Source organism: Halocatena marina, from assembly GCF_023276375.1.
Lineage (GTDB): Archaea > Halobacteriota > Halobacteria > Halobacteriales > Haloarculaceae > Halocatena > Halocatena marina.
On sequence record NZ_JALLPK010000003.1, the window covers coordinates 1 to 57,671 of the forward strand.

The window sequence follows — 57,671 nt, forward strand, 5'->3', positions numbered from 1 at the left end:
AATCATCTAGTTATCTGTCGACACCTTTCTAACCACAACTACCTCAGGAACCTTACTAACCATAGGGACCTTAGGTGCCAAAGGGACTGTAGGTACCTTAGGTACCATTGAATGCTAACTATTAACATGGGGCTGTAGTATGGTGATTCTCTCTAATTGCCCCAATTTGAAACATCAATAATAGAAATATTTGATAGAACTGTCTATATAAACTCCGCAGAAATTCGTCCATTTAGTGCCTAATACAGTCGCTAGCGGTTGTAATAGCGGTGAAATTGCCGACACCATTCTCAGACAGCCTGCCGATTGCCGACTCAACTCGTCTGGAAGCTATCAGCCCGTATTTTGAAGATCTGAAAGCACCGTTCAATGTGGTTTCGGTCGGTGAACCCTCTATCTTGTTAAGACACGATCTTGACGCTGTCGCTCGGTAGCATGATACTCCATGGAAGTGACCGCCCCACATCCATCGAGGTGATGGTCGACCACATGATGCTGGATGGAAATGGGTGTGTGGAGGCGGCCACGAGGCGTTCGCCTCGATTGTTTGTCACTCAAGTGGCGACAGAAATCGATATCACCAGGAATGCAAAAAGCCGTTCGGGAGCATGTAACCCTGATTTGATCACCAAGGGAGCAATACCTCACTCTTCGACCGGGTGATCCTCAGCGGGTACCTCCCAGTCGGCCACATCCTCCCATTCAAGCGTCTGAAGCCGGAGATCTACACCCTTCTCATAGTTATTCATCTCCGCGTAGAGAACGTTCAGTAATATGGGCGGAAGAAATACCCGAATCTCTGCCTCGGGTATAACATCAATCGCAAATACAGTCTTGTGTCCGTGTAACAGCAACAACCTCGCTATGGATCGCTGTTGCGAGCTGGAACATCGCTTGTGCTCGATATTCGCCAGCAATGCCCGTTCGATAATAGGATTTTGAGCGATGTTCCGTCCATAATGCTTCGAGGCGATCAGCAGCCTCTTGAGAAAAGAGGCCAGCCTGCACTCCTCGATCGTACACTTCCGTATGTCGCTGACCTGGGACGCTGTAGCCGCGGTCCGTCACGTAGTATTGCAAGGAACGCTCGATCGCCACGAACGAGGCCTCGATAATGATCGTAAAATGGCCGTTTCGCTCAAGCAGAAATTCGGCTGCATCAAGCAAACGACACGCTTTCCGGAGTTGGAGGAGCGATTCATCCGTGACATATGCTAGGTCAACCTCAGGGTTCGTTGGGGGTTGCTGAAACGCAGTCTCTGCCTCAGCAAGTGCTGTCGCGATCTCACCAGCCGTCATTTAGGGGTCCCCTCTGAAGATATCCTGTGTCACCGCGTGAAGTGTCTCTGTCTCATAGAGAGGCACTGCTTCCTGAAACAGCGGGCGGAGGTCCGCCCCGCGCGTCTGAGCGCTGTCGGCTGATTCAACGAACACCTCGAATTCGTATCGCTGATTCTCAATCGGCCCCGTCTCGAGATCGAGCTTAATGTCTGAGATAGTTCGTCGTACCGAGACGAGCTCATCGTCCTCAGAAATGAGCACAAATACATCGAGATCACTTGTTCGATCAGCTTCACCACGCGCGACGCTGCCGAAACAGAGCACACCAGCAAGCGACGATACTGTCTCCTCAACGCGTTGCGTGAACAGCCGAAGTGGCGTTCGAAACTCGGACTGTGGAATGTTCATAAATGGATCAGTCGCTCCATGAAGGCTGTCCGCATTGATCCGATAGAGAGTTTTCCGGCCCGTTTCGCGTCGGATAACCAGTTCCAGCGCTTCAAGGAGTGAAAGTGCCTTTGAAACACTTGGGCCTCCAAACCCAGTGAGATCCTGCAGCTCACGATTGGAGAATTCATCGCTCGGGGTCTGTGCTGTGATTTCGAGAATATCATCCATCGCTTCATACCGGAATATCTGCTCGTCTGGCAGTGGGAGTCTCACGTCGATATGCATTTGTTATACGTGGTATAAATCGTTACGCCACATATAATAATTGCGTTGCTGGCTACCGAAGCTCACGAGCTGACTTTTTCAGCGTGGGAGGAGTGGCGTGCATTTTGATAATTGATGTTGCACAGCTGAACAAATGGGAAGAGAGAATCTGCCCAGAAAAAATTATTTGATAGGGAACTCTATTGATGGAATGACATCCTCCCCGGCGTGAACGCCGGGGTTACCCGTACCGCGTTGGGATATTAGGGTTCACGGTCCACGACCTGTTCTCGCGGGGCGAAACGGCCCTCGCTACGGTCGAACAGGCGAACCGCTGGCTGTGCCATCCAGCCGGTATCCCTATCCCGGCCACCGTCAGTGGCGAGATTCGGGAGTACCTTTCGTCTGATATTCTCGGCCCCGTTAACGTCGGCGTTGGCGACCGTTCCACAGTCGTCACAGACGTACAACCCGCGCTCGACGCGCTGGTTCCCGTCTTTCGTTCCACACGCCGAACACGTCTTTGAGGTATCGTGCTCGGATTTTCGAGAGACATCGATGCCTTCAGTCTCGGCTTTGTATTCGAGCATCGACGTGAACCGGGCGAATGCCCACCCGTGAAGGTTGAGGTTTCCGTGATCGCCCCAGTTGCGGACGTCTCCGTTCTCGTCGTCGCGGATACCACCGAGGTCGCCAACCACGATCGTTCCGACACCTCGCTCGGCACACTCCGAAACGATGTGTTTCGAGAGCGTGTGCAAGAAGTGGGTTCGGCGTTCGGTCTGTTTCCGGTCGAGTCGGCGCGCTTCTCGGGAGGCTGAATCGTCGCACTTCGCCCGCTCTTTGGCGAAGTAGTAGAGATCCTCCTTAAGCGCGCCGCCAGGGTATAACGTGGCTCCGTCGCCATACGAGATGGTGGCGAAGTTGCATATCCCAAGATCGATACCGGCGGTTCTGTCGTCGGATGAACTGGTTTCGACCTCATGCCGACAGACGATATGCAAGCGCCACTCGCCGTGTTCGTAGACCGCACGAACCAGTTGAACTTTCTCGATTTCGGCGTCCGGTCGGGTTTCGTATTCGCACAAAAGGAAGTCCGACCAGTGCGCTTTGAGGTTCCGGCCTTTCGAGAGGCGGATACGTCCGTTCTTCGGGTCGTGTTTGAAGCCGTCTTCTTTGAACGTGACGGTTGAACGAGGGTAATCGTCGCCGCGTTTGCGGTAGCCGGGCGGATTCGCGTTCTCATTCCCGTTTCGGCGGTGGCCGTACCACGATTTGAACGCTTCAGACAACTCTTCGAGAATTGCCTGACTTGACTGTGCGTTGAGGTCAGCGTAGCGTTCGTGGCCTTTGAGGTACGACTTAAGCGCGCCTTCGCCGGGAATCGTCCCCGTCTCGTCCCAAATGCGCCCGATGGTCCACCGGGCAACATTCCAAAGTTTCGAGGCAGCGAATCCAAGCGAATCGAGACCGTCGCGGACCTGTTGCTGGTTGTGTATGGACGCAACGTGGGTCCGGGTGACGGTCCTTTTCGCCATACATAGACTATGTCAGCGTATGGACTTATAGGTTGTCCGTGTGCGGTGGAAGTGAATATCCGGCCGGCCACCGACGGTGGTTGCGGAACGGAGCGTACGCGATTCACGTCCGCCCTTCGGCCTCAGGACGGAATTCTCTCGCTGTTGAGAGATAGATAGTGGTTCAATGGGTTCGATGTCACTATCTCGATGTAATCAATCTATATTCACCGTGGTGTATCACCACTGTCAGGGATCGCCTCATACTTCGCCGGATCACTCGGAAAGCCCGGACTTCGAGAGTTGTATAACCACCGTTAGAATCTCGGACTCTAACTCGACAGATTAAATTCTTCAAATATTGTATATGTGAATAATAGGTAGTCAACTTCAGCTCCGAATCAGGAAGGCCGTCTCTGATTTCAAGGGGAAAGAAAAACCGATCCATTAAGGAACACCACCATGTCCGCAGTAATCTTTAGGAAAACCGTGGTTACAGCCGCTATTCTATGGTGCACATACTTACTCCAACGTTGTCTGCGTAGGGGAATCTATCGACTGTTCAGACGTCTCGGCAGTAGCGACCATATTGGCGACGGATTCATGAATACCAACCACTTCAACGGTATCTTCCATTGCATGAAGGATTAATTCGGGATCTAAATCGAGTGCATACTCTCGATAGGTCCCTCCACGCCGACCTTCATTTCGTTCAGTCATGCTCGTAATCCCAAGCATCGCCAGTTCGCTGAGGTGATCACGCATCCGACGCGGGACTAGCGGATCCCGTCCAGCACGTTCACAAAAGAGAGTGTACCGAGGGCGGATATCGCGGGACCGAATTGGCGTCATCCCTTCGAGAGTGAGCGTTAATAGGGCGTACAACACGAGATGACCGTGTTCGGTCAACCCCTGAATTCCTTCAGTAATGCGGCCACGTTCAAGTGCGTCGCGTCCTTCCTCAATGTGATCAACGGTTACCGATGAAGCTTGTTGGTCGCGAGCAATATCTCCTCCTTTCATCAAAATATCAATTGACTGTCGGGCATCACCAGCATCCTGAGCTCCATAGGCGGCGCAGAGAGAGATTACCCCCTCATCGACGACACCGTCGTGAAACGCAACTGTGACACGCTGTTCGAGAATCGCTTGAAGTCCCGTCGCATCATACGCAGGAAAGTGAATTTCTTGTTCGCAGAGTGAGCTCTTGACTTTTGGTGACAGTCCATCACGGAATGAAAAATCATTTGAGATACCAATAAGGCCGAGTTTCGTCTGTTCGAGATTACCGTTCGCTCGTGCGCGTGGAAGTTGATAGAGTATACTGTCATCCTCGATATTATCAATTTCATCAAGGACAATTAATGTCGTTCCCAAACTCTGATCAAGTTCTTCCCAGAGCATTTCATAGACAGCTCCAACCGGATATCCTGTCGTGCTAATTTGCCTTGTTTCCGGTCGCAGTGTGTTTACAAGATGAGTCGCGACCTGGTATGAACTCTTCAATCCATCGCAGTTCATGAACACAACAGTCAGAGAGAGATCGTCATAACGTTCCACGTCTTCTTGCAAATGAGTGAGAAGATAACGGGTTGCAGCTGTCTTGCCAACCCCAGTCTTCCCATAGAGGAAGACGTTATTGGGCTGTTCACCGTTGATTATGGGCTGTAATGTTGCTTGATACGTCGATAATTCTTCATCCCGTCCAACCAACTCGGCCGGCTGGTAGTCCTCGCGGAGTGCGTCTCGGTCTTTGTAGATTGTGTGGTCACGCTCGAACAGCGCCATACACGACTTCCCTCGTCGATGGATAATAAAACCACCCCCAACCAGCGTGTCCGCAGTGTCCGCTGTTCCAATCATTTATTACAAAACATAGAACACACCCCCTCCACTATGTCCGCTGTTCCAACGAAAAGAGCTAGCCTTACTGCGAAACTTATGTATAAAACCGAATCCTTATTATGATATACTGCATAACGCATCCGTAGTACACTATAAGAGGAGCGAGAAAGCGTGTTCTCGCACTGATCAACGTTATTTCTGAGTCACTCATGTGTGTACATTGTTGATTTCAGAGTGTAGCTTTTATAGCGTGTTTGAGGACTTTTCGATCAGGCTTGCGGAAGAGTTCGCGACATAGCTGAAAGGCGCGGGGACTGTGTCAACTTGTCTTTTGAGACACCTCGATGTGGCGAGATCCACGGGTCGATGTACAACCGTGATTCTCACAGGTGTTGGTGTGAACCTCTTCATCGGCGTATTCGCTATCTCCATGGACGACGTACTCGCGGGTGAGCTCGTCGTCCTACAGAAGAGCGTTCTGAGTAGGATTCTTCTTCCAAACGAGAACAGCGGACATGGTGGAGGGAGGGTGTCATACAGTTAGGTGAGATTGTACCCGAATTCATCCATACTTTCAATGATGGAGTCAATCGTGGGTTCTCAAGTCCTCTTCCCGACCTTACTGCGGACATTGTGGTGTTATAAATCACAAAGAATAGTAACAATTTCCTTGTCATAAACGGCGAGGCTTTACCTTGGAAAAAGTCATCATTCATCCAATGGTCCTATCTAGATACGCTCCACAGAAATGTGGCCACTAGAGTCAGCGCCTAAGCTGTCACTGAATAGTTCTGGCAGCGACAAAGACACTCGAAGCGAGGCCTCCCCGCTTTCTCAAGCGGGCTAACTAAACAGGGCCCATACAATTGATTCTACACCACTGTGTCCGTAGTAACCAACCGATTAAAGCAGTTTGGAGTAAGATTACTGCGGACATTGCGGTGTTGATCTTACTCTCTCTGACGTGACAACCAGCAAGATCATTCATCTAACTCGTACTACACCACTGTGTCCGCAGTAACCAACCGATTGAAGCAGTTTGGAGTAAGGTTACTGCGGACATTGTGGTGTCTTTTCTCTACTACAAATCAATGTACTTCACCAGACACGAGAGTGCAGTGCGTATCACTACTCAGGGGTACGACAACTTGGATCATTTAGCTTAGTCTTATGTAAAAATAGTACCACAACACAGAATTGATTCTATCAGATCTCACTCACTATTGTCAAGAATGTCTGAAACGCGTTCGGCCCGTTCTTCGGCAGCAATGTGCGAGTAGGCGTCTTTGGTCGTCTGGAGTGAGCGATGGCGCAGCAGATCTTGGGCCTCGCCCCGATCGACGCGAAACACCGTATCACCTAGTCCACGTCGTGCGCCGTGCAGTTTCAGATATTCGCCATCGATATCGATGTCGGCCTGCTCACAGAGCGTCTGCATGTGGCTGCGCATTCCGTTGACGGTGACCGCTGGTGGCGTGATCTCGTACTCCCGGAGCACGCGATCGATCGGGGTCTCCTCAAGAAGTGCCTCGATGGCGTCGGCAGCCAATTCATGCGTGCTTTTGAGTGCATTGCGTGCCACCCGATATTTCGAGGGCGCGTGCTCGGTTGGAAAGACGGGCCACTCTCCCGGCGGTTCATCGAGGAGCGCGTAATACTGACGGACGGCGAACACAGCTTGCCGGGGGAGCGGTGTGGTCTCCCACTCTTGGGCTTTGCCGAAGACGCGTAGCGTTCCGCTTTCTGCATCAGCGTCGGAATCGGGGAGCGTGACATTTCGCCAGCGGAGGCCTTGACGGCCCTCGCGTTCATCTGCACTCGTCCGGAGGATCTCCGCCCCGCGCACGCCGGAATAGGCAAGCAGATAAACGAACGCCCGATCACGGGCTTCGAGTCGGGCTGCCCGACCATCGGCGTCGATCGCTTCGTACGCGCGATCATCGATCCAGCGGAGGAACCGGTCACGGGTTTCGGGATCCCAGAACTGCTGGCGGCCATCGCTATCATCGGTCGGGAGCTCTTCGCGCGCACGATCGCGCAAAGCAGGATTCGACGGGAGTACGCCATCACGCACGCAATACGAGCAAAAGCCAGAGACAATGTTGTAGTAGGTCTGCGCGCTTGAGGCGGCCAATTCATCCTCACCAACTCGTTCGGTGAGGTGCTGAGCGTAGCGGCGCATGACTCGTGCACTTCGTCGGGTGAATCCGACGACCGAATCTTGCCACAGTTGACGATCGGACGGTCAGTGACCCAGCGCAGCATTCAAGGGTACACGCTTTCCGTTCCGTAGAAGTGTCGAGGCTGCCTTTTCGAACAATCGAAAGCCGAAGCAACGTCACTGAGCACCGTCTTGCGTGGCACTTTATAATAACTGAAATAGCGTGTAACTATTAGTGTCTCGAACTGATGGTGGGTAAGTCGTCCTGCGAGTGATGCGAGCACGTGGCGATGCTTCCCCGACACGCACGACGTCCACCGTGATCGCTGGGTCGCACGGTTCGGACGGTGACCGGTCCCTTCCGGAGGAATAAGTTCTATGATAACATATGACATTATTAGAAATCAATGGATGCTTCCGATCCGATCCTCGCTATCCTGTTCGTCTTCTTCAGGATTAATGACGACGAGAATTCGAACGCTTCCACAACCTTGACACCTCGGTTTGAATCCACTTTCCCTCTGGATAAGCATTCACGAGGAACCGATACGCTGGCGCCAATTGTGTGCCGACGCTGTGGAATGGAAAACGACGCGGAATATACCTACTGTAAGAACTGCTTTACCGAACTCAGGAGCTATTGACTTCGATTCTCTCCGATGTGAGACCACGTTCGTCAATATCTCGGTTGTCTTCAGCCACTCCGAATAGGTCGTTTTCACAGATCAATACAGCACCTACTATCGCCCGCGTATCTGTCGAATGCCAACGTTTCAGTATGCGGAGATAACGTGGCCAGTTGAGCAGTCGAAGACTGAGGCGTACATCGGGAAACAGCCCAGCAGGTAGCAAAGGCCGTGGCAGGGGTACGGATCGGAAATCGACCGCCGATGTCGTCCGCTTCAGGAGAAACAGCTTTGTTGGATTTCCTATCAGTTGATTGCACGATTGGCTATCAACTATAGGACGGCGTATGTTTCTGAATTCGGTTTTTATTGATGGAGTGATATAGTGTCACCTAGACAATATAGAAAAGGAAAACAAGAATAGCCAGACGATGTTCACGTGGTGCCAGTATAACCCAAAGTACTCTATCGGTCGTTATTCACCGAGGTATGCCCCCTATGTTGCCCTCGGGATCAGATAGATGTGGGGCAGGACCCCGACGAGGACGTGGACACAGAGCGCGTGCAGCCCTGTCGTGAGGGAAGAACATCGAGATGCGGGTTTCCCACGGTTGGACTGTGTCGAACGAGAACGACGTACGTAGGCGATCTGGTGAGATCCGTAGTGAACCACTGGCCACCGAGATCGGCAATCATCTTGAGTTTTCCAGGATTTTCGGAGGAGGCTGGAACCCGCAACCACTTGTACGGCTTTTTCACGCTCAGTCGCTTGTACACCTCCTCGTTGAATTCAAGAATCTACATTCTTCGCCACCGATACTGAAGATTGTCGGCACCGCTATCTTCTCAAGAATTTCGCTACCGTATCCACATGATCATCGGTGCTGGCGAATCGACGTGACATTCTTCGGGAACGTACACTTGTGTCAATCACGAACGTAACCATTACAAACGTGTACTTGTAACATCAACACCGCATTTATGACAGCATGATTCAGTCGGTGCGAGATGACTGTGAAACGCCGAGTACGAACCCATTCAATTATAGCGGACTGACTATTGATTTTCCTCTACAGCCGTTACAGTGTTGTAATCAAAGATACCGATTAGCAGCGTTTTTACTGGTAGCTACGGATTCCATGTCTCAACTCGGTCACCGTCTCTTGACTGTAGATCCAACCGACGATCACGGTGACGAGAAAGCTGGCGAGCGGCAGCATGAGTTCGCTTGCGATGCTGTCGAACACCGTCAGCGTGCCGGTGTTGTACGCCATCGGAACCATCGTACAGGCCGTGCCATCGGATTGACTCCCCTGAAAGCCATGCGGGAAGATTCGAGCGGGAAGGATTACTTTTGAGATGATAAGGCTCCCAATCCAACCCCTGTTTTTCCAGTTGAGTTGTATTCTGATACGTCACCTAAGCACCTCGCCCTTGTGATTTGTTACATAGCTCGTCATTCCGACCCACGACGGCTTTGATGAATCACCACTCACGGTTCGTTTGCTGTTGTAAACGACACACATCAACACAGCTTCGCGTAGCCCGCGGTACGTTGATTGTCCAGTTCCTGAATGTTGCGCTCTCAATGATGAGAGCATCATTACGTTCACTGATGTTCCGTCTATAAACAGTGTCGGTCCGTTGGCTTCTCCATTAGTTGATACAATAACGTTGTAAATTCATCGTACGTATTAGTCATCAACGAGAAAGTCACTCAACGACGATCTCGCTAACGACCTCTTATGTCCTGATGGTAATAGTTAACAGGGAGCACGATCATATCGATCGTACAGCCCACGGAGGATCGATGGACATGCGCAACGAACCCCACCAATCGCGGGCCACGCTGTCATTGCTGCCCAGGGAGTACTGGACGCTCCATCACGTGCTCCTCGATCGGATCAAGTAGGAATCGACGGCGGAGGATCCGACGAGCGTCGATCCCCCATCAGTAGAGGTGTTCCAGGCGTTTGAGACGCTCGACTCCGGCGAGACAGCTTCACCATCGCACAGCTCAAAGCGGTGCAGACGATCCTTGCGGAGTCTCATTGCTTTACGACGTGGGAACTCGAACGCTCACGGCTCGAACAGCTCCTCCACCGCATTGCAGAGCCCATCGAACAGCACCAAGCGACATTCCCTGGTGACTGATGGAGACGTGAGAGAGCCGTCGGAATTGATAGAACAGGGCACACAAGTCAGTGCGCGTCTCTTGTGGGTCAGAGCCCCTGAAGCCACCGGTCTCAAGTCCTGCGAACACACCGAATAACCACACCTAACGGCAGGTCTGAGACTGACCACCTGCCAGTCGCCGGTCCATGTACGGACAGCTCACCTACGTTCGCCAGAACGTGCCTGCTAACAAACACCACAATCGAATGCCTTGAGAACGAAATCGAGATACTCAATCGCCATTTCGCCGTGCTGCAGCAGGTCATCGAGAATCAGCCCATCAACATCGTGAACCTTCCGACGAACTTGGCTCTCCTAGATACAAGGTGAGTTACTCGCTTGGGTACGCAAGAAGGACATCATCAAGTTGCCTGCACAAGGAGCGGTCACGACTGATCAGGTAACGGACTTCTTCGGCGAACACACGGAACAGCCCGATACTGTTATCGATCGGCTTGATACCTTCTCTGAGACGGGAACGAGGCCTGTCCGAGTGTCGAAAGTGACACGCAATCACCTTCGATGGTGTCCACGTCGAGCGAGTCGGTATACGCATCGACTCACGTCGCGTCCGTATCGATGACAATGACCTCATGGTCATCGCTGAGGTTCGTGGCGATCAAGGATTCGATCTGGCTCACTCCGACGATGATCACGCGCATGTGTGCTCCCCTCGAATTGTACCGTAGATCGATCGAACTCCGGGAAGTAGATTACAATTCTAAAACGATTATTTGCAGAACTCACAGTCCAAGCTCGCGGATGCACGGCAGTGCTGAGGAAACACTTGATTGTGACGCAGGTCGCCAGTGGTCAATGATTGAGTGAGTACTATTTCAGGTTGTATATAATCAACTAATCCAGATCATACATATCTGAAACAGTATCAGTCCGTTTGGTACTATCCTAAACAGGGTGCCATGATGTTTACCGAACAAGACATTACAAAAGTATGCTTGTAATAGAAAGTGTGAATATATTATCTGGTTCAGCCAGTACTTAGTACGAACCGCCTACCAGTGGTACGATGGTCATGGAAGAGGCTTGGTACGGTTTCTGAGTAAGAGAGTTGAACTGCTTGCATTTGATGCAACACTTTGATTCAGGACCAGTCGTCGTTACGGAGAATACGACAACCGGATCAGTGGATTTGCATGGGGCCACTCTCGTGCTATTCAAGACAGATCCGTTAATTGCCTCTGATTTTCCGTCGCCGTTCTTCGAGGTGCTCTCCGAACCACCGCCACTCACGGGTGAACTGGTCGATTGGTTTCAAGTTCCAAACATCGGCGTCCATCACGACCGGTCCAATGCGGTATGACTGGACTATATTGTACAGCCAGATGATCACACCAATAAAAATAAGGAATGCGCTGATCGTATCTGCTACAGGATCGCAAACTGCTCCAGGGACGTTGCATACCGCCGAGGAAGCCCGATCGCTCCAGAGAGGAGCATCAAGATGTTTTCGGACGGTTTTATTCTAAACAGTAGTACTAATATTTCGATTGAGTGATTCACTCTCAATAACTTACTAGCTATTTTTAGAAAATTATAACTCCTGGATCATCCATTGATGCATTGTGGGGTGATATCAAATGTCAATGAATGCTGTTGTGTACCAAGGTGAACACGAGGTAACAATCGAAGAAGTCGACGAACCGGAGATCGAGCATCCCAACGACGTATTAATCGACATTACGACCACCGCAATCTGTGGGTCAGATCTACACATGTACGAGGGACGGACGGGTGCAGATCCGGGAATCGTCTTCGGCCACGAGAACATGGGTATCGTTACCGAAACTGGCGAAGCCGTCAGCGAACTCGAGGTAGACGACCGCGTCGTTGCACCGTTCAACGTTGCCTGCGGGTTCTGTACCAACTGTGAAAACGGCTACACTGGCTTCTGCACCAACGTCAACCCTGGATTCGCCGGAGGGGCGTACGGCTACGTGGCGATGGGACCGTACAAGGGTGGACAGGCCGAGAAGCTCCGCATTCCCTACGCGGACTTTAACGCGCTGAAACTCCCGAAAGGCAACGAACACGAGGACGCGTTCGCGATGTTGGCAGATATTTTTCCGACTGGCTGGCATGGCACCGAGCTTGCCAATCTCCGACCGGGTGAGTCGATCGCCGTATACGGAGCGGGTCCCGTCGGACTGATGGCTGCCTACAGCGCCAAGCTCAAAGGAGCTTCAAAAATCTACATCGTCGACCGGGTACCGAGCCGGCTCGACCTCGCTGAGGACTACTGCGACGCCACGCCGATCAATTTTGAGGAGAGCGATCCCGTCGAGCAGATCAAAGACGACCACGGAGGTGGAGTCGACAAGGGTGTCGATGCGGTCGGCTACCAGGCGGTTGATCCTGAGGAGGAAGCCGACGACGCCTACGACCCGGCCCGAGAGAATCCGGCGCTCGTTCTCAACAATCTTATTAAGACAGTGCGTGCGACCGGTGAACTCGGCATCCCTGGGCTGTACGTCCCCGATGATCCCGGTGCGCCGGATGAGATGGCTGCTCAGGGTCGGCTTGGCATCGACTTCGGGCTATTGTTCGAAAAAGGCCAGCGGCTCGGTACCGGCCAGTGCAACGTCAAGCAGTACAACGAACGACTACGTGACATGATCATCGAGGGACGTGCTGACCCGAGCTTCGTCGTCTCCCACCGCGTCGATCTCGACGAGGCGCCCGAGATGTACGAAGCGTTCGATAACCGTGAGGAGGGCGTCACGAAGGTCCTCCTGGAGCCGTAGCGCAGCTCCTCAAACATTATTGTCCATGACAGACGATTATACGCTCATGCAGAGGGCGATCGCGGAATTCATCGGAACGTTCAGCATCGTCTTTTTCGGTGCGGGCGCAGTCGCCATTGACATCCTTACCGCTCCGAAAGGAGCCGGCAACAGCACGTTCATCTTCAATGGGCTCGGGTTTGGTGCACTCAGTTGGGTTGGGGTTGGACTCGCGTTCTGGGCGGCGGTTACGATCCCAATTTACGTTTTCGGAAACATCTCCGGCCAACACATCAATCCTGCAGTCACGTTTGCGCTCTGGTTGACCGATCGAATCGGAACATCTGCGGCTGGTATTTATGTCATTGCCCAACTGCTCGGCGGAATCGCTGGTGCGGTCTGTTTCGTCTTCATTCGTGGTCCTATAGCAGCGACGAGAGGCGTGTCCGGCGCGACAGCACCATTCCCAGGGATCAACATCTGGCAGGCGTTCGCTAACGAAATTATCATCACGTTTTTCCTGATGATCGCGGTCATGGCGCTTGCCATCGACGAAGAAGGACCGAGCCAGCACGCTGGCCTCATCATTGGCTTCGTCGTCGGCATGGGTGTCATTACAACGGGCAACATCAGTGGAGCGTCATTCAACCCAGCGCGGACGATCGGCCCGTATGTTTCGAACACGATTTTCGGTGGTCCCAACTTCTGGCCGTTCATATGGATCTATATCTTTGGTCCAATTATTGGAGCTGTTATCGGGGCGCTTCTCTACGATTATATGGCTCTCGGTAGAATTTCGGTGATGTCCTCCAGGAGGGACACGTCCACGGAGGTCGAAGCCGGGCGTTGAAACCGATCACACGGTTCTACAGCCGTCGTTTTCGATAAGTAACACAACTGTATACTTCGCGGAGATAGTACATGATCACAGAGGAACAGTGTGCATATACTGTAGCTACAATATGGATGGGCGGTCAAAGCTTGTTGACTACAATGATACATACCAGACTATACGTCGACAGATCGCCGCCAAGTAATCGAATTATGAATTCCACGAATCGTGGGATGACCTCCGCGAACAGAGTTCTCCGTAGCGGTCCCCGCGGCTCGTGTTTTCACGGTGGGAATGGATCGGCGATTCCGTCGTGATCGATGCTTCGTTCGTCGTCCAGCAGACAGGCATCTAATTTCCTGTGCTCTGTAGGATCGCTAGACGGCGAGGCCTCAATCTCGCTTTCTTCGTAGAAACCGAAGAGATAGAGTATTGTGGTATCCGAATTCCATCTCATCACCCGAGAAACAGTCGCGAAAGCTAAAAGCGTTGTCGAGAATCCGGGCGAACCCGCCACCCCCTTCGGGGTCGGCGGGTTCGCCGAGTGGGTGATGCTCACGCTCCAAGCACTGCGAATCGAACTGGGGAAGTCTTACTGCCAGACAATCGACATTCTCAGCGAGATGCCCGGTATTCTTGAAGAAATTGGGCTTACGCGGCTTCCGCACTACACGGTGCTCTGCGACTGGTTCGAAACCATCCCGATGGAGATCTACCGAACGTTTCTCGGCGCATCAGCCGAGAAACGCTCTGGGCACGCCGCAATTGACGCAACTGGCTTTGACCGCGACCAGCCCTCACGCCACTACGCCCAGCGAGCACACTACCGCGTTCGCTCGCTGAAAGTCACCGCCCTCGTGGACGTGAAAACGCTGTACGTCTTCGATGTTCACTGTATCACGACGAAGAAACACGACGCCAAGATCGGCCTGCAGGTCGCTCGGCGCAACGCCGAGGACCTGCGGTCACTGGCTGCTGATCGCGCCTACGACGGGAAACCGTTCCGCGACAGGCTCCGTGGAGACGGCATACACCCCCTGATCAAACATCGCATCTACTCGTCGCTTGACCTGGTTCGGCTCTATTGAATCACTAGACAGCGTCGGGATGAGTCGGTAAATCAAAGTCGTTGAAGCGGGTGAGTGGCGTTTAGCATGAACATCACTACCCGCTTCATCGAAGAGATGGTCTCGCTCGCTAAAAGTTATTGTGACGATGCTGACGAAGCTGCCGCCACCTTCCGGGGCGGCAGCTTCGCGGAGTACTCGATGATTTCCCTCCACGGGCTGCGGATTTTCCTCGACGAAACCTACGAGATGACGATCGACCAGTTAGAGGTAATGTCGCCAATTCTGGAGATCGTCGGGCTCAAGCCCGACGATCTCCTGCACCCATCGACGTTGAATAAGTGGTTTGATAGGATCGTGATGCAGGTCTGGCGCGTGCTGCTGCGCCATTCGGCGCAGCTGCACTCCCCATCAGCTCACGTCGCCGTTGATGCCACCTACTACGAACGCTCCGCGGCGAGTAAGCACTACTGTGACCGCACGAACTACTGCGTTCAGACTATCGAAGCGACGAAACTCGTCGATACAGCCACGCAGGCGATCCTTGACGTTCACTGTACGACGACCCGTGAGGGAAATGATGCGGAGGTATGTGCGCAACTCGCCCCCGGTACGCGGGCGAGTTGCAGACGCTTGCTGCCGACAAGGGCTACGACAGCCAGTGGTTACGCGAGACACTCAGGGGGCGAGGGATACGTCCCCTCGTCAAACATCGTGTCTTCACACCATACGGCTATGCATATAACACCCGAATTGACGACGATCTCTACGGACAACGAGCCATGACTGAGACCGCGAACTCCTCGGTCAAGCGCTCGGACGGCTCCGCCGTCCGAGCGCGGGAATGGTACCGCGAGTTCCGTGAAATCGTCCTGATGTGTACTGTCTATAACATTAAGCGGTACGTGACCCAGTGAATTCCAACACCCTATAGCGATTCAATAGAGCCCGTTAGTCACAATCTCCGAACTGAGTAGCTTCAATCTCAGCGCAGTTCCTTGGCGAGAATCGCGATGCATAATGCACATCCACACCCACCACAAAGGGTACCCCATGACTACGACCGAGCGCGTGCTTTGGGTCGGCGGGCACGGTACGTTCCTGCTCCTCGTTCTCGCGGGGATCGCCTTCGTTTCGGGCTATTGGGCCATCTTCATCGCACTTGGTCCCGCGGCGTGTCTCCTCGTCTTTGATGCCCACAACTCGGACAATACCCCGACAGTCGTCATAATCAGTTACGTCGCTGCGTTAGTTGTTGGCTGGGTGACGTACACGACGATTGCACCAGGGATCGCACCAACTACCATCAAGCCGATGTCGGAATCAGGTCTTCGTGTGATTGGGAGTGGATTAGTCGCCTTCGCAGTTACGGCTGGCACCATCTTCGTCTTGCATACCCAGCAACCGATGGCGTACGTAGCGGCGTTGACTGCGGCAATTGGGGGACTTCCGACAATCCAGTCGCTTGCACTTTCGATTATTGCAGTGCTTCTTCTCGCTGGCATCCAGGCCGTTCGCCGTCGATATGGACCAGAATTCGCTACCTCGCCAGAGCTTCTCAACAATCATACGTTTGAGACGTGAATACGGTCGTCCCCAATGACGTCATCCGTGTTGAATGATCACTCAGGAGCCTAGACTAAATATAGAATTGTTTGCTTGCTTAGTTCACGAGCAATCACCCAGCTCAGTGAGATCTCTGTTGAAGACCGTCAACAGGCACGAGACGCTATCAAAAAGAGATTGCCACCTGACGAGTGGAACGGGGACTGTAATAACTGATCGACAGTTGTCTCCGGTTCGAACACGATCTCCGGGCGCTGGCTATTAGTAATGCCCATCATTCTGGTCTCGTTCATGCATCGCTACTCAACTCTACAAGTGTCCTCGTAGAACCAACTGATCGGTTCCCCCTGTCGTCAACGGACGATCACCAACACCATCGACCGATCCGACTATATTATTGAGTAATTATTTCTAAAGTAGTCATAACACGAATATACTATTGCCGCACGAGCATCGAAACATTTTGATAGGTGTATACAGCATCGGCATTGTCTCCCGAAAAGCCGTTATGTTTGCTATTTCGACATGGATTGTTGAACAAGTTTCTGTCCATACTAGCCGTGTACTCCATATTGAGCAACAACGACGAATACGGCTGCCAGCTACCTGCCACTGCCAGCAAACAGAATGAGTCCACCGACACCCACACTGAGGAGGCCGATCCCGAAGACGATCCCAAAGAAACCGAGGCGATGTTTCCCATCTAATAGTTCAGCGTTCCACGCGCAGATCTGTGACAATCCCTGGGATACGGTGTACCCGTCGATGGAACGAAAGGTGAGGCCAGAGTCTACCCCCACCGATGCTCATGAATATCAGTCCAACTACAAGGAATACTCGACTTAACCCATCAATACAATTGAATAGAGTTCATGTCAATGTTTCAGTCAGTAAACTGGGAACACGCTGTTTTAGTGAAAGTGGATGTACCCCCACGTACCAACCGATCAGTGTAGATGGGTAATCGTCTTATATGGACTGTTACAGATCTTATAACAGCACAACATATTTATAAATATGCAGATGTATACTATCTATATCGATAATGGAAACAAATCGGTGTATCGCTAAACATTTAGTGTGAATAGAAATTTTCACTTGATGATACACTCCTGTACATGGTCAGTACGCGCTTTACTGTAGGCTGAAATTTGGAGAATACTGTATGAACTGCAATGGGCGATCGAAACGGACTGAGGATCAAGCGAGTTAGTTCTTCCAGCTGATCAGATGGTTCAGTTTGTTGGTTCTGGAAGATCGACGGGAAGGCGGTTACACGTGGCCGACATGTTGTCAGTGACGAACTCGGCCGGCGATCCTCAACGGAACCAGCCGCCAATCCGCACCGTGATGTCGAACAAGATTAACAGTAGAACAATTATAAGGCTTGAGAATAATGTATCAAGTGACTTTGTGAGTAAGGAATGGAATCCGGATACCATCTTCGATATCTTTGCAAGCGAAACCGCACGGAATATCCTTGCGTTGGCTAGCATGAAACCGATGTCTGCAGATGAACTCGCACAGTACTGCGATACCTCAAAGCCGACGATCTACCGTCGGATCAATGTACTACTTGACCATGATTTCTTGACAGCAAATGATAAAAATGATCGCGATGGAATACAGTACCGGACATTTACGACAAATCTCCACCGAATCTCTTTCGAGATCAATGACGGTGGAATCGATACTGATCTGCAGTTGAGACATGACCTGGTCGATCAATTCGACGGGCTATGGACTGATCTACAAAGAGAGACAGACACATCAGATGAATAGAGTAACAAACCCAGTACAATTCACATGATCAGAATTCTACCAGTTATGGTAACCGAATCGCCGAAAGCCGGCCTGTTTATCGGAATCAATATCTTTGTTCTTCTGGTTGGGCTCATCCTGACGGCACTCAGCTATGGCGCCTATCGACGGACGGACAAACGAGAACTCCTCTTCGCCGTGGGAGGATTTCTGAGTATTACGCTCGGTGCTATCATTGAAGTGTTTTATGAAGTCGGTGTAAAGGGATCCTATAATCTGTTTGGTGACGAGTTACTGACGGTTCAGTCTATCGAATCGATTTTGATCGGCATTGGGCTCGCCAGCCTGTTCTATTCGCTTCGTCAGTATTGAACTTGTAGGCTGAATCTCTGTGTCCACCTCGTTGGAGTTTCGGTGTCTGAAATTCCCCCTCGTTACATTGGTACGGTTGTAATGTCTCTATCTATTTGTCAGATCTCGGATTTAGTACAGAGAGGTATTCCTACGGCGAAATTGCCTATTCAAACGCTTGTTCTATCCACCCGGATCGATTCACTATGTGCGATGCGTTTTGTGGCGTGTAGTTTCAGTGTCCGAAACTATCGGCACAAGCACACAGTCTGGCGAGGATATTACGTACATTCATGTCAATTGGAAGATGTAGTTATTCTTTCTCTCAAACCGGCCCTCCGATTATTAACGCAGCAAGAACATGAGAAGAGATGGTTTGTGAAGGTCGTTGTCTTGAGAAATTTATGTTGTCGAAATAGATATTGAGATTAGTCGTGTATTAGAAATCCTCTCTGCCATTTTCAGACACAGTAAATACGCGTCTGGTGTTCCAGTGGAATATTTTCCGAGCTAGCAGCCCACATCGCTTTGCGTTTTACGGCAATAGTAGACTCATCGTCATGCCATCTCCCAATAGAAGAAATCAGTTCAGTCTCGCGTTCTGAAAGGCCCGATACGCCCAATAATCAGTTACCAGTTGTTAGGCCGCTTGTTAGAATATTTGTACCAGTATAGCCGCCATGGAGGAGACTATCTACAATTTTGGCGCCCCCATCGATGACCTCGACGGCGACCGTATCACTGCCGTAGGATCCGGCCGTGACGTTTTGGATGCGGATGCCGGCCCCATTGATCGTGATAGGACGACCGGTAGCTGCGTATTCGCCGCCTTCAACAAGGACATCATCGGCGAAGATGCCGAGCGCACGCCGATGGTCGCCACCGGGCTGATCAACCACGAGATCGTGGAACTCACAGCCATCGCGTTCACAGTAAATCGCGTTTCGCCCCCCACTGTCCCCAGATGCGTTGCCGTGGATATCGAGTCCGTCGACGATCACGGGTTTATCACCCGATAGGATTTGGAGTGCCTGGCCGTGATAGTTCTGAGTGATTGAGCCACCCTCAATACTGACCTGCCCGACGCCTTCCGCGATGCTGAACGCATCGATATTCTCTCTGACGGCGCTTTCCTGCACCGTGATCGTCGTGTTCTTGATCGTCGCCGAGTCAACGGGCGGCAGGAAAGCGATCGCCTCTCCGTTCGGCTTCTCCAGCGTAATCTCGGTATCGACGACCGTCAGGTCACTGCCGCCATCGAACCGAATACCGCGCTGGCCCTCGTCGTGCGCCCGGTTTTGGTCGACAGCGACAGTGGCACCGTAGACACCGCTTCCATCACCGGTGAGACGAATGCTCGCGGAGTTGCAGTTTTTGTACGTTCCACCAGTGACAACGACCTGTCCGGGACTCTCGGAATCGTAGAGCCCGTTGTCTGGCCACGCATCGATGACGCAATCCTTGACGTCGAGGCGGCCGCTGTGGTAGGGGCTGAGGAGGAATGCCGTCGGCCCAGTATCGACGGCAGGCATGGCATCCTGTGGGGTGTTCGCTGTGAATTCGCCACCTTCACCCATATCAATATTTTTGACGACACCGTAGCCACCCGAATTGACGATGTCGACGTGCATCGGTCCCCACGTGCCCGCCGTGTGGATGCCGTCGAACGTGATATTCTCAACGACCAAGCCATCAGTCACGGTCAGATCGAACGCACGGAGTCCAGTATTGGGAGCCGTGTAGTCGATTGTGAATCCCGCGATGTGGACGTTTCGACCAGGACTGTAGTTGACCCCGAGCTTGAACATCCGTGCCTCGGTCATATATTCATCGGCGGGGGCCGGGACGATCGTTGCATCCTCACCGACCATCCCGAAATTCTCGAATCCGGTAAAGCGAACCAGTTCATCCATGTAGTATCGCCCTTCGGGGAACTTGAGGAGCGTGTTGTCGGCGACGAGATTGGATATCACCGGTGCAATTGACTCCCCACCGGTGTTATCTGCCCCCGCCTCCACGACATTGATGACGCGATCGTACTCAATTTCCGGGACCGACTCGGAGTCTGGCTGCTCGGTCTCTAGCTGGACCTCGGTGGTAGACGCCTTCTCAGGTGCCTTGACATCCGAATTAAGCTCTGTCTCTTGTCGTGTGCACGAACTTGCGGCACTTGCGGTTCCCGAAACCGACAGCGATGCTGCTGCCACGCCCGTCGTTCCGAGGAACGACCGACGACTCACGCCTGATGACAGCCGCGACTGCGTACTGGCCTTTTCTCTCTCCGGCATAGTCATTCTCAGCAGTCGAAGGAGGTCCTAAAATAGCTTACTATTTCCCGTCGCACAGTTATCGTGAAGGATAGCTCTCTGTTCCTCGCGTTTCTTCACGACATCGCTGCGACTGGCCCCCAGCTCGTCGAGAGAAGTATCCATGACGCTCGCCGACAAGATGGTCCCATCTGGATCGACACCTCCTAGTGTTACCGAATTGGATGGACTGGGCTGTGCCAGCTTCGTCTTTGGAACAATCGCTCCGCTTCATCGTAGCTTTAGTGCTCTCTTGACCATTCTCTTCGATAGACTACTTATTGCATCTGATCTATTTGCCATTCTCGTCACATGATTATAGACACGATTGACGATGGACTGTAGCTCCATCAGTCGGAGCTATCTCGTCTGCAAGCTGTTCACCGGCAGACGACTAGTTGGGTATGACACAGCCGTACGCAGCATTCCTCGTCCGCCTGGCGCCATAAGTTTCTAGAATGCTTCCATGGCGGCACAGACGCTGATACCAACGTATCCCGTTAGAGCGTAGAGTACCGGCGCTAGAATGTTTTCATCACAGTGTGTCGATCGAAACCACCTTTATATCTCAAAAATATATTAATTATTCATTAATATCAAAATGTAAATATAGAATCATTGGTCAACGTACGATCAAATGATTCCGTATTGGTAGATGATTCATTCTTGTGCAAGACAATCGTACTGCGATTTCTCGCCCGCATCAAGACACCCACAAGAATAAGATGAGGGCGATCTCTACATCAAATAGGACTACGTCTCCGAATCTAGGAAATGTATTGCAAGTTCCCTTCCGGATTAAAACAGAGACGGAATGACTAGCCCGAATATATGTATCACACAATTAATGATTCCACACCGGCATACAACGAGGTTGAATGGGTTGGTGAGATAATCGAGATGCACCATTCTTTCATTACGGGGAGAGTCAGGTCGCAGAGACGGTGCTGTCGCCGTAAGAGACAGCAGTCTCGAAGCGTGGATGGATTGAAGCAGAATGAATCTCTACAGACGACATCAGATCGATGAGTAGCCGCATCGATCTTCTAGGGATGGCCCGTCAGGGCCGTCTTGATGTCATTGCAGGCTTACTCGGGTTCCTTGCAGCAGTTGCGCTGTTGCCGTTGCAGTTCCTCATGTCGCAAGTGTACATCCGCACGCTTCCGATAGTACTAGGATGCGCATCGTTACTTTATCTGCACGCAGTCCGCGACGAGTACCAGAGTGAGGTAACGACACTTTCACCCAGAACAACGCGCATTCTTCCCAATCTCGTCATACTCGGTTCGGCGGCTCTCATCATGATCGCCGGAGTGTCAGGAGGACGAACACTCCTGTTTTACGATGTCGCCGCTGCGGTAGGGACGACGCTATTCGCCCAAATCCTATTCATTAGCACTGACGACTTCTCGCCTGGATTGCTGCTCGTTCAGATCATCGTATTCGGACTAGTCATTCGATTTACTGCGCTGTATACGACTCCTGGATACATCGGAATCGATATCTGGACCCATATGGGACAGTGGTCAGAGCAGATTTTCAGAGCGCGGTCGCTGCAGCCGATTTCAGATGAGAAATACTACGCATCGCCACTATATCATCTACTCGTCGTCGGATCAAGTTTACTCTTGGACGTGCCGATCAGGATGGCGCTGTTTCTGGTACTTGGTGTGGCAATGCCCGTCTCGGTGCTCCTTATCTATGGCACGGCGACGTTCTTCGTTGAGCCTCGCTGGGCGGTGTTTGCCACGGCAGCGTACGCGGTCAGTGCCTCCGTCATCGAGTGGGGGATTCATCTCATTCCGACGAGCCTCGGATTGATCTTCTTTCTGGCGATCTTCTATAGCCTCGATCGGATGTTACGGATTGACTACAAACCACGTGATTTCGGGCTGGTCGTCTTCTTTAGCGTCGCAGTCATCCTCACTCACCAGATTTCCGCGTTCATCATGCTGGTGTTCACCGGTTCCGGCCTCCTCGCGTACATCGGGTTGAGCCTCGGACTCTTCGACACCGGACGGTCAAGTTGGGCACGCTCATCAACGCGCGAATCCGTGAATCTCACAGGATTGTTGGTATTTGACCTCGGACTCATCACATTCATGTGGTCGTTGACCCCGTACCAAGGAAACTCATTTTTAATAACAATACTTAATTATTTCACAAATACGATAGAACAATCTGCCGGCTTCGGAAATCTTGCAAGCACGACGCAGGCGATTCCTCCTGGAGCGATGCCGTCTCCGACATTGATGGAGCGGATCGTCACATATCTGAACGTGATTGGCTTTCTGTTGTTGTTGCTCCTGACAATCGTTGGGTGTCTGTATACCATCCGTCAGGAGAATGTATCGCATGCGACGTTCACCAGTGTGATTGCGACTGTTATTATGCTCGTATTCGTATTTGGGTTTCCGATGTTCGGAATTCGGACATTCGTTCCTGGTCGGTGGTATCCGTTCGTCGCGGCCCCGATGGCTGTTATTGCCGCCATTGGGTTGTCGTATCTCGTCAATAATACCCAGCCGTCGGTCGTGGTCGTCGTGATGTTACTGTTCGTCGTCGTGTTCCCAGCAACGTCGTTACTCGCAAGCTCAGCCACGCAGGATCAACCACCATTCCCTCATACCCAGACGCGCTACAGCTATACGGAATCAGAACTGGCAGCCGTGCAAACCGTTAATAGGTACGCAGGGAATAAGAGCACGAACTGGGTCACCGATCATCCGTACGCGACTGTGTTTGAGCGGACGAATGCACATAACATGGAGGCAGGGACAGTTGTGGATGGGCGGGTTGTAGGGTGGGACACGAAGATAACACACGAGAATGGGACTGTCACGACTCAGGTGGTCGCTGGTGAGACCTTCATCTATCGAAAGTACCAGTCGAGTGGGGCCGCATTTTTCGACAATAAATATGGTGTTGCCTACACCCCCAAACTCGAATTCCAGCAGGTCTGTGGGGGTAGAAATATAATCTATACTAATGATGTGGTGACTATCTGTACTGCACCTGATGCACAATAGTGTACCAAGCGTTATTCAATAATGAAATATAGAACACTGTGATCGTAAACAACCTGACAAGCGATCGATTATAGCAATAATCACCGACAAACCGCCTCACGAATCTTCTGTCACTGCTGCAGGGTAACGATGTTCACTGCCAACCACGGCCTGCACTGCCCGCTCTCACTGTCTCTGGTGTGCTTGAATTTTTGATCGGTCTTCGATACTCAATTCTATCGGTTACTGATTGAGTGCCTCGTGTACGGCGTCAACATCCATTTAATGATTGATATAAGTCGGCTGATTTCATACAGGCTATCGCACGCAGGTCGACAACTGTACCACGATATGTGGTTGGCGCTTTCCCGGCATATTAGGGTGTGCTCGTCTCTCAGATGTGGTTTCGATAACGTTAGGATGGTTGATGCAACGGTGGATAGTACTATCATGTCTGAAAAATCTACCCTCTGAATGACTAGTCAGTGTTTCGAATACATCACTGGGGAGAAGATATCGATGGATTTTTGTACTGCGTCATGGACCCATGACTCGGACGGAGATTCTGCACATGTTGTCCGTCCACTCTGTGAGAAGAGTACTATCTGGTTCAGGCTGGCTCCGGTCCAGTACCCCTATTGGGTCATTTAGAGATGACCCGATCACCGTGTCTGGGCCGACCGGTCAGCTGTAAGGGCGAGTTGAGGGCTGGCTTCTCTCTTGGCACCGTCCCGCCCTACTCTGGTAGGATGGAAGGTCATTCGCCTACTCGTAGGGTTTCTCGTCTTGTCAGCTCTCATGTCGGAGAAGCTTGTTCCTCTCTCGCTTGACTCCGTTGAGCCAGATGATCTCTATACCAGAATTATGTGTCTCACTTTCATATCTCACTAATGGCTGTCTGCAGTCTGTTCTCACCGATTCCTCGCCACGCGCCACGTTCATGACGCCTTCTTCTCGCGGGCGATCCTGTGTTACAATGATCTCAACGGACGTTTCGTGGCAGATGCATGCAGGTCCAACCAACTCTGCGCACCTGAAAGGGACGAGAGACACGAGGGAGGCGTGTCGAATGGTGACAGTTTCCAGGACGCACTCGCTCGACGAGCGGACGATGTATCGTGCCAAGCGACAGTAATTCAGTGGATCATGACCTTGGAGAGTGGATGGATTGATAAGGTTCCGACACGTCATGGAGATGGATGCCAACACATAGCACCTTTCGTGAGACACGAAGCGACGGCGGCTGGAAGCTCGCGGCTGGATTCTTCATCCTCGCCCTCGCAGTCTTCGTTATCCTCGAACTCAGTATTGTCCCCTCGAGTACTGAGCCGATGGTCTTGGGCTTCTTACTTGTCGTCGTGGCGCTGCTTGGACTGATTAATGCTGTGCGCGGACTTACCTACCCATCGAGCCTCGGTATTGGCGTAAGTCTGCCGATCGCCTGGCTGCTCGTCCTTAGTGGAAAATTGCTCGGCGGAACAATCGAAACCGGTCCACTGACTCTGTTCGGGCTCGTTATCGCGTTTGCTACAGTTGGCGTTATAATAGCCCTTAGCGGCTTCGTCGTTGGCTATCTCGGCCGAAGAACGATTGCGAAGTACAACTGAGTCGATCGAGCAAATAATAGGTACTTCCATGTAACAACCCTTGCAGTCGTATGCTTGCGACGTGATCTGGGTGCTTGATCGGATCACGGGATCAAGCGACAGTACAGACCGATGTGTTCAGAAGTCAGGTGGGTGGATTTGTTATACATAGCCATCCGCGAAAATTAGACCACCGAGATAGATTTCTATACTAATTGTACATTAGAAATTCACTTACTTAATTACATATATGTTCTGAAATTGCCAGTGTACGTGAGATCACCGAGAACATCTCGTTCCATCGTCGACATTCGAGGACTGTTCCGAGTAGTCGTAATCGACTCTCTAATGTTCTAGCGAGCCAGTTGCGTAGCTCTAAACTGGAAACAATCTCATTGCTGATCAATCATGTGCTCCGATGTTTATCGATCGGGACCGTCTATCCATCAACAAACGGTTAAGCAATCATCATCGAAGTCCTACCGAGACGTTTGGAGCCACCTGACGCACACACTATCATCGACGAGGATCGGGAGTGATGTGCTGATCCGCGCATCCGTGTTGGCCGATAGGATACGTCTATCCATCATACACGAACAACACGTCTGCACTTCTGCCCAGAGATAGGCGAATCGAGTATAAAGTGTTTTGATACTCATCCGTGAGACTTCTATTGATGAGACGTACATCAACACGTCGACGATACCTCACAGCACTCGGAGCCGCTGTGACGGTCCCACTGGCAGGATGTTCGGCGGTGCTTCCGACTGGTCCAGCCGATAGTAACAACACATCAACTAATTCGTCGACATCGACGAAGCCTTCCAGTCCGGGGGCAGGAACGGACACGAATACTGAGACTTCTCAATCAGGAGGTCCCTTTTCTCGAGGAACGGTTGTCGAGAACTTCGAAAAGAAAGTTGGCTCGCGCTGGCAGGTGTCCACGGGAAAATACACGGTTGATAAAAAGCATCCATACCAGGGGAGTCAATCGCTCGTTCTCAGGGGCCAGAACAACGGTGCTCAGAAGCAAGAAAACGGTGTCAGTATCTATCGGTCGTTCTACGACTCGGGCGGACTTGATCTCCGCAAGCACGACCTCTCGATCGCCGTTAGATTCGAACAGCCCGTACGCGGGCGGCTCGCCGTTGAGTTCATCGCGCCAGCCGAGAGCAGTATGCTCACCAGTCGGCATTTCCTCCCGAAGGAACTCAACGGCTGGACCCGGATTGACCTTGGCTACACCGGTAAGACGGGAAATCCGGTCATGAAGAGGGTGCAGGAATTACGGATTAGTGTGCGCACGGATGGTGAGCCGATCACGATCGGTATCGATGATATCCGCAAGCTGCCAAAACCACCAAAGGGAAAGGTAATGTTTCAGTTCGACGATTCTCATATCTCGACCTACACCAAGGCATTCCCGAAACTGAAAGAACACGACTGGACCGGCGGCGTTGCCGTCATTCCCGATGCAATCGACACACCGGAGAACATGACTCGCAATCAGATGCGCGAAATGGGGAGTGCCGGCTGGGATATGATGTCCCATCCGCCGGTAGCAAAGCCCCTCCCGCAGCTTCCACCGAATGAACAATATCGGATGATCAGAGAATCAAAACGAGACCTTACAGTCTGGGGATTCAATGACGGTGCGCGCCACATCGTCGCCCCCTATGGCCGGATCAGCACCAAAACGATCGAGATTATGCAGAAATATCACAACGCCAACTACATCTTTGGTGGATCGCCGGGGAACGCCGCCCATCCATCTAACATGTACGCCATCCCGCGTGTGTTCGGCACCTCGCCAGATGCCGTCCGTGATCTTCTCGATCTTGCCACGGAGTTCAACCAGCTGGTCGTCATCGCCTACCACGAGATCGGCGGGAATACCGAGACGTCGGTACCAATGAAAGACTTCGAGAGTGTCCTCACGCACGTCAAGGAGACGAACATGGAGGTCGTCTCGCCCTCGCAATTCCTAGAATCAATCGATTCCTGATTGCGTCCTCGATATCGCCAACGAGCGATGTGTGAGACCATCTTCTCATCGATCAAGCACACGCTCGGCGCTGCCGTGCGTGCGCGAGCCTGAATCGTGAGCTCCGTGAAATTGCGCTGATGTGTGTCGTTCACAACATCAAACGAGGAGTAATACCGTGAATCAACCGCTGTCTGGTGATTCACCACAGCCCATTTTTTGTTCCCACGATCGCTGGTGCGGAATACATGTGACCGCTGTATGCGAACCGCGTGCCGATCACGAACATATGAAGGACAGTACCGCCTGGCCCCATATCATCCCGGCTGCGAGAAGGGGCGCACACTGGAATTGATTGTTCCGTCGATGCTCTCCGGGGAAGCTAAGCAAATAAATCTCCCTGAAGATTGCGTTGTCATAGAAGTAAATACAAATATTAACTCAACGAAAGGATCAATTCCGTCCCGTCGTTCGACGGCGAAGCGAGCGCTCGTCCGCCTCACCAGTCCGCATCTCACCGATCTCGCCGCGGAGCGTGCCATTTCCCATCGGGCCCTATCCGAGCACCTCCGACGCACTCATCACGGAGGTATTGGCCCCAGCTTTGTCGGGGAGACGGGCCGAGGAAGCGACGAGCAGCACAAATACCCGGGACGGCCTGTCCGCGGTGATGGGCCGGATGAGACGACGAGCTGTGGGAATAGTGTGGAGAACCGTCTCGTGTAATCCGCGCTATCGTCGCGTGAGAGATTGAGCAGTCGAGGGATAAGCGGCGATGACATCGCTCCTAGCCACATTCAGAAGAACGGGACGACGATCGGGAGCAGGTTCGAAAGCGTCGTGCCGCTGACTCGGTGGCAAGTGAAACACGACGACCGAGCACGCTGCTCCCCGCTCGGTGGATCTCTCTGAGCGATCACAGTGATTATGATTGTGACACTTATGACGGTACATGATATTGTAGCCACGTGGCTGCAATCGGGACCCTCGGTTGAATCCTGGTTTTAGGCCCGTTTCCACTCTGGTAAACGAGGACCCGTGCTGTCAACTGTTACTCAACCACTCACACAACTATTATACGACGACGGTCTGGAAAATGTCGCGCTTGTTGGAAGATCCGGTGGCGATTGTCCCGACGCTCGTGCCCATGCCAATCCGCGCAGTAATTTCACTCTCCGGCAGGCTGAAGCCATCAGTAGCGTGGCAGTCATGAGCGTATGGGGGGACACGATCCTACTACCAATGGCAGCCGAATCGATGACCCTCGCGTTCGAGTTCGAGGCACTCCGGTATCTGCAGCAGCCGCGATCTGTCATCGTCGGCGCAAGACGATGTGCGCAGTACGTGGAAGTCGTCACTGTCGATCAAGACGCGGCACGAGCATTTGGAACGCGCCATCGTGTGCGGATGGATTTCACGTCTCCAATCGACGCGCCCGACGCATTTGGTGGGCTTGACGATGTGCGAACTAACTTCCAGACGACCCGCTACGTCCTAATCGGCGTGGCATCGCAAGCCGTCTTCGGAGGGCCGCCCGACGGTTAGGAGTACCTCACAGTCGAGTTGGCTGCTCGAAACGCGGGATGGCCGCTCAAGACTGAGACGATTCCCTCTGACAGATGGATTCGCCAACAGATTCGACGATTTTGCCGATAGAACGAGCCGGATCGTCTGTCTCTCTCAGTCAGGACATACTGACTGATCTGAGGGTTCAGACAGTAGCGGCCGCAGATGGACCATTATCAGTTGACATCGGGACTCAGAGCCACCCAGCTGGTAGTTTTTCTTGGTGTTCGTGGATGGAATAATCTAGTGGGTTCACACACTTTTCTGCCGATACAGCCTACGTCTTAACTGAATTTAGAACAGTAGAAGTATCCACTCGTATAAATAGATCGGCAATGGCTAGGGAAGTGGAGCGTGGACGACGATGTTCAACTCTCTCTTCGACTGATGATGGACAGGTGAGATTCATAATCTATACATTTTCTTAAAATTGGATTGTCATGACACATTTCGAGACAAACCGTACATTAGAAATGCCACCTAGCCAACTTCTGTTCTTCGATACTGAGATGGATCAGACGCCGACACACAGATAGGGAGCGGTCGTCATTACTCGCTAATCCACGAAATGGCGTCTCTATCGAGTAGCGTGACAGTTTATCCACTAACCCGCGCAGTCGTTGTATCGCTCACGGTGACTGGATTCACAATAGATACGAGTTACACCCTCTGACGATCCACCGCTGTCTGGTAATATATGGGACGACATCCAAATGGTGATCGTTGTGCATGCTACTGCTCTGGATATCCGACGGTTGTGGATACAGACTAGACTACGTGTATTATTGGTGTAATTATATAATTTAACGGATTATTTATCTCAATTTCATGGAAGCAAGGTACTGCTCTTGACTCCACTCAACATAGCTGTATGTACACCGCCAGCTGACTGTATATACCTGATATTCTTTCTATAATATTGTCTAAATCGAGCGATTACTTATAATGTTTTTGAGTTATTATGCCGAACCAATTCGTTTGGTACTATCTCAAACAGGATGCCATGGTATTTATCGACAAGGAATTACAAACGTATGCTTGTAATAGAAAGGATGAATGTCTTATTCCGCTCAGATAGTATGAACCGACTACGCATGAATGTATCGACCACCGCAGGTCCGATGATTATGGAAGATACTCTGTACAGCTTCTGGAAGAGTCGGACGTGATCGCTTGTATTTGATACAGCGCTCGAATCAGGATCAATTCTCGCTATGTAGGGGTAGGACGTAACACCAGGCATTCTCAGGGTGACACGCTTGTGCTATCCGAGCCGATCCGTTAATCGCCGCGATACTCTCGTCGACGCTCTTCGAGACGTTCTTCGAACCACTGCCATTCGCGGGTAAACTGGTCGATCGGCTTCAAGTTCCAGACATCGGCGTCCATCACGACCGGTCCAATGCGGTATGATTGGACCATGTTGTACAGCCAGATGATCACACCAGTGAAGATAAGGAATGCGCTGATCGTTATTATCTGCTGCAGGATCGCAAACTGCTCCGGGTACGTTGCATACCGCCGCGGTAGCCCGATCGCTCCAGTAATGAGCATCAATCCGAACGTGCCTGTCACGCCAACAATACTGAGCCACGCGTGAACGTTCGCCAGCAGCTGGTCGTACATCCGTCCGGTGAGGATTGGATACCAGTAGTAACTTGCTGCGAAGGCGGCGAAGGTGATGATCCCCATCACGAGAAAATGGAAGTGGCCGACGACGTAGTAGGTGTCGTGGACGAGAAGGTTGATTGGAACTGCTGCAAGGAACACGCCCGTCACACCACCGATGATGAACATCCCGATACCAGCCACACAAAACAGCATCGGGGCAGTGAGCCGGACTGCTCCGTTCCACATTGTCGTGATCCAGTTGAACACCTTCACCGCGCTCGGGACGGCGATCGCAACTGAAATCGCCATGAAACTGGCGCGAACCCGCGGATCGATGCCCGTCGTGAACATGTGATGCGCCCAGACACCAAAGGACAGCACACCGATCGCCAACGTCGAATACACGATGAACCGAAAGCCGAACAGCTTCCGTCCGGCAAACTTCGGGAGAATGAGACTCACTAATCCAAATGCCGGTAGCACGAGAATATACACTTCCGGATGACCAAAAAACCAAAAGAGATGCTGCCAGAGCAGGGGCCCACCGCCATCGACGGTGAAAAACGTCGTCCCGAAATTCCGATCCAACAGCAGCATGATCAGCGCACTCCCGAGCAGGGGGAACGCAAACAGGATGAGCCCACTTGTCGTGAGCATCGTCCACGAGAAGATATCGAGATTCGACCACGTCACATCCGAAGCGCGCTCGGTGACGATCGTTGCGATGAAATTGATACCTCCAAGCAGGGTTGCGATCCCACTCAGATGAAGGCCCAGTAGCATCAGATTAATCTGTGGGTTCGTCATCTGCGTGGTCAACGGCGTATACATCGTCCAGCCTGTTGCCGGGGGTTGTAGTGCAAATAACGTAGGGACTATGATGCCGATCGCCGCGAACGCTTTCGCAATAACCTCAGTGATGAGTCCCGCACGCATGATCAGGTACGCAGGCGGAAGAATCCAGAAAGCAATGGCGTTGACGCGGGGATACGCCATATCGTCTGCGCCGAGTAACAATGGCAGGAAGTAGTTGCCGATGCCGAAGAACGCCGGAGTGACGAAAAACAGCAACATCGTCAGTCCATGGGTTGTAAACAAGGCGTTGTACGTCACAGTGTCCCATGGTCCCGACGTTGGCGTGAGTAGCTCGGTCCGGATCATCATCGCATCAACCCCACCCCAGAGGGCCGTCGCGGTCGCAAATACGATGTACAAAATGCCAATATCCTTGTGATCAACAGTGGTTACCCACCGGAGAATTCCGGCTGGTTTTGTGGTCTCCGTGTCCGTCTCGTCGCTGTAGCGATGCCCACCGTCCGCAATTGTTAGCGGCGGCGGCCACCCGTTCCGCATAGCAAGCACTGTAGCGAGTGCAAGGAGGAGACCACCGACGATTACGACACCTGAGAGATCAACTGTTGGAACAATCATGTATGTTGGATGGTACTGGAGACTACACTCGCCCAATGGAAATAGCTATGCGTTATCGACCCCCGTGCTATTGTCATACATCTAATCGATGTATGACGACATTGCACATACGAAAATGAATGGGTGTGATCCGGGCTCATAGCGGAGATGGCAGCGTTCACTCGGCCGCCGCGATGACGTTTTACTCGCAGAGACGAGCATAGACTGCACCGAGCGTTACCCGTATGTGGGGTAGGCAAGCAGCGGCAATCTGGCGTACACGATGATAAGTGGCCAGCCGATGGATCCTCGACCGGTGATGACGAACGCGATCCAGAGGATGAAGGTGAAGACGATCCCACGAGCAGCCGGATCGTGGCCGCGTGGGATGTACGGTTCGAGTGCAATGAACAATCGCTCTTGATTAGTACATTGTTGATTTCAGAACGTCGCTTTGACAGCGTGTTTGAGAGCTTTTCGACCGGGGTTGTGAAACAATTCGCGCTGTAGCTGGAACGCTCGAAGATACCGTGTGGGTTTGTCCTTCGAGACGTCTCGATGTGGCGAGAGGCACGGCTCGCAGGAATGATCTGCGCACTGTTTGAATGGTAGACGAATGCTGTTACTTCTACGAGCATGAAACCGAGTAATGGCAGTAGGTTTTCCGGTTCATCCTCCGACGTGCATTCGTTTCTTATGCAGATCACTTTATGTGCGTGATCGACGGGCCGGAACAGTCGATGTTTGATCGGGACCCTTCCTTGGGAGAACTATCGAGAGCATGTGGCGTATGTTGGAATGTGATGAACGGGGTATTGCTTGATTCCGTCGTTGACGGTTCAATTGTCGCTCGTCGTGATTAATCATCGTCCGTGTCTTCGCCACCGCCATCGGTGACAGTCGTCTGGAGGCGACGAGCGTGCCACTCGAACACACGGGCGTCTAGTCCATACTCACGGAGATTCCACGGATCTTCACCGATATCGGGCCCTTCGTACCACGAGATGACAACATTCCACAACCAGATGATCGTTCCGATCCCCATGAGAAACGCGCCGAGGCTGGCGAGTTGATGGAGGTGCTGGATGAGCAATGAAAACGGCTCACCGGAGGACAGACTGTAGCTCGCGTACCGCCGAGGCATCCCCTCATACCCAAGCAACAACATGGCGAAGAACGTGATATTCGTCCCGATCATCCAGAGTCCAAAGTGCCATCGGGCGAGCGTCCGCTGGTACATCCGCCCAATAACGATCGGATACCAGTAATATATGGCTGCGAACGCGGCGAAGACGATTGCTCCCATGATAATGTAGTGGAAATGCCCGACGACGTAGTAGGTGTCGTGGACGATGAGATTAACTGGTACGGCAGCCAAGAAGACGTCTGCAAATCTCGAAAAACCACAATACGAGGACAATCTCTCGCTCCTCAAACGTCACGCGATCGAAGCGGTCGAACACACGGCCAGCGGACACCACGTGAATCTGGTCACCCACGAAGCACATGGCCATCCCGAAGGGTTTCTCTACGACACGCTGGACGTGCGGTTTGGTGACGAGGACGTTCACTGGGGGTATATCGAACAGTGCGGGTGTGGGGGCCATGTCGTCCGCGTCCACGTTGAGTAGATTCGGACTATCAAGGGAATGCTCCAATTATGGGAAACAAGAATGACCAACTGCACACTGATACGATGGTAACGATCGAACCGATAGACGACCTTGATGGCATACCCTGTGCCAATGCATTCTCGACTGAAGAGCCGAAAACCCTCCGGCTAACGCTCTCTGCTGGCGAGCGCGCGGAGACACACGACCATCCCGATCGCTATTTGGTTCTGTACCTCATCTCTGGCAATCTCTCGTTACAATTCGACGATGAATCGTACCAGCTCGAATCAGGTGATATCGTTCATTTTGATGGAGCACACACTAACATATCGTCTGCCACTACGGACAGCACTGCGTTATTCGTTCTTTCGAAGAAGATCAAGTAAACGGAAGCGTACTTCGGGAAATGGCTGAGGGATCTACTCTGGGAGCTGTTCAGATAAGCGGCGACTGGACGAATAGCCTACCGTGACCACCTCGAAAGCCTTCATCGTCTCGGGCGATTTGCTATGGTCCTCGTCGTCGTGCGAGCGACTCGCAAGTCACCCGCACGGCATACGAGACGGAGGAACCGTCTCGTCCTGCTCACTACGTTCGCCCCTGCGGTACGAAGCGCCGTCGTCCGTCGTCGAGATGTCAGCTCTTTCAGCCCTCCACAGCGGCTGTTCCCTTGTCAACCACTTATCTGAGCAGCACCCCCACATCGAAAAGCTATTCGTTGGGGTCGATCGTCAACTAATACCATGGACTCTAACGACAGAGCGCTCACCGCGTTTACGATGATCGGCCACGCGATGTTCCACACCTACGAGCTCGTCATCCCGATCTTCGTCGCGCTCTGGCTCAACGTCTTCTCGGTCACGGCCGCCACGCTGGGGTTGATCGTCAGTGCCGGGTTCGCCCTGATTGGTGTCGGCGCGCTCCCCAGCGGAATCCTCTCTGATCGCTACGACTCGAAGCGGCTCATCATCGGCGCGATGCTCGGCATGGGCGGGGGATTCGTCCTCCTGAGTGTCGCGCCGAACGTCATCGTCCTCGCACTCGGCCTGCTTCTCTGGGGGCTGGCCGCGAGCGTCTACCACCCGGCCGGGCTTTCGCTCATCAGTCGCGGGGCGAAAGAGCGCGGCACGGCCTTCGCGTACCACGGGCTGGCCGGAAATCTCGGTGTCGCTGTCGGTCCCTTCCTCGGCGCCATCCTCCTCGCGTTCTTCCACTGGCGGGTGGTCGCGCTGCTCCTCGTCGTCCCCGCTCTCTTTGCGGCCGCAATCTCCTGGCGCATCGAATTCGACGAGACCGCCGGGGTCGACACGAGCGACGAAGTCACCGTCAGCGACGGGGGAACAGCGGGTCCAACCGAGTTGTTGGCCCAGTCGAAGCTCCTGTTTGCGGGGGGGTTCGCCTTCGTCTTCGCCATCGCGATGCTCTATGGGATGTACTATCGGGGCGTATTCACCTTCTTGCCGGACATCCTCGCGGGCGTGCCGCTGTTCAAACCTGTCGCGTTCGGTGGAGAATCCTTCCAACCGAGCCAGTACGTCTATGCCGGACTGTTGATGCTCGGGGGCGTGGGTCAGTATGCTGGCGGGAAGCTGAGCGACCGTATCACCACCGAATACGCGCTCGTGGGCACTTTCGCCGTCATTGTTCTCATCTCGCTCGCGTTCGTCCCCGCCATGAACGCCGGTCTCGTCCCGCTGCTCGTCGTCTGTGCCCTGCTCGGCTTCTTCGTTTACATGGAGGCGCCCATCAACCAGGCGATCATCGCAAAGTACGTTCCGTCGGACGTCTACGGGCTCTCATTCGGCTACACGTATCTCGGGACATTCGGGGTGGGCGCGCTCGGTGCGGCGGTTGCCGGTGCCGTGCTGACGTACGCCAACACTGCCACGCTCTTCACTGTGTTGGCGATCTTCGCGGCTCTCGCGGTCGGCATCGGCGGCTACCTCATCGCCCGGGGCGTACCGGCCTAGAGGGTTCGGGCGCTACTCTGTGAGCTCCTCGTCAATCTTATGAAGAATCCGTGCCAGTGTAATGTCCTCAGCTTTGCGTTCACTGGTCGAAATGAACCACTCCAGCGTCCTGCGTTCCTTGTCAGAGAGTTCGACAACATGTTGCTTCCTACTCATCTCTGTAGATAGACGACCAGAGAGCTTAAATTCGACAGTCTAAGCTTGTAGCTACACTAAGCATTTGTTGTCTGCGTGAACTACCTACTCTGAACAACTCCCTACTCCGGAAATTAGTATGTCAGAAATCGCCGTAGCATGTGGGAATCGCGGAGTAGTCTTATTGTATAACGGGATGAAGTCTCGACTGAATGTACGACCGAGTTCTGCTCGCCACCGATGGTACCGTTTTATCGCAGAACGCTGAATCCCACGCAATCGATCTTGCAAAGGAACACTCCGCCACCCTGCACGTACTCTTTGTCGTCGACGGGAGCATCTATACAGCGTACAGCGGAGATGAGTACGTGGATGAAGCAGAAGGACCGGAACACGAATTAGAAGAACTCGGTAAAGAAACGATTGTGGATATCCGATCGATTGCAACGGATGCTGATGTCGAGATCACCGAAGCAATCAAGCACGACGATCCGGTTGAAACAATTCTCGACTATGGTGATCGAGAAACATCGATATGGTCGTACTCGGGACAAAACACCGGACAGCAGAATACCGTGCACTCCTGGGAAGCACTATCGACCGCGTACTTCGACTGACGACTCGACCGACAGTCGTCATAAAGACAGAGGTAGGGGAATAGATTGCTTGTCGACTGACTATATTCATGTCTTTCACTGCGTTGGATATCTCTACTTCTGCGGTTGCTGATGATTGAATAGCACGGGTAGAATGGATGTCACTGCTGTCTATCGGGATTGAGTGTATCTCCATTCAAAGATCAGGTGAGCAACAAAGTGAGACATCATCCGAATGCCGGTAGTGGAGCCACGGTGAAACTGCTCATTTTGCCAGACCTTCCGAGATTCAGGAAAATTTTGAGAGGAACGCACCTAATTTATCAATACCATATCGATGTTTATTCGCGATATCACGACATACCTGAAGATGAGAATTTCGGTCGATTGCGATTGGAACGAACGTCGGGTGTCACTCTTCAACGAATTGTGGTAGAAGAAGATATATCGCCTGCACAGTCGGGTAGAAGGGAATAATAATGTTTGCTAACACACTGTACGTCGCGTCAACTGTCGATTGCATCACCTCCTTTGTGAAGGCGGTTGCAAGGGGATACACTATGTCTGCATCATCCGTATCCACGATAATGCGCGTCTGTTCGGGATTGAATCCGACAGCGAGTAATCTCGTCGAGAAACTCTTCCAGCCGTACGCTCATGTGTAGGAGATTGCACTGATCAAGTGAGTGGCAGAACGTCGTTGGGTCGGCGAGTGCGTCCAGATGAAGTTCGAGGGGGTTACACAGCGCGGGCATAGGACTGAGACGGTCGACCAGTTCGGTGAAGGTGTGGCACCCTTCCTTGCGAATACAGCGGGCGACAATGTGGGTTTCGCGGGGGAAGCCCGCCGGAGGCGGGCTTCCCCGCTCAATTCCCTAACGTTCATTTAGATACGCGACGTACATTCTGAAAGAAATAAAGGAGTGCAATTGCCATATCCACGTTCTCGGCTTCACTTTCTGTAAATTATCTCTGGGTGGTCCCGGTGCTGCGTCCATTTTCAATAGAGCACTCCAAACAAGCCCCTATTTTTATCACTGTAGACGTCGTCAGTGCTTACTGAGGAATACGATGAACGATATTAACCTCGCTAGTCACGAGTGGTGGGAGCGCTACAAAGAAACAGTGAATAACGACCCTGAGATGCAATCCAGGGGACATAAAAAATTTAGCGACAACTTCTACGTCGAAATCGGAGAAGAGCGGTTTCTCATTGAGATGGGCGGAGGCAAAGTGCGGGAAGTGATACCTAATCCGGCGCTAAACAATCGCTGGTCGTTCGGCGTCGAAGGCGACAGAGAAGCGTGGGAGGAGTTCGTTCAGGAGACGCCACCAGCATTCAACCACGAGATTATCGCCTCCCACTATCGGAGTGCGGTCAGAAACGAGGATGGACATCTCATGATGCGAGGAGACAACAAGAAAATATTCCAGAACCTGCGTCCGTTCCAGCGTGCACTCGATTTGATGCGCGTGGCGCACAACAACGGAGGGGGTTAACATGGCCGAAGCAGGCACCATTGAACCGATTACGGGCAAATACGTTCACGTCGAAATTGGTGGGGTAGATCACCGAATCTACTTTGAGGAAAACGGCCCGGAAGATGCCATTCCGCTACTGTGCCAGCACACTGCAGGCAACAATTGTCAGGAATGGCGACACCTCCTCACTGATGAAGAGATTACCGATGATTACCGCGTCATTGCTCACGATCTTCCGTTCCACGGGAAGTCGGTTCCGCCGACCACCCAGTCGTGGTGGGAGGAAGACTTCAAGATGACCGCAGAACGGTTCACCGAAACGCTCGTCGGGCTCGCCGATGCTCTGGAACTCAAAGATCCGATATACATGGGATCGTCGATGGGCGGCAACATCACCCTCGAACTGGCCGATTGGTATCCTGACCGCTTTCGGGCTCTAATCGGACTAGAGTGTGGCGCCCATAGTCCAGGGTTCTACATCGACTGGCTTGACCATCCGCACGTTAACACGACAGAGGTGAACGCCTACTCCTGTTGGGGTTTGATGGCACCACAGAGTCCGGAGCAAGCGCGTCGAGAAACGATGTATCTCTACGAACAAGGGGCGACAGGAGTGTTCAAAGGCGATCTGTACTATTACTCAGTCGAGCACGACTACCGAGAAAAGCTGGATCAGGTCAAAGCTGATGAATGTCCGCTGTACGTTATTAACGGTGAGTACGACTACCTTACCACGCCGAAAGATGGGAAGGAAACCGTCGAAGGTATCGGAGACGGTGCCGTTGCCGTCGAAATGGCCGAAATCGGTCACTTCCCGATGAGCGAACATCCCAAATTGTTCAACGCATACCTGAAGGAGATCCTCGCAGACATTACAGCCGATCAGGATGAAGTGTTGCCGGACCGACTGACGCCTGAAGATGTTGGTATTGAACTCAGTCCACCCGCGCCCGCACGGGAGAAAGCAACGGAATAGATTTCTACTTAATTTAATATTATATAAAATATAATTAAGAAATGTAGTTAGTTTTTGACCTAATGAATCGCCATACAGAGATGGATACACGGGTCCGCGGCTCGTTTGATGTTGTGAACGACACACATCAGCGCAATTTCACGGAGCTCACGATTCAGGCTTGTGCACGCCCGGCAGCGCCGAGCGTGTGCTTGATCGATGAGAAGATGGTCTCACACATCGCTCGTTGGCGATTGAGAAGTTCAGCGACCTCACTCGATAGTTGAGATCACTTGTTCGAATTCGATATCGGCTGACCGCTCGATATTGGCTGCTCGAGTCTCCATCTCTTCGGTAAACGCTGAATCCGAGAGGTGGCCTAGATTGGTCCGGACAGTGTATACAGACGCTTGGAGCGCTGAGTACACGAGAAATGAACCAGTCCCAGCGTCGGGGACGGCGTTCCTGTTGCCCTTTTCGGTCACAACAGTCGCATATTCGAGGACGGACAAACACGCTTCAGCTATCGTGAGTGGCACGCCGGTGGCTTTCTTCATTGCGACAGTCTGATCTGAATCGTCACGATACGCCGCAAGCAACTCATCGACTACTTCCGCGTCTTTGTCGGCGAGTTCCAGAAGAAACCCCCGCTGTATCCCAAGTTCTTCCTGTATCTCGGCCATTTCCACTTCCACGTCTGCATACTCATCTTCCCCCATGGTATGCAGACATACCATTTCGCAGAGTGCTGTTCCGATAGCGCCCACAATGGCCGCGGCCGTGCCCCCAGCAGGGGTCACTTTCTGTGAAGCGACGGTATTAAGAAAATCGCTGATTGATTGGTTGCTGTAGATCATACGAATAAATACTTAGACTGATCCGACATGGGTGTTTTCCTCTACTCCCACATGGTCTCGCAGCTTGTCCCTACGGATAATTGACGTCAATGATCTCGAAAAATTCGGTCGGTCGTCTTCATCGATATTCAGCTCACATCGCGAGGACGACATCTCAGAAAGGGACATCTGGGTCACCGCGACCTGGACGTTCGTTCCGCCTGGTGCGTTCCATGGAAGTGGACCCGATGTCTCCTTCGGGAACATGCGTAACGGACACGGTCGAAAGAAAAATTCCGACAGGCTTGGACTCAGTTCAATAAAATTACAGCAATAACGCAATTGATATGAGAATGGCGAATCTTATACGATGGTTCCCGTCTAATAATGACGTGTTAAGATGCCAGTTTGTACAAAACGAATCTACGAGGCGGCTGAGCCGGAGGATGGGATACGCGTACTGGTCGACCGTCTTTGGCCACGTGGCATCTCGAAAGAAGACGCAGACTTGGATCGCTGGATCAAAGAGGTCGCCCCCTCCGACGAGTTACGTCGGTGGTTCGATCACGACCGCGAGCGATGGGATGAATTCAACAGACGATATCAGACTGAATTAACTCATCATCAAGATATCATCGGTGAATCGCGCGAATTAGCCGATGAAGAGACTGTAACACTGCTCTACGCCGCGAAAGATGAGGTCCATAACAATGCAATTGTCCTCAAAGAAGTTATCGAAGAGAGATAATGCACAAATAGTTTGGTGACAGTTAAAAGTTGTCTGTATTTATTACTTACAATTGTTGCTGTCAATAGCTAAAAACGGCTCTGGGCGAGCTTTAAACTACTTTAGATAAAAGTAACAATTTAACAAAATATATGTATAAATTAATTTGCGTAAAGCTCATGTAGATCTCAAATGAGAATATTATATGAAAGTGAGGAAAATCTCCACAGCTACGTCCAACCAAACTCAATATAAATAGAACACGATGAGGAACATCGTCAACAGAGATCTCGATCTTCTCCATTCCCTCTACTGAAGGAGTAGCTAATTGAGCGTGTCAATGATGGCCGAGACAGTTTCCCGGTGGGCTCGCCGATACGTCATTGTGAGTGCTTTGTTTCTCATCCTCTGGCAGGGTGCCGCGCTCGTCGGTATCTCGCGACAGACAGAGGTTCTATTGGGTGTTTTTGGATTCGTCCTCCACACGATTTTCGGCAAAGCGTATTCGCTGATTCCATCGTACTTCAATCGCCAGCTCACAATCGTTCCCGCACCGATGGTACAGTTTCCTTTAACCGTCGTCGGCACAGGCTGTTTCATCGGTGCGTCGGTCGGATTTGGACTGTGCCGTATTTCGTCTCGATATCGATTGCAGCCCCAAGAAATAGCCTCTGACTGATACTTGCTACGAGTTGAGTCACCAGAATTTGACATCGCGCTTCACACTTTCACGTTTCATTTCTTGAATTTCCTCTGTGATTGGGATGTTCTTCGGGCACACGGTCGTACAGGAAAACTGGGTGTGGCACTGCCACACACCGTGTTCTTTGCCGAGGAGGTCGAGACGGTGGTCTTTGATATCATCACCTTCGCGTTCATCGAAGTAGAACCGGTACCCGTTTACGATGGCCGCGGGACCGATATACTTCTCATCTGTTTGTGCAGGGTTACATGAAGAGGTACAACACCCACACCAGATACACCGCGACGCCATCTTGATTTTCTCACGATTCTTGCGACTCTGACGTTGTTCTTCAAGCTCTCCTTCGGGCAAGTCATCAGTCTGAAAGTATGGTTCAATCTCGTCCATTCGCTCATAGAAATCCTCCATTTCCACAACGAGATCCTTGAGGACGGATTGATGTGGAAGTGGTTCGATGCGGATTGGTGTCTCAAGATCCGAAATCTGTGTTTGGCAACCAAGACATTGCTGGCCATTAATGAAAAATCCATCACTCCCACACACCGCCATTTGCCAGGAATGGCGGAAGGTCAGACTCGAATCGAAATGATCGCGAGTATAAATAAGCACATCGAGCACGGTCATTCCCCGTTTGTATGGGATGTGAAAGTCATCGAATCGAGGTTTTTGTTTGGCTTCGACGTCAGGATCGTAGCGGAACACCTTCAGGTGAATCGGCTCTTCATCGGAGCTGGCAAGTTCTTCTGTGTCCGCCTGCGCCTCGTGTTTGGCCGCTCGCTGGCGTTTCTTGTCGAGGCGCCGCTGCCGTGGCGAACGCTCGCTCTCTGATCCGCTTTCGGTGTCTGAAGGTGTCGGTTGTGAATTCTTAGCTGAATTGGTAGTGAATTTAAGGCCGACTTCGGTCAAGTCAGTACCCCTGACCCGATTTCACAGGAATAGATAACGACATACCTATGCAAATAGCTAACTCTGAACAGTGGACATGGGCGTCATCACTATGGCCGGTGAACTCACGGATGGTGACGAGAGATGGCACCAGAGAAATTCGCGGAGATCGAAGGTCTAAACTCATTCCCAAACGTCACGTGCGAGCGTTCGAACACCGATCTACCTTCCAAAAGGCTTTAGAATCGGTATCAATTCTGCTGATTTTACTGGTGCTATGCGACACAAGCCCAGAATTTTCCCGCACACAACGGTATGATACTCGTTGAGAACACCGAATTCCAAACATGGAGTGAGGTCACTCGTCAGAGCGAATCATTCTTCAGTTGCCTTGATAGAACGTGAGTGGTGCGGCGTCCGTCCGCTGGACATCGGCAGCCTCGACAGCTCCGACGTAAATCGTGTGGTCGCCCTCAGCGTAGTCTGACTGGATCGAACAGTCGATTGAGGCCAACGCCTCCTCAAAGACGGATACACCCGTTTCCCTGTTCGTGTCTACTCCGTCTCGGACAGATTTTCGTCGAGTCCGGTCATGTCTGTGAAATGCTCCCCGAGGTGTCGTTGGTCTCGACTGAGAATGTTGAATCAATAACCGTCGGCATCGCCGCTTGCCAACAGTTCGGGGGTAGCCGTCCCGTGACCGATACAGATCAGTACGAGAGGTGGCTCTAGCGAGAGGCTCGACAGCGTATTGACCGTGAGGCCATGGACTCGCTGGGGAGTGTCATCACTGCAATACCTGTTGTAAACTCTGCTATCACCTGCCGAAAATGGGTTGCGTCGACTGTCATCGGTCTACGAACGGAGGTTGTATTCATGGGTGCTTATCCGTATCGAGTTGGCAAGTAACTCCTGCACTCAGTGACTGGACCGTGACCAACGGCATGACCCTCTCGTCGCTGCACAGCACAGTTCAGATCGAAATTGGGTCAACTCTTCTCGTCATAAGCAATATGAAAGAATATATTTACATCACCCTCTGATTAATGACATTAGTGAAACACGAGCATCATCGGCAGAATGACTATCTAACACTAGCACGAATTGGAGAATATGGGGACTGACACGGATGACAATAGGATTCACGAATTAGATTGCCGAGAAATTGCTGGAAATCCCTTTCGCGAGATATTGGCAGCTCTCGACGCTCTTCCCAAGGATGAAACGCTTGTACTTATCGCCGACCACGAACCGGAACCATTCTACCCCGTCCTTGAGGAACACGGATACACGTATGAAACGTCCCAAGCGACAGACGAAGAGTGGTGTGTGACGATTACCGAAGAGTGAGGTTCTGTGAGGGAACATCTCTAACACGGTGGTGATTTCGTAATATGTATGCCAGTCACGACGCCGCTCGATATTCGAATATTCACCTAACAGAGCGCCTTTCGAAATCACTAATGAAATGTGTCGATTAGAACCTGATAAAAGACGCGAATTACCATATATGTTGAATTCGATCGAGCCACTTGCACCGGGATATTCAACTGCGTTCACAAATGGGTGAAATTTATCGAAGACCGTGATGCGGGAAAAGCCACGCTTGTTGGAAGTGACGAGACGGAACCAGAGCTGTACGTGCGAGATGTGCCAGACGGAAGCGAATTTGACGCCGAGATGGCTGGACGCGTATGTCTGTTGACGCGACCACCGTCTACGATGACGACGGAAACCAACTAGTACCCTGTTGGGACAATCGTCTCCTCAGCGTTTCAACTACTGCGGTCCATCTCGATAAAACCGGTGAGAGGATCTTCGATATAAGCAAGAGAAAAGATGGAAGTTTTTCCGGATGCACACGTTGTATAACCACAAAACCCGCAATCCAACTGAACAGAGTAATAAATCTGTAGCGCTCTTCTGTAGGAGGTTGTTAATACAGCGGTCAGTAGGAACCAGCCAGTGTTAATCGACCGCCTTCGCTGCTCCTCGTATCGAATGTCGTACCAGTTCAATGCACATGAATCGCAAGACAGCGATCCTTCAACAATGTACGACACATGAGCCTCATTCATAACTTGCTGACGAAAACGTTTTCAAGAGAAAAATTTCTGCTCACCTACGTATGACATGACCAACGACGGATGGAAAATTATAATCACGACAGGACTGTTCAAGAAATCCGAAAAACACACATACGCGACAAATATCGTTTAACCAATATGGGAATCGACATTCTTAATCTAGAAGATTTTCAATACTTTCAAGAAGAGGACCATTTCGGACTTTCAGCTCGTTCTCTAAAAAATGACCGGAAAAAGCAAATATAGTCGTAATCGTGACTCAAGTATGAACATCGATAATGAGATAAATATCTCACTAAAAAGCAACTACTGGTCGGGACGAACGATTGTTACCGAGGTGAATGCCCGCTTCACGACGGTTTCGGCAACACTTCCAAGTAGCACACGATCAATTTCCGATCGGCCTTTGCTTCCGATCACGATATGATCAGCATTGAAATCGTCGGCGGCACCGATAATAGCCCGTGCTGGTGAGCCGTATTTGAGTTCCGTCTGGATTGAAATGTCAAGATCGGCTGCAAGCTCTTCATACTCATTGAGTAGTTTTTCGGCTTCTCGCTCTTGCTGTTCCATAAACTCCTGGGTCCAGACCGATTTCTCAGCTGTCGAGTTGAGATCGAACGGATCAATAACGTACAAGACAATGTGCTTGTCCGTGGTAAACTCGGTTGCTGCGACGGCCAGCGCTTGTCGAGAGTAATCTGATCCGTCTACTGGCACGAGAATTGTATCCGTCATCGATGAAAGTACATTTGGGAAATTTATAAATGTATTTGTAATCTATCTATTTTTCTCAGTCTATTGACTGATAAGTTGTTTTGTTATCAGAATCTTCTATATCTGGTAAAATGATTCGTTCTTCAATGAGAATTATTAATGATGATATGACCATGATTTTATTGAATTATATATCTTTAGTGAATCGCTAGATGGTGGCAGAATGGATTGCTAGATCAAAGGCACTGAAGCAGGAAACTGTCGATGACTTATTTCAAAAGTCTCTCGCTTCATCTCCTTTGAACAAACGGCTCCTCCAACGCTGTTTAGGGTTTCACCAAAGCCGAATACCTTATTCCATCACCGACTGCGATAAGCGCTCGTCAATGGTTACAAGCTCCTGATCGAATCCATCTTCCTGCCATCGCCACGACCCGAGATACGGATGACCGTCGTAGGCACAGATGATGTACGAATAACCCAACCACGTGGCTCGTGCCGCGTCGGTTTTGCTCGGGTGGGGTGGACCTCTAGGATGGCTGTGGTAGAACCCGACAACATCTAGTCCAGCGTCATCGATTACTTCCATGAGCTCTAGGTGCTCCTTAGGATCGATAGCGTACCGATTCTGTGGTGTGTCAGCAGCATTCTCCGCTGGGTAGACATCTAAGATATGGCTCTGAGCCTCGCCATACTCGCCAGCGAGAACACCACATATTTCTTCGTCGTCACCATCGTATCCGCGGCTGACGATTTCGTCATATACATCTTGGGTGAGGGAGATCATTGTTCGTGTAGTAAATCCCGATCAATGATAGTTGTACGCATGATAGAGGAACCAAGAGTAGCCTAATCAGCTGGGAACGGCAACGTGTTCGATCGCGAACCGGGTTGGTACGTCGGCAATCCGTTTGATGGAAGTTTCGAATTGATGGCGGGAAAGCTAGGTATTGTCCACGATAGGACATTCGATAATGAGACGCTGTTTGGATAGCGTGAATTGGAAGCCCTTGTGGGCGCCAGGCGTGATCAGCGTAGTGTCCGATGTGAGTTCTCTGTTACACAGTAAACTGCTGCGAAGCAACGATTTACTGATCCAACGATTGCAAAAGTTGTAGTGATAATATAGTAATCCATTATAATCGAATTTCGTGTTTACCGACTCTGATCTTCGCCGTTTACATTACAATAGTACATATGTAATAGGACCATCTTTTTCGTTGATGTAATCCTTTACTCGTCTCTAAACGGACGAAATCACAATATCATCCATCACTGTGGGAACCTAGATCTATATATAAGAATTCAGTATATCGGAATTAGTATTGGTCTAAAAATTATGAAGTTACCAAATAATATTTTAATAATATTTGAAATATTAAAAAGAAACGAGAAGCCTGTGGACACCTACCGCCGACAGGGTAACGGACGGACCGTCCATCTCAGATAAACCCCACCAACGCGGCGAGTGTCGCCAGATTCTGCCGAAATCTGATTGCCAATCAGAAATATGACGTTTTTCCGGTGACGATAGTGTCCTATTGTAGTCGCCAGACTACATCTGGTTGGCAGCCAAAAGACTCTAGCTTCTGCTAATGGCACCACTCATTGAATACGTTCGAGTATTGTAGCTCTATACGACCACCGCTATGAGTGGTCTGCGTACGTTCTGAATGTGAAGGCGGTGCAGTTCTGGCTCGAGGCATAAAACTAAATGACGCGACGTCTCTTCTGTAATATGCGTACGCTGGGTATATTCAAAGTTGTGCAGATCACTCTCGGCGGTGATCGTACGGACGGAATTAAATCGGGACGGGTAGGTCGATTTTGGTCTGTCCGATTTCACGTATCCAGCAAATTTTCGATTTGCGTGATACTTCATAGATAATCATCAAGATATGTGTTTTCAATTTCTTCCTCCAACTCAGTGACGTACTCTACAAGGAGCTCTGGTATTTCGTCAGTGTACCGTTCGCTTGTGAACCGATATGTTGGACCAATAACTGCGATAGCACCAAGAACGCTCCCATCTGGATTTTTCACTCTCCTCCCAACTTCTCGTAACCCATCTACATACTCCTCATCAGCAAATGCTATTCCGCATTCTCGGATTTTCTCAAGATCTCGGAGGAGTTCATCCCTGTCCGTTATTGTTTTTTCAGTCTGTGTTGGTAGCCCCCTCTCATCTAATATTTCTCCAACACGATTCTTAGGATATTCAGCGAGAATTGCTTTACCAGTTGCAACACTATGCAAATAATAATAGATCCCAGCCGAAGTGGACGATTCATTTCTATTATCTTTTTTAGAATTGAATTGACTATCTGGATGAAATGACTCGTGTACAAGGATACCACGTCCGTTATTTTCAACGATGAATTCAACCTCCTCATCTATGTGATTGGAGAGTTCAGAAACTATGTCTTCAACAAGCACGTATGCTTTCTTTCGTGATCTTGCATACTCTCCACGGTTGAGAAATCTCAGACCAATGTGATACACTTCACCCTCCTTCACCAGATAGCCATGATTAATAAGCGTATGTAGGTGTACATGTATAGCACTCTTTGCCATATCTAACTCGGTAGCTAATTCATTTCGTGTCGCACCCCCCAAACGCTGAATGGTGTCTATTATCGATAACGACCGTTCCGTCGTTTTTGCTGTTTGCTTGCCCACACCTCTTTGTCTCACTGTAAAGTGATAAAAGTACGCCTATACTGTCCTTTGAAGTACTAACGTAACATCATAGTTAGAATACAATGACATCATCTACAGAACTCAAGACAGAATCCCCCCGGCGTCGCGCAAACGCGTCCGCGATTTGCTGATACGAGAAGTCGAAGATTTCTCTTGACTTATCCCGGGCCAGTTCACAAACTCCTCTCAGACGAAATACGCAACAACCTCGTGCAGTCAGACGAGAGGATATGTGAAGGATGGTAGGAAAGTTTCCTGAGAAACTCGCTAAAACATAGAGTATGAAGTACGATATGGAATCCCAACGATCGATCTATGACACACCATAAGGCGTAGAAGGGTGATTGCCTTCGAAAGAGGAGGAGCTGATGTAGTAGAACTACAGACTGATATTGCCCGTAGCGATGTTGTTTCACTTCACGCGTTCCAGCGAACAAATATCATGAACGGATTACCATGTCAACACCGAGATTGGAGGGAGAGAATTCAGTACAGAGAAGATATTTTCATTTCGATTTCCGTGTATTCTAACTATGTTGATTATACAATATATTGAATTTAACCGACTATAGTCACTAGATATTTATAAATATAACATATTGGTAGTAGAATATAAATTGGGCAATATATCTAAGTTGGAGAATCGAACTCGCAGACCATCTCCAATACATATATGATATTGCATACGAATTGTAACGACTGCGCGCTACTTACACCGTCGCACGCCACAGCACCCTTGGTGAGCGTAGTGAAACTTATATAGAAGGATGGACTAGAAGCGCATACATGGGAACCGGACTGCAAACTACGATCGTTAGTCGCCTCTCAGAGACACAGTTGCTCATCATAGGTGGTCTCCTCTTGGTTATTAGTACCATCCTCGCTCTGAGTATCGCTCCGATAAGCAACGCTGTTCCAACCGTAATTGCTGGACTCGCATCTCTTGGTCTGGCAGCTGGCGCACTCCTCGTCGGATTGTCTAAAGCTGGAGCCGGCGTATAGAGATCGGGTGTTTATATTCAATGAATGCACAAATATAAAAATTATGTTAATGTATGGATTATTTTTGGTCTGATATATCTCACTTCAAAATCACTCAAAGAAACGTTAGAGATAGCGTCTTCCGCGTGTTGGAACAGGAAGAGAGCACCCCGACATCCGTCAGTGTGCTCGGGATACGGCCCCATCTGAATTGGTTCTTCTCCGAAAAATGACTGCAGTAATTAAGTTCCTTGATGTTCACGTCTCACACCAGGCAGTCTTTCAGTGGACGTACCGCCTCACTGAGGGAGTATCTAACTCGCGGTGAATCATCGTTGACGAACCCACCGTTCAGGTCGGCTCCGGTTAGTACTGGCTGTACGCTACTATCAACCTGGAGCCGAAACTGTAGCTCGGTGTGCGACCATTCGTTCTAGGCTAAGTCGAGAGACAAGCTGATCGTTAAAGCGGTAGTTGCTAGGGTGAGGAGAATCCGGTGGAAGTTTCATGCCATTTCCTACCGGATTCTCACACCGCTAACGAGTATTGATTTTTCGGCTGATTCCAAGTTAGCTTAGAACGGATGAAGCGTAACCTTTCTAATCCATCGAATCTGAAAAGTGGTGTACGAACCTTTCAGCACAGCTGGCGCTGACTGTTCTGATGGGGGTATTTCTCGCTGGTGTAGCGATGGCGCTCACACGCGTAGAAAACAGGCGGTCGTACACGCCACTAACGAGCGAGGGAACTGCCGTCAGCGACGAGACAGGATACGTTTCGGAGGAAAAGCCGTCCGGAGTCATTCGCTGGCTGACGACGGTCGATCACAAGGATATCGGGATACTCTACGGTACGTTTGCCGTTATTTCCTTTGGGTGGGCCGGAATCGCGGTGCTCTTGATGCGGGCGGAGCTCATGACTCCGAACATGGATCTGCTTGCTGGACTCGGTGGAAATACCTTATACAACTCGTTGATGACGAGCCACGGAACCACCATGCTGTTCCTGTTCGGAACGCCAATCCTCGCTGCGCTCGGGAACTACGTTATTCCGTTGCTCATCTACGCGGATGATATGGCGTTCCCCCGTATCAACGCCATCGCGTTCTGGTTGCTCCCACCTGCAGCGCTGCTCATTTGGGCAGGCTTTTTCCTCGATCCTGCAACTGGTGGAGCCATCCAGGCGTCCCAGACGGGCTGGACGATGTACACACCGCTCTCGGTCCAACAAGCTAATCCTGGCGTGGACCTGTTCCTCCTCGGGTTACATCTGTCCGGCGTGTCAACGACTATCGGCGCGATCAACTTCATTGCGACCATCATTACCGACCGAGGGGAGGAAATCAACTGGGCGAATCTCGACATCTTCTCGTGGACGATGCTCACTCAGTCGGGACTGATCCTGTTTTCGTTCCCACTGCTCGGAAGCGCGCTGATCATGCTGCTGTTGGACCGTAACTTCGGGACGACGTTCTTCGCAGTTCAGGGCGGCGGATCGATTCTCTGGCAACATCTGTTTTGGTTCTTCGGCCATCCCGAGGTGTACATCCTTGTGTTGCCGCCGATGGGTGTCGTGAGCCTCATCATCCCGAAGTTCGCGGGACGGAAGCTGTTCGGCTTCAAATTTGTTGTCTACTCAACGCTCGCTATCGGTGTCTTGTCATTCGGCGTGTGGGCCCACCACATGTTCTCGACCGGGATCGATCCACGTATCCGGCTCAGCTTCATGGCGGTCTCGATGGCGATTGCTATCCCGAGCGCGGTGAAGGTGTTCAACTGGACCACAACGATGTGGGACGGGAATATACGATTAACCGCGCCGATGTTGTTCTGCATCGGCTTCGTCTCGAATTTCATCATCGGTGGCGTGACCGGTGTCTTCCTCGCTGCCATCCCTGTGAACCTCGTGCTCCACGACACCTACTACGTGGTCGGGCACTTCCATTATATCGTGATGGGGGCGACTGCCTTCGCTGGCTTCGCTGCTTTATATTACTGGTATCCGATCTTTACTGGTCGGATGTATCAGCGGACACTTGCGCGGTGGCACTTCGGACTCTGGATGCTCGGGACCAACATCACGTTCTTCGCAATGCTGTTGCTTGGGTATGAAGGGATGCCACGACGGTACGCAGCGTATGCAACCTCCAGCGGAGCGCCGTTTTCAATGCTCATTCAGCACCTCCATCAGATCGCAACCCTCGGCGGGGTCCTCATCGGCCTCGGGACACTCATCTGGCTGTGGAACATCGTCGTCTCGTGGTATGAGGGTCCCGAAGTCGGGGAAGACCCGTGGAACCTTCGAGAACGCGGCATGGAATCCAGCGACTCGCTGACAAACTCGCCACCCTCTTCGTTCCTCTCGTAACTATTCTTGTCATCACGACGGCCCTTGGGACGTTGATGATAGGAGAGAGTCCGACGACCGCGTTGTTGACCGGGCTAACCGTGTTGATAGTTTCCCGTCCATGCGCACTTGGGCTTGCGACACCGCTAGCCATCGCTTCGGGTGTCGGGACGGCTGCCCGTCGCGGAATTATCGTCGCCGCAGAAACCATATTCGAAAATGCTTCTGGGGTCGATATCATCGCGCTCGACAAAACTGGCTCCTTGACGACAGGGACGATGAGTGTAGTGGCAGTCGAACCTGCCAACGAGCTATCTATCGAAGATGTCCTCCGGAGGGCAGCTTCCCTCGAGCGGTTCTCAGAACATCCAGTTGCGAGTACAATCGTCGAAGAAGCATCCAATGTCGAAGGCAAAAAAGGCGACACGGACACGACTGTCGACGAGTTCGAGCGCCACCGGCTCGGCGTCAGCGGCCGCGTTGACGGTGAGGAAACGCTTGTCGGCCATCCAGCGTTATTCGATGAATATGAATGGAGCCTGCCAGCGACCCTGGAAAAAAATGTCGAACAGGCATACGCTGATGGCGACGTGCCGGCCCTTGTCGGCAGTAACGGACATGTCCAGGGCGTAATTACCGTCGGCGATGCTCCACGACCAGAGTGGAAAGCCGCTGTCGAGACGCTATCACAGGGTCGGGAAATCGTCGTGATCACAGGCGACGAGGGGGCGGCGGCCGATCGCTTTCGTGATGCTGAGGGAGTTGGCGAGGTATTCGTAGGTGTTCCATCTGAAGCCAAGGCCGAAACGATCCGTCGGCTCCGTTCCCGGGGAACGGTCGCTATGGTTGGTGACAGGAATAACGATTCCCCTGCACTGGCGGTCGCGGATATCGGAATCGCTATGGGAGGAACGCAACTTGCGACCGACGCTGCTGACGCGGTAATCATTTCGGACGATCTCGAGGCAGTTGCGGAAACCTTCGCGATCGCTGCCAAGACTCACCGACACATCCGCCAGAACCTCGGCTGGGCATTCTGTTAGAATGCTGTAGCGATTCCACTCGCAGTCGCCGGTCTATTGAATCCCTTGTTCGCCGCCGTCGCGATGGCGACCAGTAGTGCTCTCGTTGTCGCTAATTCCACGCGATCGCTAATCGATGCTGATCCCGTAGGACTGCTCAATTGGAGAATTTCCAAAGGAAGTAGTGGTCAATGAATAAGTATGATGGCCCAGCCAACGTAGCTACCGTCACCTTCTTGACTGGTTTGTGTACCGAGAACAGCGAAAGTGTTCTTTTCTGTTCTGAGTCTGATAATGGTTAGCCTGTCGGCGTAAAGTGTTGGCTCTGGCGGCTAAGCAAGCTCCAAGTGAATCGAAACTCCTTATTTCAGTGTCCGATTTGAACGGATATGGGTCAAATTAGAATCGTCTGGGGAATCGGAAATGCTTCAACCGAGAAGGCATCGTATGATGCAGCGCTAGCAGCTGCGAACGTTCATAATTACAATTTAGTTAGTGTCTCTTCAGTCATTCCAAGCGATGCTGCTCTTGATGTTATCGGAACCGCTCCCGATTTGGGAACAGTCGGCGATCGTCTGACTGTTGTTCAAAGTCGGAAAACGGTCAAATCTGGTGAGACAGCCGCTGCTGGGATCGGATGGGCATGCAGTAAATCCGGACGGGGTATTTTCTACGAGTCAACAGGCGATACAGAGAATACTGTCCGTGAGCGCATCAAGACTGGTTTGACTGCTGGGAAGGACCATCGAGACTGGGAATTTCTTAGTGATGGAGATGAAGTCGTCGCTGAGGCTGACCCTGATGTTGAAAATTACGCTACTGCCGTCGTACTGGCGATTTATGGGCAATCCTCCCCTATTATGTAGTGCTCTAAATACGGGAGATCACCGTGATCTAAAAATGCGCCTCTCGATAGGTTTCTTCGATTTTGTTTTCAAGTGACGTGACATAGTCATCCAGAATGTTTGGAATTTCATTGTTGAATCGTTCATTCTGGAATCGGTATGTCGGACCAATAACTGCAATCGCGCCAAGAATACTCCCCCCCGGGTTTTTTACGATCCGACCGACTTCTCGTAACCCATTAACATATTCTTCGTCAGCAAACGCAACTCCTCGTTCCTTAATCGCATCCAGAGATTCAAAGAGCGAGCCTTGATCGGTAATTGTTTTCCCAGTCTGTTCTTGTAACCCCCACTGGTCTACTATCTCCTCAACACGATCCCTTGGGTATTCAGCAAGTATCGCTTTTCCAGTTGCGACACTGTGAAGATAATAGTAGATACCAGCAGCTGTAATCGATTTGGACGTGTGAGAATCCTTTGAGTCAAACTGACTATCCGGATGGAATGATTCGTGAACAAGAATACCCCGTCCGTTGTTTTCAACGACAAATTCTACCTCTTCATCAATCTGCTCAGAAAGTTTGGATACAGTCTCTTCAGCAAGAACGTATGCCTGTTTCCGTGACCGTGCGTATTCGCCGTGATTGAGAAATCGCAAACCAACGTGGTACATTTCACCCTCCTTCGTCAGATAGCCATGATTGAGAAGCGTGCGAAGGTGCACATGTACCGTACTTCTCGCCATTGCCAGCTCGGTGGTTAATTCATCTAACGTCGCACCATCCAATCGCTGTATGGTATCTACTATGGAAAGCGAGCGAACAGTTGTTTTGGCTGTCTGATCACCCATACATAGTCTTTCGAATGTCCAAATATAAAGATTCGGGAAAGATGGACTATTATATATTCTAGTTTTGGCGCTGTCACCATTGAGTGATCAACGCCACTACTGAACATCAATTAGTAAAGCACCCGTTTTCGAGAAAGACCAACTGAAGAATCGTTCGACAGCGACAGGAGACCAACCACAGAAAGAGTCGAAATTGATGGGTCAGAACTATCCACACCAATCACCATTGACATCTTCTACTGCTGGACAGGAGCTTCACCTGATAACAATCCAGCAAACATCGTCTGTGTCCTAAAAGAACAGAACTCTTAATGCTCGGTGATACCTAGATATTAGTATCGGCAGATTCAGAACACTTCGTTAGAGGTTGGTCATAACCCAAAATCGCCCTATGAATTAGTGATGATTACTGAAACTTTGTTCGGATCTATAGCTGACAATAATTCAACTAAGGATTCGATGCGGATTACGGTAATCGGTGCTGGTGAGGTCGGGAGAGCGATTGCTGCTACTCTTTCAGACCTTCACAAAGTAGTCATCGTTGAACGTAATCAGCGTATCGTAGAGGAACTTACGTATGCACACGATGTGCTTGCTGTACACGGAGACGGACGTGAGATCAACACACTACAGCAAGCCAGAATCGAACAGGCAGACCTGGTTATTGCGTGTACCGATGATGACGAGGTGAATGCTGTTATCTGTGGCACCGCAAAGCTGGTTTCTGATGCTTTCACTATCGCTCGGATCAGACATCGAACTCTGTATGAAACGTGGGATGGGCATCCAGATGCTTTCGGTGTTGATTATATGATATGCACAAACCTACTGACGTCTGAAGCAATTTTCCGCATTTCTGAGCTTCCATCGGCTCGAGAGGTGGATACCTTTGCTAACGGCCTTGTACGAATGGTTGCATTCGAAATTGGACAAGATAGTCCTATTATCGAACGAGCCGTGCGCGAGATAGACTGTGACAATTCATTAACGTTTGCAGCGATCTTCCGCGACGAGGAACTGCTAATCCCAAGTGGGGAGACAGTCATTCAACCAGATGACCACATAGTAGTTATCGGAAGTACCCAGGCTGTGGAAAATTTCGCCTCTGTGATTTCGAGGTCATTACGGAGTCAGACAGACGATATTATTATTGCTGGAGCAACTAAGGTCGGAATTCAAACGGCTAAGCTTTTCGAAGAACATGGATATAACCCTCGTTTAGTCGAACAAAATAGTGAGAAAACCCGTGAAATTGCCGAAGCACTCCCAAACACGACAGTACTTCATGGCGATCCAACTGATATGTCTTTCTTAAATCGGGAGAAGATGGGGGAAGCTGATCTGATGATTTCTGCACTGGAACATGATGAACAAAATCTACTCGTAACGTTGGTAGCACGTCAGCTTGGTGTTGACGAAACAGCAGCTGTCGTCGAGAATTTGGAGTATACCGGATTATTCGAAACAGTTGGTGTCGACGTGATTGTCAACCCACGTGATGAAACCGCTGAAGAAATCGTCCGGTTTACTCGACTGAACCCTACTGAGAATATCGTTATGCTTGAACATAACCGTGCGGAAGTGATTGAAGTTGAGGTTGCTCAGGATAGTATTCTCACAGACCACAAAATCGCGAATTCGATAACTGATCTTCCAGATGGAGTTGTTATTGGAGCGATCGCTCGCGACGATGAACTCGTGACTCCACGAGGCTCAACGATAATCAAATCAGAAGATAATATCATTTTGTTTGTAGATACTGATATACTCGACGAGGTTACTGAATCGATTTAGATACAACATTCACTACAGTTTGAAAGCTCCAGCTACGAGTAATGGGAAGACCAGTGTCGCCTCTGCCTCGATCTGCGTGTAGTTCGCTCGCTCTTCCTTGATTTTGCCCCATGAGACTGCCTCGTTCGGCGCTGCACCCGACAGCGACCCATCTCCCTCCATCCCCGTCGAGATGTAGACGACGTAATCCGCCCCGCCGCGGAAGAGATTCGTCATGATCGCATGGTGTTTTGGCACCCCACCACCGACCGCGATGAGTCCCGTCGTGTCCGCGAGCAACCCGTCCTCGATGAGTGAATCGTAGTCATCCAGAATCTCGATTCCGACGTCTGAATCATAGCCCTGGCGATAATAGTAGAGGAAGTTCCCAACCTCGGCGTCCGTCAGTGCTGGACAGTACACCGGCACGTTGTTGTCCGCTGCTTGCTTCAATACTGAGTCTTCGTCGTCAAGCGTCTCACCTAACTCACGTGCGAATGCCGTCGGTGTCCGAACTTTCTCCTCAGCGAAGAAGTCGTCAAAGAAGTCGTACAGATACTCCTCTAACCACACATACCGATCAGACGGGACGAAAAGATTGCCAAGCCGATTGATGCCCTGTTCTCGGAGTGCTGCCTCGTCTGCGTCCCAGTCTCCCATCTTAAACGGTTTTGCCGTTTTGATGACGTCCTCAGTTAGTGCTCCGGATGTCGTGATGAGAACGTCCACGTACCCTTCTCGGACGAGGTAGGCAACGGCCTCGCGCAACCCCGACGAGATGATATTTGATGTGAATGTGAGATAGATTGTTGCATCCGCTTTTTGCATGCGATCAGCGATGTCGATGGCTTCCGCGAGCTGTGTCGCTTGGAATCCTGTCGTCGCGTAGGAGTCAAGCATCTCCTGGAAGTCGAACTTGCCGCGAAAATCGTAGCCCCGAACGTCAGGTGTGTCAAGGTCTTCCTCACTCTCGGGTACGACGTAGTCGTGTGAATCGTCGTTGTCCATACAAGTAGGTTTTGGGCGGAGGATTTGAAGAATTCGGAATCTGTCGATCGGTTCTCGATACACCCAAGGCCATCAATACTGGATTATTCATTATGCCTAAGCCGAAGGTGGCTGTCCTCCGCCCTAATGATACTCGTATTGACGAGGCTATCCGCTCTCTTCAATCGCTGGGAGTTTCGCCGATCGCTGATCCAATGCTGACTATCTGTCCGACCGGGCAACAGCCTCGTGAGGCGGAGTATTGTATATTCACCAGTGCGACTGGAGTCGAACTCGCTGTGGAGCATGGATGGGTTCCGGATGGGGGGACAGTATGTGCTGTAGGTCGGCAGACTGCGACTGCGCTACGAAATTGGGGATACTCGGTCGATGTTATCCCTTCGACGTTCACTTCTGCGGGGCTCGTTGAGGAGTTAGCGGACAAGGTCGAGGAGCGGACTGTCGAGATCGCCCGAAGCGCACATGGAAGTGATGTCTTGACGCAAGGCCTGGAGGAGGCTGGTGCAGTTGTCCATGAAACGCATCTATACCGCTTGGAGCGTCCGAGTACTGCAGGACGGTCGGTGTCACTTGCAGCAGAGGGTGAACTAGACGGAATACTCTTCACGTCACCGAAAATAGTAGAATACTTCTTCGAGATTGCAAAGGAACGAGACGATACTGCCGCACTACGACGTGGCCTAGCCGGGACGATCGTCGGGGCAATCGGGACACCGACGGAACGTGCTGCACGACGAGAAGAAATCACGGTTGACGTCAAGCCAGATACAGTAGGGTTCAAACAGCTCGCAGAACGGACTATTAGGAAAATAAACAGTATTTGAGAGTAAGACGGGAGTCGCTCGCACCTGTCGTTTTCTGGATCTCCCGAATGAATTCGGGTATCTGTCTTAGAAATGATATTATTCACATAGGATATGACAGAAATTAACATTGGCTGGTTCTCATCACGACGGTCAATAGTGTATACATCGATTGGCATCGTCGCCACGAGTCAGTCGAAAGAAGGCGTTCTCTCAAAACAGAATTTACGCGATTTCGAACCAGAGTTCCTCGACTCGATCTCAACCACCTACAACGGAGCGACGATATACGAACGCTCCCCAAACAACCAGGATTCCATCTTCCCCAAAGCGCTCAACGTAGCCGAAGAGATTAAGATTGGATCCTGTCCGTATGACTCGTCCGACCGGGGTCACTACTTCTTGGAAGCAATGAAGGTCGCATCCCTAATGGCCATCGCTACGTCACTGACCCGGAGCACGAGAACAGTCCACCGATTGGATCCCGAGCCTGGGCAACCGAGTGGGCTCAACTGGTCGATAAAGAAGTCAACCGTGACGTAACCTTCGGTATCCCGGACGCCAACGCAGAGGACGCCGCCACGGTACT

52 protein-coding genes and 9 pseudogenes are annotated in these 57,671 nt (G+C 51.3%); 35 read left to right on the forward strand and 26 right to left on the reverse strand.

Going from position 1 to position 57,671, the window contains the following annotated elements; genetic code table 11:
* Positions 1-816: 816 nt before the first annotated feature.
* The 6 genes and pseudogenes from MW898_RS20755 to MW898_RS20780 all read right to left on the reverse strand — a co-directional run bounded on the left by MW898_RS20755 (position 817) and on the right by MW898_RS20780 (position 7,479).
* Positions 817-1,299: a DUF8154 family protein gene (locus tag MW898_RS20755; protein ID WP_248910235.1), complete on the reverse strand. Its 483-nt coding sequence runs from the start codon at positions 1,297-1,299 to the stop codon at positions 817-819.
* Positions 1,300-1,944: a nucleotidyltransferase domain-containing protein gene (locus MW898_RS26045; RefSeq protein ID WP_248910236.1), complete on the reverse strand. Its 645-nt coding sequence runs from the start codon at positions 1,942-1,944 to the stop codon at positions 1,300-1,302.
* Between the two features lie 254 nt (positions 1,945-2,198).
* On the reverse strand, positions 2,199-3,473 hold the full coding sequence (locus MW898_RS20765) for an RNA-guided endonuclease InsQ/TnpB family protein (protein WP_248910237.1): 1,275 nt from the start codon (positions 3,471-3,473) through the stop codon (positions 2,199-2,201).
* A 501-nt stretch (positions 3,474-3,974) separates the two neighbouring features.
* A complete protein-coding gene (locus MW898_RS20770) occupies positions 3,975-5,240 on the reverse strand; it encodes a Cdc6/Cdc18 family protein (protein WP_248910238.1) in 1,266 nt (421 codons plus the stop codon).
* A gap of 286 nt (positions 5,241-5,526) precedes the next feature.
* Positions 5,527-5,760 (reverse strand): annotated as a pseudogene (locus tag MW898_RS20775) (IS1595 family transposase); the annotation flags it as partial.
* A 750-nt stretch (positions 5,761-6,510) separates the two neighbouring features.
* Positions 6,511-7,479, reverse strand: a complete 969-nt coding sequence (locus MW898_RS20780; RefSeq protein ID WP_248910239.1) for a tyrosine-type recombinase/integrase — start codon at positions 7,477-7,479, stop codon at positions 6,511-6,513.
* A gap of 386 nt (positions 7,480-7,865) precedes the next feature.
* Here MW898_RS20780 and MW898_RS26520 point away from each other — a divergent pair, with 386 nt between their 5' ends.
* On the forward strand, positions 7,866-8,102 hold the full coding sequence (locus tag MW898_RS26520; protein WP_444881624.1) for a DUF7577 domain-containing protein: 237 nt from the start codon (positions 7,866-7,868) through the stop codon (positions 8,100-8,102).
* 370 nt (positions 8,103-8,472) lie between these two features.
* On the opposite strand, the pseudogene MW898_RS20785 reads toward MW898_RS26520, so the two are convergent.
* Both MW898_RS20785 and MW898_RS20790 read right to left on the reverse strand, forming a co-directional pair.
* A pseudogene (locus MW898_RS20785) lies at positions 8,473-8,664 on the reverse strand (hypothetical protein); the annotation flags it as partial.
* A gap of 538 nt (positions 8,665-9,202) precedes the next feature.
* Positions 9,203-9,358 carry a hypothetical protein gene (locus MW898_RS20790; RefSeq protein ID WP_248910240.1) on the reverse strand — a complete coding sequence of 52 codons (156 nt, stop codon included), beginning with the start codon at positions 9,356-9,358 and terminating at the stop codon, positions 9,203-9,205.
* A 751-nt stretch (positions 9,359-10,109) separates the two neighbouring features.
* Here MW898_RS20790 and MW898_RS25730 point away from each other — a divergent pair.
* Positions 10,110-10,238, forward strand: coding sequence for a hypothetical protein (locus tag MW898_RS25730; protein WP_277999959.1), 129 nt, complete (start codon positions 10,110-10,112; stop codon positions 10,236-10,238).
* A 352-nt stretch (positions 10,239-10,590) separates the two neighbouring features.
* On the opposite strand, the gene MW898_RS20795 is transcribed toward MW898_RS25730, so the two are convergent.
* Positions 10,591-10,815, reverse strand: coding sequence for a hypothetical protein (locus MW898_RS20795; protein WP_248910241.1), 225 nt, complete (start codon positions 10,813-10,815; stop codon positions 10,591-10,593).
* A 531-nt stretch (positions 10,816-11,346) separates the two neighbouring features.
* Here MW898_RS20795 and MW898_RS20800 point away from each other — a divergent pair.
* From MW898_RS20800 to MW898_RS20810, 3 genes are all read left to right on the forward strand, one after another.
* Positions 11,347-11,580, forward strand: a complete 234-nt coding sequence (locus tag MW898_RS20800) for a hypothetical protein (protein ID WP_248910242.1) — start codon at positions 11,347-11,349, stop codon at positions 11,578-11,580.
* Positions 11,581-11,863: 283 nt separating this feature from the next.
* A complete protein-coding gene (locus tag MW898_RS20805) occupies positions 11,864-13,021 on the forward strand; it encodes a glutathione-independent formaldehyde dehydrogenase (protein WP_248910577.1) in 1,158 nt (385 codons plus the stop codon).
* A 46-nt stretch (positions 13,022-13,067) separates the two neighbouring features.
* A complete protein-coding gene (locus MW898_RS20810) occupies positions 13,068-13,850 on the forward strand; it encodes an MIP/aquaporin family protein (RefSeq protein WP_277999960.1) in 783 nt (260 codons plus the stop codon).
* 265 nt (positions 13,851-14,115) lie between these two features.
* On the opposite strand, the gene MW898_RS20815 is transcribed toward MW898_RS20810, so the two are convergent.
* Positions 14,116-14,289, reverse strand: a complete 174-nt coding sequence (locus tag MW898_RS20815; RefSeq protein ID WP_248910243.1) for a hypothetical protein — start codon at positions 14,287-14,289, stop codon at positions 14,116-14,118.
* Between MW898_RS20815 and MW898_RS20820 the strand changes: the two are divergent.
* The 6 genes and pseudogenes from MW898_RS20820 to MW898_RS20840 all read left to right on the forward strand — a co-directional run.
* Positions 14,267-14,902: pseudogene (locus MW898_RS20820) on the forward strand (IS5 family transposase); the annotation flags it as partial. The gene MW898_RS20815 and the pseudogene MW898_RS20820 overlap by 23 nt on opposite strands.
* 84 nt (positions 14,903-14,986) lie before the next feature.
* Positions 14,987-15,816: pseudogene (locus MW898_RS20825) on the forward strand (IS5 family transposase).
* Positions 15,817-15,952: 136 nt separating this feature from the next.
* On the forward strand, positions 15,953-16,483 hold the full coding sequence (locus tag MW898_RS20830; RefSeq protein ID WP_248910244.1) for a hypothetical protein: 531 nt from the start codon (positions 15,953-15,955) through the stop codon (positions 16,481-16,483).
* Between the two features lie 554 nt (positions 16,484-17,037).
* Positions 17,038-17,172 (forward strand): hypothetical protein, encoded by a 135-nt coding sequence (locus tag MW898_RS25735; RefSeq protein ID WP_277999961.1) that lies wholly within the window; start codon positions 17,038-17,040, stop codon positions 17,170-17,172.
* 706 nt (positions 17,173-17,878) lie between these two features.
* Positions 17,879-18,247 carry an ArsR/SmtB family transcription factor gene (locus tag MW898_RS20835; RefSeq protein WP_248910245.1) on the forward strand — a complete coding sequence of 123 codons (369 nt, stop codon included), beginning with the start codon at positions 17,879-17,881 and terminating at the stop codon, positions 18,245-18,247.
* Between the two features lie 45 nt (positions 18,248-18,292).
* Positions 18,293-18,598, forward strand: coding sequence for a DUF7521 family protein (locus MW898_RS20840; RefSeq protein WP_248910246.1), 306 nt, complete (start codon positions 18,293-18,295; stop codon positions 18,596-18,598).
* Positions 18,599-19,203: 605 nt separating this feature from the next.
* On the opposite strand, the gene MW898_RS20845 is transcribed toward MW898_RS20840, so the two are convergent.
* Positions 19,204-20,865, reverse strand: coding sequence for a right-handed parallel beta-helix repeat-containing protein (locus tag MW898_RS20845; protein ID WP_248910247.1), 1,662 nt, complete (start codon positions 20,863-20,865; stop codon positions 19,204-19,206).
* Between the two features lie 142 nt (positions 20,866-21,007).
* Here MW898_RS20845 and MW898_RS20850 point away from each other — a divergent pair, with 142 nt between their 5' ends.
* The 6 genes and pseudogenes from MW898_RS20850 (at position 21,008) to MW898_RS20875 (ending at position 29,006) form a co-directional block, all read left to right on the forward strand.
* Entirely contained in the window at positions 21,008-21,199 is a 192-nt protein-coding gene (locus MW898_RS20850; protein ID WP_248910248.1) for a hypothetical protein, read from the forward strand.
* Positions 21,200-21,908: 709 nt separating this feature from the next.
* Positions 21,909-23,912 (forward strand): hypothetical protein, encoded by a 2,004-nt coding sequence (locus MW898_RS20855; RefSeq protein WP_248910249.1) that lies wholly within the window; start codon positions 21,909-21,911, stop codon positions 23,910-23,912.
* 1,178 nt (positions 23,913-25,090) lie between these two features.
* On the forward strand, positions 25,091-25,498 hold the full coding sequence (locus MW898_RS20860) for a hypothetical protein (RefSeq protein ID WP_248910250.1): 408 nt from the start codon (positions 25,091-25,093) through the stop codon (positions 25,496-25,498).
* 655 nt (positions 25,499-26,153) lie between these two features.
* A complete protein-coding gene (locus tag MW898_RS20865) occupies positions 26,154-27,482 on the forward strand; it encodes a polysaccharide deacetylase family protein (protein WP_248910251.1) in 1,329 nt (442 codons plus the stop codon).
* A gap of 6 nt (positions 27,483-27,488) precedes the next feature.
* Positions 27,489-27,643, forward strand: a pseudogene (locus tag MW898_RS20870) (transposase); the annotation flags it as partial.
* An 856-nt stretch (positions 27,644-28,499) separates the two neighbouring features.
* Complete coding sequence (locus MW898_RS20875; protein ID WP_248910252.1) at positions 28,500-29,006, forward strand: DUF7124 domain-containing protein; 507 nt, start codon at positions 28,500-28,502, stop codon at positions 29,004-29,006.
* A 1,302-nt stretch (positions 29,007-30,308) separates the two neighbouring features.
* Here the strand turns inward: MW898_RS20875 and MW898_RS20880 are convergent.
* From MW898_RS20880 to MW898_RS20895, 4 genes and pseudogenes are all read right to left on the reverse strand, one after another.
* Positions 30,309-32,069, reverse strand: a complete 1,761-nt coding sequence (locus MW898_RS20880; protein ID WP_248910253.1) for a cbb3-type cytochrome c oxidase subunit I — start codon at positions 32,067-32,069, stop codon at positions 30,309-30,311.
* Between the two features lie 216 nt (positions 32,070-32,285).
* Positions 32,286-32,462: a DUF6789 family protein gene (locus MW898_RS20885; protein WP_248910254.1), complete on the reverse strand. Its 177-nt coding sequence runs from the start codon at positions 32,460-32,462 to the stop codon at positions 32,286-32,288.
* Positions 32,463-32,489: 27 nt separating this feature from the next.
* A pseudogene (locus tag MW898_RS20890) lies at positions 32,490-32,618 on the reverse strand (IS1595 family transposase); the annotation flags it as partial.
* 289 nt (positions 32,619-32,907) lie between these two features.
* On the reverse strand, positions 32,908-33,426 hold the full coding sequence (locus tag MW898_RS20895) for a cbb3-type cytochrome c oxidase subunit I (RefSeq protein WP_248910255.1): 519 nt from the start codon (positions 33,424-33,426) through the stop codon (positions 32,908-32,910).
* Between MW898_RS20895 and MW898_RS20900 the strand changes: the two genes are divergently transcribed.
* The 3 genes from MW898_RS20900 (at position 33,401) to MW898_RS20910 (ending at position 35,631) form a co-directional block, all read left to right on the forward strand.
* Entirely contained in the window at positions 33,401-33,679 is a 279-nt protein-coding gene (locus tag MW898_RS20900; protein WP_248910256.1) for a CGCGG family putative rSAM-modified RiPP protein, read from the forward strand. The two genes, MW898_RS20895 and MW898_RS20900, sit on opposite strands and share 26 nt — an antisense overlap.
* A gap of 29 nt (positions 33,680-33,708) precedes the next feature.
* Entirely contained in the window at positions 33,709-34,047 is a 339-nt protein-coding gene (locus tag MW898_RS20905; protein ID WP_248910257.1) for a cupin domain-containing protein, read from the forward strand.
* A gap of 357 nt (positions 34,048-34,404) precedes the next feature.
* Entirely contained in the window at positions 34,405-35,631 is a 1,227-nt protein-coding gene (locus MW898_RS20910) for an MFS transporter (protein ID WP_248910258.1), read from the forward strand.
* A gap of 12 nt (positions 35,632-35,643) precedes the next feature.
* On the opposite strand, the gene MW898_RS20915 is transcribed toward MW898_RS20910, so the two are convergent.
* Entirely contained in the window at positions 35,644-35,787 is a 144-nt protein-coding gene (locus tag MW898_RS20915) for a hypothetical protein (RefSeq protein WP_248910259.1), read from the reverse strand.
* Between the two features lie 191 nt (positions 35,788-35,978).
* On the opposite strand from MW898_RS20915, the pseudogene MW898_RS20920 reads away from it, so the two are divergent.
* Positions 35,979-36,427 (forward strand): annotated as a pseudogene (locus tag MW898_RS20920) (universal stress protein).
* Positions 36,428-36,607: 180 nt separating this feature from the next.
* Here the strand turns inward: MW898_RS20920 and MW898_RS26250 are convergent.
* Positions 36,608-36,987, reverse strand: a pseudogene (locus MW898_RS26250) (tryptophan--tRNA ligase); the annotation flags it as partial.
* Between the two features lie 61 nt (positions 36,988-37,048).
* Here MW898_RS26250 and MW898_RS20925 point away from each other — a divergent pair.
* The 3 genes from MW898_RS20925 to MW898_RS20935 all read left to right on the forward strand — a co-directional run bounded on the left by MW898_RS20925 (position 37,049) and on the right by MW898_RS20935 (position 38,820).
* Positions 37,049-37,252 (forward strand): hypothetical protein, encoded by a 204-nt coding sequence (locus tag MW898_RS20925; RefSeq protein WP_248910260.1) that lies wholly within the window; start codon positions 37,049-37,051, stop codon positions 37,250-37,252.
* 181 nt (positions 37,253-37,433) lie between these two features.
* Positions 37,434-37,862 (forward strand): hypothetical protein, encoded by a 429-nt coding sequence (locus tag MW898_RS20930; RefSeq protein ID WP_248910261.1) that lies wholly within the window; start codon positions 37,434-37,436, stop codon positions 37,860-37,862.
* Between the two features lies 1 nt (position 37,863).
* Positions 37,864-38,820 carry an alpha/beta fold hydrolase gene (locus tag MW898_RS20935; protein ID WP_248910262.1) on the forward strand — a complete coding sequence of 319 codons (957 nt, stop codon included), beginning with the start codon at positions 37,864-37,866 and terminating at the stop codon, positions 38,818-38,820.
* A gap of 251 nt (positions 38,821-39,071) precedes the next feature.
* On the opposite strand, the gene MW898_RS20940 is transcribed toward MW898_RS20935, so the two are convergent.
* Positions 39,072-39,656 (reverse strand): cyclodeaminase/cyclohydrolase family protein, encoded by a 585-nt coding sequence (locus MW898_RS20940; RefSeq protein WP_248910263.1) that lies wholly within the window; start codon positions 39,654-39,656, stop codon positions 39,072-39,074.
* Positions 39,657-40,035: 379 nt separating this feature from the next.
* Between MW898_RS20940 and MW898_RS20945 the strand changes: the two genes are divergently transcribed.
* Both MW898_RS20945 and MW898_RS20950 read left to right on the forward strand, forming a co-directional pair.
* A complete protein-coding gene (locus MW898_RS20945) occupies positions 40,036-40,383 on the forward strand; it encodes a DUF488 domain-containing protein (protein ID WP_248910264.1) in 348 nt (115 codons plus the stop codon).
* A gap of 322 nt (positions 40,384-40,705) precedes the next feature.
* On the forward strand, positions 40,706-41,041 hold the full coding sequence (locus MW898_RS20950; protein WP_248910265.1) for a hypothetical protein: 336 nt from the start codon (positions 40,706-40,708) through the stop codon (positions 41,039-41,041).
* Between the two features lie 18 nt (positions 41,042-41,059).
* Here the strand turns inward: MW898_RS20950 and MW898_RS20955 are convergent, their stop codons facing one another.
* The 3 genes from MW898_RS20955 to MW898_RS26255 all read right to left on the reverse strand — a co-directional run bounded on the left by MW898_RS20955 (position 41,060) and on the right by MW898_RS26255 (position 42,697).
* The gene (locus MW898_RS20955) at positions 41,060-41,971 is read right to left on the reverse strand and encodes a succinate dehydrogenase/fumarate reductase iron-sulfur subunit (protein ID WP_248910266.1); all 912 of its coding nucleotides are present in this window, start codon (positions 41,969-41,971) and stop codon (positions 41,060-41,062) included.
* Positions 41,972-42,332: 361 nt separating this feature from the next.
* Positions 42,333-42,599: a flavin reductase family protein gene (locus MW898_RS20960; RefSeq protein ID WP_277999965.1), complete on the reverse strand. Its 267-nt coding sequence runs from the start codon at positions 42,597-42,599 to the stop codon at positions 42,333-42,335.
* Complete coding sequence (locus MW898_RS26255) at positions 42,596-42,697, reverse strand: flavin reductase family protein (RefSeq protein ID WP_373689900.1); 102 nt, start codon at positions 42,695-42,697, stop codon at positions 42,596-42,598. Before MW898_RS26255 ends, MW898_RS20960 begins: the two co-directional genes overlap by 4 nt.
* Positions 42,698-43,063: 366 nt before the next feature.
* Here MW898_RS26255 and MW898_RS20965 point away from each other — a divergent pair, with 366 nt between their 5' ends.
* Positions 43,064-43,300: a DUF2249 domain-containing protein gene (locus tag MW898_RS20965; RefSeq protein ID WP_248910267.1), complete on the forward strand. Its 237-nt coding sequence runs from the start codon at positions 43,064-43,066 to the stop codon at positions 43,298-43,300.
* Between the two features lie 216 nt (positions 43,301-43,516).
* Entirely contained in the window at positions 43,517-43,693 is a 177-nt protein-coding gene (locus MW898_RS20970) for a hypothetical protein (RefSeq protein WP_373689895.1), read from the forward strand.
* 650 nt (positions 43,694-44,343) lie between these two features.
* Here MW898_RS20970 and MW898_RS20975 read toward each other — a convergent pair.
* The 3 genes from MW898_RS20975 to MW898_RS20985 form a co-directional block, all read right to left on the reverse strand.
* Complete coding sequence (locus MW898_RS20975) at positions 44,344-44,775, reverse strand: universal stress protein (RefSeq protein ID WP_248910268.1); 432 nt, start codon at positions 44,773-44,775, stop codon at positions 44,344-44,346.
* A gap of 331 nt (positions 44,776-45,106) precedes the next feature.
* On the reverse strand, positions 45,107-45,541 hold the full coding sequence (locus MW898_RS20980) for a desampylase (protein WP_248910269.1): 435 nt from the start codon (positions 45,539-45,541) through the stop codon (positions 45,107-45,109).
* Between the two features lie 1,091 nt (positions 45,542-46,632).
* Positions 46,633-47,433, reverse strand: a complete 801-nt coding sequence (locus MW898_RS20985; RefSeq protein ID WP_373689896.1) for an IclR family transcriptional regulator — start codon at positions 47,431-47,433, stop codon at positions 46,633-46,635.
* A gap of 807 nt (positions 47,434-48,240) precedes the next feature.
* On the opposite strand from MW898_RS20985, the gene MW898_RS20995 reads away from it, so the two are divergent.
* The 4 genes and pseudogenes from MW898_RS20995 to MW898_RS21010 all read left to right on the forward strand — a co-directional run bounded on the left by MW898_RS20995 (position 48,241) and on the right by MW898_RS21010 (position 52,669).
* On the forward strand, positions 48,241-48,456 hold the full coding sequence (locus MW898_RS20995) for a hypothetical protein (protein WP_248910270.1): 216 nt from the start codon (positions 48,241-48,243) through the stop codon (positions 48,454-48,456).
* 642 nt (positions 48,457-49,098) lie between these two features.
* Positions 49,099-50,802: a cbb3-type cytochrome c oxidase subunit I gene (locus MW898_RS21000; protein WP_248910271.1), complete on the forward strand. Its 1,704-nt coding sequence runs from the start codon at positions 49,099-49,101 to the stop codon at positions 50,800-50,802.
* A pseudogene (locus tag MW898_RS21005) lies at positions 50,742-51,998 on the forward strand (heavy metal translocating P-type ATPase); the annotation flags it as partial. The gene MW898_RS21000 and the pseudogene MW898_RS21005, both read left to right, overlap by 61 nt.
* A 194-nt stretch (positions 51,999-52,192) precedes the next feature.
* Positions 52,193-52,669 carry a pyruvoyl-dependent arginine decarboxylase gene (locus MW898_RS21010; protein WP_248910273.1) on the forward strand — a complete coding sequence of 159 codons (477 nt, stop codon included), beginning with the start codon at positions 52,193-52,195 and terminating at the stop codon, positions 52,667-52,669.
* Positions 52,670-52,697: 28 nt separating this feature from the next.
* On the opposite strand, the gene MW898_RS21015 is transcribed toward MW898_RS21010, so the two are convergent.
* Positions 52,698-53,498: an IclR family transcriptional regulator gene (locus MW898_RS21015; RefSeq protein WP_248910274.1), complete on the reverse strand. Its 801-nt coding sequence runs from the start codon at positions 53,496-53,498 to the stop codon at positions 52,698-52,700.
* Positions 53,499-53,957: 459 nt separating this feature from the next.
* On the opposite strand from MW898_RS21015, the gene trkA reads away from it, so the two are divergent.
* Positions 53,958-55,292 (forward strand): Trk system potassium transporter TrkA, encoded by a 1,335-nt coding sequence (trkA, locus tag MW898_RS21020; RefSeq protein ID WP_373689901.1) that lies wholly within the window; start codon positions 53,958-53,960, stop codon positions 55,290-55,292.
* A 12-nt stretch (positions 55,293-55,304) separates the two neighbouring features.
* Here the strand turns inward: trkA and MW898_RS21025 are convergent, their stop codons facing one another.
* The gene (locus MW898_RS21025; RefSeq protein ID WP_248910276.1) at positions 55,305-56,279 is read right to left on the reverse strand and encodes a deoxyhypusine synthase; all 975 of its coding nucleotides are present in this window, start codon (positions 56,277-56,279) and stop codon (positions 55,305-55,307) included.
* Positions 56,280-56,371: 92 nt separating this feature from the next.
* Here MW898_RS21025 and MW898_RS21030 point away from each other — a divergent pair, with 92 nt between their 5' ends.
* Both MW898_RS21030 and MW898_RS21035 read left to right on the forward strand, forming a co-directional pair.
* A complete protein-coding gene (locus MW898_RS21030) occupies positions 56,372-57,103 on the forward strand; it encodes a uroporphyrinogen-III synthase (RefSeq protein ID WP_248910277.1) in 732 nt (243 codons plus the stop codon).
* A 93-nt stretch (positions 57,104-57,196) separates the two neighbouring features.
* The gene (locus MW898_RS21035) at positions 57,197-57,625 is read left to right on the forward strand and encodes a gamma-glutamyltransferase (RefSeq protein WP_248910278.1); all 429 of its coding nucleotides are present in this window, start codon (positions 57,197-57,199) and stop codon (positions 57,623-57,625) included.
* Positions 57,626-57,671: the final 46 nt, after the last annotated feature.

Excerpts from the sequence above, each read along its gene's own strand:
- MW898_RS20880 (WP_248910253.1), bottom strand. The coding sequence starts at position 32,069 with ATGATTGTTCCAACAGTTGATCTCTCAGGTGTCGTAATCGTCGGTGGT.
- MW898_RS20815 (WP_248910243.1), bottom strand. The coding sequence starts at position 14,289 with ATGAGATGGAATTCGGATACCACAATACTCTATCTCTTCGGTTTCTAC.
- MW898_RS20865 (WP_248910251.1), top strand. The coding sequence starts at position 26,154 with ATGAGACGTACATCAACACGTCGACGATACCTCACAGCACTCGGAGCC.
- MW898_RS20795 (WP_248910241.1), bottom strand. The coding sequence starts at position 10,815 with ATGCGTATACCGACTCGCTCGACGTGGACACCATCGAAGGTGATTGCG.
- MW898_RS20860 (WP_248910250.1), top strand. The coding sequence starts at position 25,091 with ATGCCAACACATAGCACCTTTCGTGAGACACGAAGCGACGGCGGCTGG.
- MW898_RS21000 (WP_248910271.1), top strand. The coding sequence starts at position 49,099 with ATGGGGGTATTTCTCGCTGGTGTAGCGATGGCGCTCACACGCGTAGAA.
- MW898_RS20850 (WP_248910248.1), top strand. The coding sequence starts at position 21,008 with ATGACGCTCGCCGACAAGATGGTCCCATCTGGATCGACACCTCCTAGT.
- MW898_RS20905 (WP_248910257.1), top strand. The coding sequence starts at position 33,709 with ATGGGAAACAAGAATGACCAACTGCACACTGATACGATGGTAACGATC.
- MW898_RS20780 (WP_248910239.1), bottom strand. The coding sequence starts at position 7,479 with ATGCGCCGCTACGCTCAGCACCTCACCGAACGAGTTGGTGAGGATGAA.
- MW898_RS20945 (WP_248910264.1), top strand. The coding sequence starts at position 40,036 with ATGCCAGTTTGTACAAAACGAATCTACGAGGCGGCTGAGCCGGAGGAT.
- MW898_RS21010 (WP_248910273.1), top strand. The coding sequence starts at position 52,193 with ATGGGTCAAATTAGAATCGTCTGGGGAATCGGAAATGCTTCAACCGAG.
- MW898_RS21030 (WP_248910277.1), top strand. The coding sequence starts at position 56,372 with ATGCCTAAGCCGAAGGTGGCTGTCCTCCGCCCTAATGATACTCGTATT.
- MW898_RS20975 (WP_248910268.1), bottom strand. The coding sequence starts at position 44,775 with ATGACGGATACAATTCTCGTGCCAGTAGACGGATCAGATTACTCTCGA.
- MW898_RS20805 (WP_248910577.1), top strand. The coding sequence starts at position 11,864 with ATGAATGCTGTTGTGTACCAAGGTGAACACGAGGTAACAATCGAAGAA.
- MW898_RS20940 (WP_248910263.1), bottom strand. The coding sequence starts at position 39,656 with ATGATCTACAGCAACCAATCAATCAGCGATTTTCTTAATACCGTCGCT.
- MW898_RS20910 (WP_248910258.1), top strand. The coding sequence starts at position 34,405 with ATGGACTCTAACGACAGAGCGCTCACCGCGTTTACGATGATCGGCCAC.
- MW898_RS20770 (WP_248910238.1), bottom strand. The coding sequence starts at position 5,240 with ATGGCGCTGTTCGAGCGTGACCACACAATCTACAAAGACCGAGACGCA.
- MW898_RS20950 (WP_248910265.1), top strand. The coding sequence starts at position 40,706 with ATGGCCGAGACAGTTTCCCGGTGGGCTCGCCGATACGTCATTGTGAGT.
- MW898_RS20980 (WP_248910269.1), bottom strand. The coding sequence starts at position 45,541 with ATGATCTCCCTCACCCAAGATGTATATGACGAAATCGTCAGCCGCGGA.
- MW898_RS20765 (WP_248910237.1), bottom strand. The coding sequence starts at position 3,473 with ATGGCGAAAAGGACCGTCACCCGGACCCACGTTGCGTCCATACACAAC.
- MW898_RS21035 (WP_248910278.1), top strand. The coding sequence starts at position 57,197 with ATGACAGAAATTAACATTGGCTGGTTCTCATCACGACGGTCAATAGTG.
- MW898_RS20755 (WP_248910235.1), bottom strand. The coding sequence starts at position 1,299 with ATGACGGCTGGTGAGATCGCGACAGCACTTGCTGAGGCAGAGACTGCG.
- MW898_RS20930 (WP_248910261.1), top strand. The coding sequence starts at position 37,434 with ATGAACGATATTAACCTCGCTAGTCACGAGTGGTGGGAGCGCTACAAA.
- MW898_RS20965 (WP_248910267.1), top strand. The coding sequence starts at position 43,064 with ATGGGGACTGACACGGATGACAATAGGATTCACGAATTAGATTGCCGA.
- MW898_RS20830 (WP_248910244.1), top strand. The coding sequence starts at position 15,953 with ATGACTACGACCGAGCGCGTGCTTTGGGTCGGCGGGCACGGTACGTTC.
- MW898_RS20900 (WP_248910256.1), top strand. The coding sequence starts at position 33,401 with ATGAGATTAACTGGTACGGCAGCCAAGAAGACGTCTGCAAATCTCGAA.
- MW898_RS20800 (WP_248910242.1), top strand. The coding sequence starts at position 11,347 with ATGCAACACTTTGATTCAGGACCAGTCGTCGTTACGGAGAATACGACA.
- MW898_RS20855 (WP_248910249.1), top strand. The coding sequence starts at position 21,909 with ATGAGTAGCCGCATCGATCTTCTAGGGATGGCCCGTCAGGGCCGTCTT.
- MW898_RS20915 (WP_248910259.1), bottom strand. The coding sequence starts at position 35,787 with ATGAGTAGGAAGCAACATGTTGTCGAACTCTCTGACAAGGAACGCAGG.
- MW898_RS20790 (WP_248910240.1), bottom strand. The coding sequence starts at position 9,358 with ATGGCGTACAACACCGGCACGCTGACGGTGTTCGACAGCATCGCAAGC.
- MW898_RS26520 (WP_444881624.1), top strand. The coding sequence starts at position 7,866 with ATGGATGCTTCCGATCCGATCCTCGCTATCCTGTTCGTCTTCTTCAGG.
- trkA (WP_373689901.1), top strand. The coding sequence starts at position 53,958 with ATGCGGATTACGGTAATCGGTGCTGGTGAGGTCGGGAGAGCGATTGCT.
- MW898_RS21025 (WP_248910276.1), bottom strand. The coding sequence starts at position 56,279 with ATGGACAACGACGATTCACACGACTACGTCGTACCCGAGAGTGAGGAA.
- MW898_RS20840 (WP_248910246.1), top strand. The coding sequence starts at position 18,293 with ATGGTAACCGAATCGCCGAAAGCCGGCCTGTTTATCGGAATCAATATC.
- MW898_RS20995 (WP_248910270.1), top strand. The coding sequence starts at position 48,241 with ATGGGAACCGGACTGCAAACTACGATCGTTAGTCGCCTCTCAGAGACA.
- MW898_RS21015 (WP_248910274.1), bottom strand. The coding sequence starts at position 53,498 with ATGGGTGATCAGACAGCCAAAACAACTGTTCGCTCGCTTTCCATAGTA.
- MW898_RS20935 (WP_248910262.1), top strand. The coding sequence starts at position 37,864 with ATGGCCGAAGCAGGCACCATTGAACCGATTACGGGCAAATACGTTCAC.
- MW898_RS20845 (WP_248910247.1), bottom strand. The coding sequence starts at position 20,865 with ATGCCGGAGAGAGAAAAGGCCAGTACGCAGTCGCGGCTGTCATCAGGC.
- MW898_RS20810 (WP_277999960.1), top strand. The coding sequence starts at position 13,068 with ATGCAGAGGGCGATCGCGGAATTCATCGGAACGTTCAGCATCGTCTTT.